The organism is Pseudomonas sp. Irchel s3f19 (genome assembly GCF_900187555.1).
GTDB classification, from domain to species: Bacteria; Pseudomonadota; Gammaproteobacteria; order Pseudomonadales; family Pseudomonadaceae; genus Aquipseudomonas; species Aquipseudomonas capeferrum.
This window is the reverse complement of sequence record NZ_FYDW01000004.1, coordinates 396,500-442,896: the sequence shown is the minus strand read 5'-3', so window position 1 is coordinate 442,896 and position 46,397 is coordinate 396,500. Positions and strand designations below refer to the sequence as shown.

Sequence of the window (46,397 nt, the reverse complement as noted above, 5' to 3'; positions counted from 1 at the left end):
CAATCTCAAATGACTATGTGATTTCTCGCATGGTCACTTGTGATGCTGATAATCTTTGTGACTATCAGTCCATACTCACAAGCACCCACACGAATTGCTTGATTCAATTTGTTAAAGAGCGGTTGGTTAAGAGCTTTTTGTCTCAACCGAGGCGCGCATTCTACGCTTTCCTCATTTGCTGTCAAGCGTTTATTTTGAAGTTTTTAACTGCTGCTTTCTTTCGAAAGCCTTTAACTTCAACATCTTACCGCTTGCCCCGAAGCGTTCATCGCTGCGAGGAGGCGAATAATACGCGCTTTGAAATCAGAGTCAACACCTTGAGCTGAAAAAACTTTCCAATCGCGGTTTACCCCCGCCCGCAACTAATTAAGGCGCAACCGATCTGTAGATAAACACCCCACGGAGCGTGGCAATCATGAGCGATGCGCAAAGCGAGAAAACGCCTGGCCTGTCGGCGGATGAAGAGCAGGAAGTAAGCCATAACCAGCCGCCACGGGCAGCGGTGCTGCACGAGATCATTCGCGCCCAGGGCGACCAGGAACTGGAACGCACCCTCGCAGCACTGTGGTGGTCGGCGTTGGCTGCAGGGTTGTCCATGGGGCTTTCGCTCATGGCCATGGGGTTGTTCTATGCCCGCCTGCCGGAAGGCGACAGCGCCCAGGTAATCGCAAGCATCGGCTACAGTGCTGGCTTCCTTGCGGTAATCCTCGCCCGCCAGCAACTGTTCACCGAGAACACGCTGACCGCGGTGCTGCCGGTGATGACCACGCCCACGCTGGCCAACCTCGGCCGCCTGCTGCGCCTATGGAGCGTAGTACTGCTCGGCAACCTGGCGGGCACCTTGCTGGTGGCCTGGGTCATGCTGGAGCTGCCGATCTTCGACAGCAAGACCGACGTGGCCTTCCTCGAGGTCGGCCGCAAGGTAATGAAGAACGACATCAGCCAGATGTTCGCCAAAGGCATCGTCTCGGGCTGGATGATCGCAACCATGGTCTGGATGATTCCGTCGATGGAGCACGCCAAGATCTGGATCATCCTGATGATCACGTACTTCATGGCCTTGGGTGACTTCACCCATATCGTCGTGGGCTCGGTCGAGGTGTCCTACCTGGTCTGGGCCGGTGAAGAGACCTGGCGCAGCTTCTTGATGGAGTTCGCCCTGCCGACCTTGGCCGGCAACATCATTGGTGGCAGCTTCATCTTTGCGCTGATCAGCCATGCGCAAGTACGCAGTGACAGCGGCAAGCCGCCTTCGCGGCTGCTGGACGACCAGGCGCCGCCCTCCCCGCGTCGGCAACCCCCTGGTAAATGACCCTTAGCGCACCGCCACTGCACGCTCGGCCGTCCGCCTGTGCTCTTGCGCAGGCCTTGGTTGCCACCAATTCTGCCCGGCATGGGGCGAGTCCAGGCTGACCCGCTCGCCCATTTGCGGCGTACTTAGCCGCACCTGCGCTTGCGCACTCAGCGCCAGAATGCGCTCGAACGGCTCCTGCCAGCCATGGATGGACAAGTCGAACGTGCCGTTGTGAATCGGCAGCAACCAGCGCCCGCGCAGGTCCAGGTGTGCCTGCAGGCTCTGTTCTGGCTGCATGTGCACGTTCGGCCAGGCGACGTTATAGGCCCCGGTTTCGATCAGGGTCAGGTCGAAAGGCCCGAAGCGTTCGCCAACTTGCCTGAAGCCATCGAAGTACCCGGTATCACCGCTGAAGAACACCCTCAGCTGTTCATCAATGATCACCCACGAGGCCCACAAGGTCTGATTGCTGTCGAACAGACCACGCCCAGAAAAATGCTGCGCCGGGGTCGCGACGAAACGCACGCCGTCAACCTCGGTCTCCTGCCACCAATCCAGCTGACGTACCTTGTCAGGCGCAACGCCCCATTCGATCAACCGGTCACCCACGCCAAGCGGGGCCAGGAAAAACCCGGTACGCGGAGCAAGCCGACGAATCGCCTGCTCGTCCAGGTGGTCGAAGTGATCATGGGACAGAATTACCGCCGCCAACGGCGGCAACTCGTCCAGCCCAAGTGGTGGGGCATGAAAACGTTGCGGCCCTGCCCACTGCACCGGGGAGGCGCGCTCGGCAAATACCGGGTCGGTGATGAAGAAGCGACCCCGCAGCTTGAGCAATACCGTGGAATGGCCCAAGCGCCAGAGGCTGTGATCAGGTGCGTCGAGCACCTGCTGCCGGGTCATGGGCTGCACGGCGATGGGGTTGGCGGGGCGGGTTTCGGGGGGTTTGCGCAAGAACAGGTACTTGAGGCCAATGCGCAGCTTCTTCATCACGCCGTCCTGCGGCAGGCGTGCCTGGTTGTGGAACCGTCCGTCCCAGTGTGGCGCCGGCTCACCGGCAGCGTTAGCGGTGGGGACCATGAGCAGCAGCACTCCGAGCAACAGGAAAGCCTTCATATTACCCCACAGTGATCGCATCAACCGTGAATTGGCTTGTAAGGTCATTTTTCATAGATGAAACACTGTTCAACAATATTCACGCGAGTTATGCGATAAACGGCGCCTTGGCAGAAGAATGATAACCATGATGGACAAACGCAGCGGCAAGGGACTTTCTTTCGTCAAGCGCATCTACCTGCCGCGCATCATCGGTATGGGCATCGGTCTGTTCAATGTAATGGCAGCGGTGGCGCCGCTATCCCCGCCCATGTGGGCGTGGCTGCTGTTACTGTTCAATGGACTTTTCTGGCCACATGCCGCCTACCTCTGGGCAATCCGCTCGGCAACGCCTTACCAGGCAGAGCAACGCAACTTGCTGCTGGACTCGCTGATGGGGGGCTTCTGGACTGCCACCATGCAGTTCAACCCACTGCCCAGCGTCACCGTTCTGTCGATGATGACCATGAACAACGTCGCCGCAGGTGGCAAGCGCCTGCTCGTACGCGGTGTGCTGGCACAGCTCGCCGGTATGCTCCTGGCCACGCTGGTGTTCGGCCCCGGGCTACAACTCAATGCCACACCACTGCAGGTTTACGCGTGCCTGCCAATGTTGACGCTCTACCCCTTGGCCCTTGGCTGGGTCTGCTACCAACTGGCAATCAAGCTGGCCGAGCACAAACGCCGCCTCAGTGCGCTGAGCCTTACCGACAGCCTGACCGGCTTGCTCAACCACGGGGCCTGGAAAGACCTGCTACAGGTCAGGTTCCAGACCTGCCAGCAACAACAGCAGCATGCGGTGATCGCCCTCATCGACATCGACCACTTCAAGACCATCAACGACACCTTTGGCCACGTGGTCGGCGATTGCGTGCTTAGGCAGATGAGCGAAGAGCTCAAACGCAACCTGCGTGACGTCGACCAGGCCGGACGCTATGGCGGCGACGAATTCTGCGTGATCCTGCCAGACACCCACGAGGCGCAGGCCTGCCAGGCCATGGAGCGCTTGCGCGAGCGGGTGGCGAACTATCGCAATCCGCAGCTGCCGCATTTGCGCATCAGCCTCAGCATTGGCTTGTCCGCGTTTCATGCAGACCTTGAATCGCCCGAGCACTGGCTCGAACAGGCTGACAAGGCCTTGTACACCGCCAAGCACGCTGGTCGTGACCAGGTCAATTTCGCGCAAAGCGAGGCCGCCGGGCTCAGGCTGGCCTATCCTGACTGAACCTCCTTCCTGATTGCCCTGCGGGAGGCTGCTGTTCTTGAAGGAGTCGCTCGCGCATGGCCAGGAACGCCGACCTTCCACCCACCCTTGCCACCCCACATTTCCAAGTCCGCCGCTTGATTGCAGGCTTTTGCGCGGTTTTCGCCTTGGCCTGCCTGGTCACCTTGGGCGCTTTGCTCAATATTGCTGCAACCCTCGATCGCCAAGAGCAGCAACGCAGCGCCTTCCATGCCACCCAGGCCCTCGAACAACGGTTGCTCGCCTCACGCCAGTTTCTGTCCAGCTATGCCGTGTGGGATGCGGCCTTCGAGCACCTGGCCGGCAAGGCCGACTGGCAATGGGCCTATGAGGAGAAGAACGTCGGCGAATCGCTGTACAGCGCCAGTGGCTATGAAGGCGTATTCGTGGTGGACGACCAGCGCACCACCTACGCCCTGTTCAAAGGCAAGCCCAGCGTGGCGCAAGCCAGTACCTATATAGAAGCGCCCCTGCAACCGATCATCAGCCAAGCGCGGGCGGCTGCCAGCGCTCGCGAACAAATTACCCGGTTCGTGCTGTTCAACGGCTGGCCTGCAGTGCTCAGCGCGGCCGCCGTACGCCCCGACAAAGACGTGTCGGCCAGCGAAGTGAGCCAGGCGCCCGTCATGCTGTTCGTCGACCAGTTGACCGAGGACAAGCTCGCACGCCTGGGCACCGGTGCGGGCCTGGCGGGTATGCATATCGAGAAACACGGCACAGGTGAGCATGGCCATCAGCGCATCGAGCTGGGCGATACCGGCTACCACCTGGCCTGGACCAGCCCGCTGCCGGGGCAGCAATTGCTGTGGGCGATGTTGCCTGCGCTGCTCTGCGCCCTGTTGATACTGGGCCTGGTGATGCTCTACCTGTTCCGCCATGCCCTGCGCAGCTCCCGCGCCATCGACCTCAGCCTCAAGCGCCTGCAACAGAGCAACCAGGCCCTGGAGGCCAGCGAGCAGCGTTTTCGCGCCGTGGCCGAAGCCGCTTCCGACTGGATCTGGGAAACCGACCGGCAACAACGCCTGACCTATCTTTCCCAACGTTTCGTCAGCGTCACCGGCTACCCGGTTGACGACTGGCTGGGCCAGCCGGTCAACCAGCTGCTGGCCTGCGATACCACGCCGCTGTCGCCTTGGCTCGACGCATTGGCCGCCGCCGACCCCCAGCAGTTGGCAAACTTGCGCTGCACCTACCGTGACCACAACGGGCAGAACCGCTACTGCCGCATCTCGGCGCGAGCGATCTGGTACGACGGCAAGCCTACCGGCTTTCGCGGTACCGCCAGCGACATCACGGACGAGGTCGACGCCCATGCGCGCATCCAGCACCTCTCGCTGCACGACCCGCTGACCGGGCTGGCCAACCGCAACAAACTCGCCCGGCATCTCGAACAGGTATTGCTGCGCGGCAGCGACTCGCCGCCACTCACTTTACTGCTGCTGGACCTGGACAACTTCAAGCCGATCAACGATTCCCTCGGCCACGCCGCCGGTGACGCCGTGCTGCAAGAGGTGGCGACACGCCTGCGCGACACCACCCGCGATGTCGACCTGGTCGCACGCCTGGGGGGTGACGAGTTCATCCTGGTTCTGACTGGCATGGATAACCGCAGCGAGGTCGATCGCTTCTGCGCGCGCCTGATCAGCCTGTTGCAGCAACCTATCGTGTTTGACAACCAGCCTCTGCACATTGGCGCCAGCATCGGCGTCGCGCAAAGCCGCACCCTGGGCTTCGATGCCGGCGAGCTGATCCGCTGCGCCGACCTCGCGCTGTACCAGGCCAAGGCAGATGGCAAGAGCACCTGGCGCTATTTCGCCGCCGAAATGAACCAGCAGATCCAGTACCGCCGCCAACTGGAAAACGATTTGCGCCGTGCCCTGCAGAACCAGGAGTTCGAGCTGCACTACCAACCGCGCTATCGCCTGGGCGACCTGCGCATCGTCGCGGTCGAAGCCCTGCTGCGCTGGCAGCACCCGCACGAAGGGCTGCTGGGGCCAGACACCTTCATCCCGCTGGCCGAGCAGAGCGACATCATTGTTGCGCTGGGCCGTTGGGTACTGCGCGAAGCCTGCCGCACGGCCCACGACTGGCCGGCAGACCTGTTGATTTCGGTGAACCTGTCGCCCGCCCAGTTCTTGCGCAGCGATGTGGTGGCCGATGTGCGCGACATCCTGCTTGAAACCGCGCTACCCGCCCAGCGCCTGGAGCTGGAGATCACCGAGAACGTGATGCTCAACGACATCGAAGGCGCACTCAGCACCATGCTGTCACTCAAGGAGCTTGGCGTGCGCCTGAACATGGACGACTTTGGCACCGGTTACTCGTCGCTGGGCTATCTGCGCACCTACCCGTTCGACAGCATAAAGATCGACAAACGCTTCATCGCCGGCCTGAACAACACCAGTGGCAATGATCGCGCTGTGGTCCAGGCAATCATCAACCTGGGCGAAGCCATGGGGCTGACGGTGACCGCCGAGGGCGTGGAGAGTGAACAACAGCTCAGGACGCTGGAGAAGGACCGCTGCCATGAAGTGCAGGGTTACTTCCTGAGCCGACCTTTGACGAAAGAAAGCCTTGAGGCGCTGCTGCGACAGGCCCCCGAAGGCTCGGCACACCATCTGTTGTAGGACCAAACTATTCGCGGTGCACGGATGTTCCTACACAGGGGCCATCAGCGTTTATTGCGTTCGGCCACGATCTCCGGCAAATCGCTGCGCCGCAAGTAGGTACGCAAGGGCTCGCCGATGTTCAGGCGGTCGTCCACATGCTGCTCCAGCAACAGTGCCAGGCGCGACCGGCACAAGGCCATGCGCGGCCCTTGCTCGGGTCGCCAGACGAATTCGTTACAGGGGGTGATACTGTCGTCGGCCACGTCCATGCCGAACGCGTCCTCGGAAAAACGCACGATATGAACGCCGCGCTTGCCATGAAAGCCGACGAAACCGTTGAGCTGCTCTGCGGCGTTGCAGATGTCCTGGGAAGTGATGGCCATGACGTAACCTCGCAATGAAAGGAAGTGACGCACGCCGGGCTGCAAACGGTCGCCTCTGCCGGGCGACTCGCAAAGGCCAGCCTAACGCAAGTGGTAGAGCATTCGCCAAGGTTTTTCATCATCCTGCCAAAGGCCCGCTAGAATGGTCCTGAACCCCCTTCGTCGCCAACACTGGGACTGTTAATGACCGACGCCATCCATGCCGATATTGCCACGATCGGCCGCATCAATGCTGTGCCCGCCATCCTCCAGGTGATCTGCGAAACAACGGGCATGCGCTTCGCCGCCGTGGCCCGGGTAACCGATAGCAACTGGACGGCATGTGCTGTGCTCGACACCCTGGGTTTTGGCCTGACCGCGGGCGGTGAGCTCGATGTCGCCACCACGCTGTGCCACGAAATCCGCAGCACGCACCAAACCATCGTGATCGACAAGGCCAGCGAAGACGAGCAGTACTGCCGGCACCACACGCCTCAGCTCTATCGCTTCGAAAGCTACATTTCAGTGCCGGTGTTCCGGACCGATGGCCGCTTCTTCGGCACCATCTGCGCCCTCGACCCTTTACCCGCAGCGCTTAAAGGCAGTGCCATCCAGCCGATGATGGAATCCTTCGCCCGGCTGCTGGCCATCCAGATCGAAAGCGAGGAAGGCGCCCAGCGCACCGAACAGGCCCTGCGCAAGGAGCGGGCCATGGCCGAAGTGCGCGAACAGTTCATTGCCGTGCTCGGCCATGACCTGCGCAACCCGCTGTTCGCCATCACCGCCGGTGCCGAGCTGCTCACCCAGCGCCTGCAGGACGACCAGCAGCGCACTATCGCCCAGCACATCCTCACCTGCGGCAGGCGTGCCTCGCAGCTGGTGCGCGATGTGCTGGACTTTGCCCGCGGCCGCCTCGGTGCCGGCATCCCCTTGAACCTGCAGGCTTGCCCTGACCTTGCCGAAGGCCTGCGGCATGTCGCCTCGGAACTGCAACAGGTGCATCCGCAGCGGCGGATCGTGCTGGACATCGGCGACATCGGCGGGCTGTACTGTGATCGCGAACGGGTCACCCAACTGCTCTCGAACCTGATCGCCAATGCCCTGACCCACGGCGACCCGCAAGGGCCGGTAGCGGTCAAGGCGGCCCTCCAGGCCGGTGAGTTCGTGCTGAGCGTGCACAACCACGGCGCCCCCATCGCCGTGCAGACCCTGGCGCAATTGTTCCAACCCTTCTCCCGCCCGTTGTCACAGGTACCGCAGCAAGGGCTTGGGCTCGGGCTGTACATCGCCAACCAGATCGCGCTGGCACATGGTGGGCGCATGGAGGTGCTCTCCAACGAACACAACGGTACCTTGTTCAGCTTCCGTCTGCCGCTGGGTCAACCTGGGGCGCCAGCAGCACCGCCAGCCAGTACATGAAGGCCTGCACCCGCCGTGACACGTGCCACGGCGATCACTGTTGAACGCGGTCTTCATGCACTTGCACGCTGGCGGTCATGCCAGCACTGAGGTTCACCCCTTGCGGGATCTGGTCGAGGCGGATCCGTACCGGTATCCGCTGCGCCAACCGCACCCAGTTGAAGGTCGGCTCGACTTCCGGCAGCAGCTGGCTGTCGGGGTTGCTGTTGCGGTCGGTGATACCGCGGCTGATGCTCTGCACATGCCCTTGCATCGCCTCGCCCGCCCCCATCAGCCACACCTTCACTCGGTCACCCACACGGATGCGCGGTAGCTTGGTTTCTTCGAAGTAAGCCTGGATATAGAAAGTCGAGTCATCCACCAGGGCCATGACCGACTCACCGGTGTTCACGTAGTTGCCCTGGGCCAAGCGCAGGTTGGTGATGTGCCCGCTGCGCGGCGCGCGCACTTCACTGCGCGCCAGGTTGATTTTGGCCACCTGCAATTGCGCTTGGGCCTCATGCAGTTCGCCACGGGCGATGGCGGCATTGATCTGGGCGTTTTCCCGCAGCTCGGCACTGATCGCCTCCGGCCCCAAGGCAGTACGCCGCGCCGCTTCGCGCTCGCGCAGGCGCAGTTGCTGCGCGCGGGTCTCGGTCACGGCGCTGGCCTGGTCGAATGCTGCCTGAAAGCGCTCGCTGTCGATGCTCATGAGCAGATCACCCGCGTTCACCTGCTGGTTGTCATGCACCTTCAGCTCGCGCACCCAGCCGGACACGTCCGGCGCGATCACCACCACGTCGGCGCGCACACGCGCATCGCGGGTCCAGGGGGTGAGCATGTAGTACTGCCACAGCTGGTAGCCTGCCAACAGGGCCAGGGCCACCACACACAGTGTCACCAAGGTACGTACGACGGTACGCATCGAATCACTCCTTACTTGAACCCTGACAAAAACCCTTATGCAGCGCCCAGCACGCGCACTACCAGGTACAACAGGCACACAAACAATGCCGCGTCGAACAGTGCTTCATGCCAGATCCAGCGGCCCAACGGCGTGGCCTGTACCAACAAGCGCAGCAGCCCGGTGCACACCAGCGCCAGCAGCACATAAACCAGAAACGGGCTCAACAGCACGCCGCCCAGCGCCCATTCACGCAACCCCATGCACGTCCTCCTGCCAGCGGCACCACTTGCCCCAGCTCTTCTGCAACTGCAGTACCGCGCCTTCGGCCAGGCGCAGCGGATCGCTCGCAGGCAGCCGGCGCAACGCTTCGATGAATTGCGCACTGGCGTTGTCCAGACGCTGCCCGCGCCCGGGCGCAGGCCCTTTGGCCAGCACGGCCTCTACCTGTTGCAGGTACTCGCGTTCAGCCCGGCCCAACGGCGCCGGGGCCACCGCCAGGCACATGCGCAGGTGCACCAGTTCGTCGCCGATGTCCAGGCCATGCAGGCCATCGTCCCAGCGCTTGCGCTCGCTTTCAGGCAACTCGCTGGCATGCCGCGCCAGCTGCATGAGGCGGTCGGCCATACGCCCGCCAAACCAGCTGTCGGCGCCACGCAGGTCGCGCCGGGTCAGGCGCACCAGGTCGTGCTGGGTCGCTGCCCGCAGACGCCGGCCAAGCCACGCCGGGTGGCGAAACACCAGCAAACGGAACGCCATGACCGCCGCAGACACACCCACCAGCATGGCCAACGCACTGTTGAGCATGCTGGCCACGCCAAATTGCATGGCATTGAGCGGCGACACCAGAACAATGAAGTGCAGGCAATAGGAGGTGGCGGTAGCGCCGGTACGCGGGTGGGCCATGCCCAGCGCGCCCAGAAACAGCGGCACGCCCATGCCCAGGCAGAGCATGGCGAAGCTGCTCCATTGGGGCAGCAAAATTTGCCCGACCAAGAATGCCGCCGGGATCGCCAAAAAGATGCCACGCAAGAAACTGAGGCCGATCTGGGCGCCGTTTTCGCGGCTGGCGAACAGGCTGCAGACCACACAGGTCAATACCAGCCCACCCGGCGCCGATGGCCAGGCTGTTGCCAGCCAGAAACCACTCATCACCAGAAACGCCAACGCGCTGCGTGAACCGAACAACAGGGCCAGTGACCAATCGCGGTGCGCGGCCAGGCCCTGGGGCACATCCTTGGGCGCCCTGCCCGCTTCGACGTCGTCCAGCGCCTGGGTCGCGGCCATGGCGTAATCCAGCAACAGCGCCATGCGTGCCAGGCAGTAATGTTCTGCAGAGCTGATCTGCTCGTCATGGGCGGCATCCCAGATGCGCTGACGCAACAGCAACAGGCTCGGTTGATCGGGGTTGCCCAACTGCGCGCGCAACGCTTCCAACCAGGGCGCCAGGTGCCGAGTTTCGCGCTCATCAAGCTGGCGCCACTGCCGGCGCACCGAGCGGGAGATACGCAGCAGTACCATCAACTTCTGGCTCAGGCCACGGATGGCGCGGGCGCGCTGGCGCCCGCGGTTGCCTTCGAACCAGGCATGTTCGCGCTGGCTGTCGATGGCAACGATACGCCCCAGGCTTTCCAGCAACCCTTTGCGCGCGTCATCTTCGCCGCCGAGCATGGCGCTGGCTGCCTGCAGACCATTGTGCCAAGCCTGCCGGGCCTGCCCGCTCAATTGCTGTTCCACGCGCATGGGCCAGATGAGGGCGCTGGTGGCAGTGGCGCAAAAAATCCCCAGGCAGATCTCGGTGCAGCGGGCCACAGCCTGATCGAACACCTGCAACGGGTGGTCGATCGCCGGCAAGGCGATGATCGCTGCGGTGTAGCCGGCCAGCACGAAGGCGTAAGCCCAGGCACTGCGCAGCTGGGTCGAAGCCGCCGTGCACAGGGCCAGCCACAGCGCCAGGGTGATCAAAAACAGGCCTGGCGTCTGGGCGAACAGGCCGATGAACAGCACCGACATGAAGGTGCCGACCAAGGTGCCGGCCAGACGTGCAAGGCCCTTTTGCACCACCATGCCCGACAGCGGCTGGGCCACGATAAAGGCGGTCATCAGTGCCCATGAAGGCTGCTCCAGCCCCCAACGCATCGCCAGCCATAGCGCCAGGCCACCGCCAAGCACGGTCTTGATGGCGAACTTCAGGGCGAGGCTGCTGGGTGCGAACAGGGCCTGGAGAGTGATGGGCACGAGGCGGACCTTGCGGGATGTTCAGGTAAACGATAGACAATGTAGAGAAGGATAATGCGCAAACGATTAATTAGCTAGCTAATCATCTTTTAAGGGCTGTGCTGCGTGGCATTTTCCAGGCAAAAAAAATGGGCGACCGAAGTCGCCCTAAATGCCTTGCGTGCTCGTGAACCCAGAAGGTCAGCGCGGCTTGCGCTTGTTCGAGTCCTTCCAGATGAAAATGCCCAGACCGGCAAAGAACGCGACCATCAACCCGACCGTTACCACACCTGCGATAACCACGTTGTCGAAGAACATGTCGGCCTCCCTCTTCGTTTGCCGTTGTCCGATGGATGCAAGGTAACGAATGTGGGGGCACAGAAAATTGATCGGGGTCAATGGTGCCCGAGACCGGGCACGCGAGGCGGGCGCAGGTTTGACCTGCGTCAAGTTTCAGCGCTTCTTGGGCTTGCCCTTGGGTTTCTTTTTCTTGGCTGCGCTCAAGGGCATGGCCTGCTCGAAGGCCTGGCGCACTTCGTTGAGGCGCTTTTCCTTGAGGTCGTGGACGCGCTTGGCACGTTCGGCATCGAAATCGATGAGGTTGTCTTGGCTCATGGGTGGGCTCGACGATCAACTGAGGCTTGCATGATGAAGCCAGGCGCGGACGCTGACCAGCCCCGCGTCAGACTTCGATGTCGACCAGCAGCCCCTGACGCGGGCGCTCGCCCATCAGCGGTGCCACCGGTACAGTATTGTCGGCGTTGACCTCATCGCCGGGTAGCGCGCTGTAACGCTCGCCGTCGTTTTTTTGCCGACGCTGCTGTTGCCGTCGTTGTTCATCACGCAGCAGCAAGGCCTGCTCTTGCGGGTCGCGCTGCTGCTTGAGGTCGATCGCGCTTTCACCGGACGAAGGCTGCGTGGGAACCACCGGCTTGATGTCGGGGGTTGGCTTGACCGGGTCCTGTTGCGAGGTTACCGGTGCTGCACTGAGCGGAATGATCGGCGGCAACATGGAAAGTCTCCTATTACCCCTGTATCGGCGGCTGGTCACCTACCTTGAATACAGACAACGCTTACTCGGTTTCGTCGTCAGGGTCGTCGTCACTCGGCGGGCTGGCCTCACTCCAGGGCCGCTTGTAGACCTGTTGCCAGACCGCGTCCATGTGGTCGCGCAGTACCTGCGGCGCGGCCTTGAGCGAGGCGCTGTCCTCGCGTTCTCCGCCTATCGGGTCTTCGCCGGCGGGCGTGATCAGCGACTCCCCGGTAATGGTGTAACTGGCCTGCCCTTCGCGCATCTCGATGGCGATATCGTGCGGGTCGATCCCCCCTCCGCAGAAGGCATGGCTAGCTACCGTCAGTTCGGCGACCCCGTCCTTGTTCAGGTCACTGACATCGCTGACATCGGTATAGAAGTCGACATCCAGGTCCAAGCCTGGGCAGGTGGTTTCCTGTTCGACCTGCCAGCGTGCCTTGAACGCATCGCGTTCTGCCGTGCGCCCATACAGCGTGGCCTTGAGCACCACCTTGTCGACTTCCTGCTGGTTTTCGGCGTCGGTGGCCTGGCCATCGGTGCGGCTGAGCACCAACAGGCCTTCACCCTCGCGGTCACGAAAATGCACGCTCTTGATCGGCGTCTGCACGCCCAGCGCCTCAAGCTGCTCGGGCGCAATGGCCGGCAAGGTCTCGAAGTTTTTTTGCTCGCACGCAGCCAGCAGCACGAGGCTGCCCACGGCCAGGGAAGCGTTCAACCAGCGGTGCTTGGCGGACATGTCGGTGCGCAGCCCTCGTCGGCAAGACGGTGTTGGTCGATGAAACGGCTAGACTGTTGGTCTTTGGCACCGATCGGTGCACTTCAACACTTTGGTCTGACCGGCCGATCCGTTAACATAGCCGGCTTTTCATCGCGGGAGTTCAGGCAGTATGGCGCAGCAGTATCAACCGGGGCAACGCTGGATCAGCGACAGCGAAGCAGAGCTCGGCCTGGGTACCATCCTGGCGCAGGATGGCCGCCTGTTGACCGTGCTCTACCCGGCCACTGGCGACACCCGCCAGTATTCCCTGCGCAATGCGCCGCTGACCCGCGTGCGCTTCTCGCCAGGTGACCTGATCACCCACTTCGACGGCTGGAAGCTGACCGTGCGCGAGGTCGACGATGTCGACGGCCTGCTGGTCTACCATGGCCTGGACGCGCAAAACCAGCCGCGCACCCTGCCAGAAACCCAGCTGTCGAACTTCATTCAGTTCCGCCTGGCCAGCGACCGCCTGTTCGCCGGCCAGATCGACCCGCTGTCGTGGTTCAGCCTGCGTTACAACACCCTGCATCACACCAGCAAACAGATGCAATCGTCGCTCTGGGGCCTGGGTGGCTGCCGCGCGCAACCGATCGCTCACCAGTTGCACATCGCCCGCGAAGTCGCAGACCGCAGCGCGCCACGGGTTCTGCTGGCGGACGAAGTCGGCCTGGGCAAGACCATCGAGGCCGGCCTGGTCATCCATCGCCAGCTGCTGACCGGGCGCGCCAGCCGCGTACTGATCCTGGTCCCGGAAAACCTCCAGCACCAATGGCTGGTGGAAATGCGCCGGCGCTTCAACCTGCAGGTGGCGCTGTTCGACGCCGAACGCTTCATCGAGAGCGACGCCAGCAACCCGTTCGAAGACGCCCAACTCGCGTTGGTCGCCCTGGAATGGCTGGTCGACGACGAGAAGGCCCAGGATGCGCTGTTTGCTGCGGGCTGGGACCTGATGGTGGTCGATGAAGCCCATCACCTGGTCTGGCATGAAGACCAGGTCAGCGCGGAGTACGGCTTGGTCGAGCAACTGGCACAGGTCATCCCTGGCGTGTTGCTGCTCACCGCCACCCCCGAACAACTTGGCCAGGACAGCCACTTCGCCCGGCTGCGTCTGCTCGACCCCAACCGCTTCCATGACCTGGCGGCCTTCCGCGCCGAGAGCGAGCACTATCGCCCGGTGGCCGAAGCCGTGCAGGAGCTGCTGGATGAAGGCCGTCTTTCGCCCAAGGCCCACGCCACCATCCATGGCTTCCTCGGCGCCGAAGGCGAAGCCTTGCTGGCGGCGGTCAACGATGGTGATACCCAGGCCAGCGCGCGCCTGATCCGCGAGTTGCTCGACCGCCACGGCACTGGCCGCGTGCTGTTCCGTAACACCCGTGCTGCGGTCCAGGGTTTCCCCGAGCGCCAGCTGCATGCCTACCCGGTGGCCATGCCCGAGCAGTACCGCGACCTGCCGCCTGGCGAAAAGGCCGAGCTGTACCCGGAAGTCGCCTTCCAGGCACACGGCGACACCACTGACGACGAACGCTGGTGGCGTTTCGACCCTCGGGTCGACTGGCTGATCGATACCCTCAAGATGCTCAAGCGCACCAAGGTGCTGGTCATCTGCGCCCATGCCGAAACCGCCATGGACCTGGAAGACGCCCTGCGCGTGCGCTCCGGCATCCCCGCTTCGGTCTTCCATGAAGGCATGAGCATTCTGGAGCGTGACCGCGCCGCCGCCTATTTCGCGGACGAGGAATTCGGCGCCCAGGTGCTGATCTGTTCCGAGATCGGCAGCGAAGGCCGCAACTTCCAGTTCTCTCATCACCTGGTGATGTTCGACCTGCCGGCCCACCCTGACCTACTCGAACAGCGTATCGGCCGTCTCGACCGAATCGGCCAGAAGCACACCATCCAGCTGCACGTGCCCTACCTGCAGGACAGCCCGCAACAGCGCCTGTTCCAGTGGTACCACGAAGCGCTCAACGCCTTCCTCAACACCTGCCCGACCGGCAATGCCCTGCAGCATCAGTTCGGCCCGCGCCTGCTGCCGCTTCTTGAAAGCGGTGACAGCAAAGCCTGGGATGCCCTGATGGCCGATGCCCGCAACGAGCGCGAGCGCCTGGAGGCCGAGCTGCACAGCGGCCGCGACCGGCTGCTGGAGCTCAACTCCGGCGGGGCCGGCGAAGGCCAGGCACTGGTGGAGGCGATTCTCGAACAGGACGACCAGTTCGCCCTGCCGATCTACATGGAGACCCTGTTCGACGCGTTCGGCATCGACAGCGAAGACCATTCGGAAAACGCCCTGATCCTCAAGCCGAGTGAGAAGATGCTCGACGCCAGTTTCCCGCTGGGTGACGACGAAGGCGTGACCATCACCTACGACCGTACCCAGGCATTGTCCCGCGAAGACATGCAGTTCCTGACCTGGGAACACCCGATGGTTCAAGGTGGCATGGACCTGGTGCTGTCCGGCTCGATGGGCAACACCGCCGTCGCGCTGATCAAGAACAAGGCCCTCAAGCCTGGCACCGTGCTGCTCGAACTGCTGTTCGTCAGCGAGGTGGTGGCGCCACGCAGCCTGCAACTTGGTCGCTACCTGCCCCCGGCAGCCCTGCGATGCCTGCTCGACACCAATGGCAACGACCTGGCGTCGCGCGTGGCCTTCGAAACGCTCAACGACCAGCTCGAAAGCGTTCCGCGCGCCAGCGCCAACAAGTTCATCCAGGCCCAGCGGGATGTACTGGCCCAGCGCATCAGTGGCGGTGAGGCCAAGATCATGCCGACCCACGTCGAGCGTGTGGCCGAAGCCCAGCGCCGCCTGGCTGCCGAAGCGGACGAAGAACTGGCCCGCCTGACCGCGCTCAAGGCGGTCAACCCGAGCGTACGCGACAGCGAAATCGACGCCTTGCGCAAGCAGCGTGAAGAAGGCCTGGCGATGCTGGACAAAGCTGCCTTGCGCTTGGAAGCCATTCGCGTGCTGGTGGCTGGCTGACTATACGAGCGACAAGTTGGGCTGCTTGGCAGCCCATCGCAACACAAGGCTGCTCCTGCAACGGGAGCGGCTATATGCCTTGCTGCGATTGGCCTCATAACCAAATCATAGAAATCAAATTGCCATTATTCAGGAAGGGCTAACTACCTCTTCCTATACTGCCTCTGGACAGTCTGCCAAGGGTTGTACCGCAGACGAGTGAAAACTCGACCAAGAGGCACGCAATGGAATGGCTGGGTCTGCAACTGTTCGCCGATCTTCCGGCAACCGGACGAATCGTCATCGATTGTCGCCATGAACCCTTCCTGGTACTGCTCGCCTATACCGTGGCCTGCGCGGGGTGCTTTGCGACCCTGGACATGGCCGAGCGCCAGTCCCATAGCGAACAGGCCACGGCGCAACGCCAATGGCGCATGCTCGGCGCCTGCTGCCTCGCCGGCGGTATCTGGGCCATGCACTTCATCAGCATGCTGGCCTTTCAGGCCCCGCTCGAAGTTCACTACGATGTGTCGCTGACCGTGCTGTCGCTGCTCATTGCCCTGATCGTCGCCTGGGTGGGCATGAACAGCATCAACCGTAGGCACATGCGCCCGTATCATTATCTGAAGCGTGCAGTACTCATCGCAGCCGGCATCATCTTCATGCATTTTGTCGGCATGGCCGCCCTCGAGACCGGCGCTCAACAGTACTACCAGACCGGGCTGCTACTGACCTCCATGGCCATCGCCCTGCTCACCAGCCTCGCAGCGCTGCTGCTGGCGCGGCGCTTTCGCAACGGTAGCGGCACCTTGCACCAGGCCCTGAAGTACGGCGCTAGCCTGCTGATGGCCGGCGGCATCGTCGCGACCCACTTCACGGCCATGTCGGCCATGACCTTGGTCATCCCCGCCGACACTGCGCTGCGTCTGCCGTCAGCCGACAACAGCCTGCAACTGGGGCTGACCATTGCATTCATCACGCTGCTGATCAGTGGTGCCAGCATCAGTGCGGCCTTGGCCGACAAGAAGCTGCAAAGCAAGGAGCACGACCTGCGCCGGGTCAGCATGCTGCTCAACCAACTGGACCAGGCGCGAGCCTCGCTGCAACAGGCTGCGCACTACGACGCCCTGACCAACCTGATCAACCGCCGCGGTTTCAATCAAGTGTTCGCCGAGCGCCTCGCCGAACAGAACGCCGATGACAACCGCCTGGCGGTGATGTTTCTCGACATCGACCATTTCAAACGCATCAATGACAGCCTTGGCCATGCCGCCGGCGACGAACTGCTCAAAGTGATCGCCAACCACATCAAGGCAGCCACCCGCAGCCAAGACCTGGTGGCGCGCTTTGGTGGCGACGAGTTCTGCGTGGTCACCAGCCTCAACAACCGTGATGAAGCACGCCACCTGGCGCAGCGCATCATGCAGCGAATGAAGGACCCCATCGACCTGGGTGGCCGGCGCATGGTCATGACCACCAGTATCGGTATCAGCATTTTCCCCGACGATGGCAACACCGCCGAAGAGTTGCTCAAGCACGCCGACCTTGCCCTGTATCAGTCCAAGGGCAACGGGCGCAACAGCCTGACCTTCTTCAACGACAGCCTTAAAAACCGGGCCACGCTTGCCCTGCAGCTGGAAGAGGAACTGCGCATCGCGCTGCTGGAAGAACGCGGGCTGTGCGTGCATTACCAGCCGATCTTCGACCTGCACAATGGCCAGGTGGCCAAGCTCGAAGCCCTGGTGCGCTGGCAGCACCCACAACACGGCCTGCTCGGGCCCGACCGTTTCATCGGCATCGCCGAAGCCAATGGTTTGATCATCGACCTCGACCTGTGGGTGCTGCGCCACGCCTGTGCCGACCTGGCGCAACTGCACCGCCACGGTTATGGCGACCTCAAGGTCACGGTGAACTGCTCGGCAGTCACGCTCAGTCACGATGAACTGGCCAGCGAGGTGGAGAAAGCGTTGTTTCACTCAGCCCTGGCGCCCCGCCACCTGGAGCTGGAAATCACCGAAAACGCATTGATGGGGGACATCCAGCGCACTGTCAGCCTGCTCAAGCGCGTGTGCGCCCAGGGCGTGGCCCTGTCGATCGATGACTTCGGTACCGGTTACTCGTCGCTGGCCTACCTCAAACGCTTGCCGCTGGACATCCTGAAGATCGACAGAACCTTCCTGCAGGATGTGCCAGGCAGCCAGAAAGACCGCGAGATCGTCCAGGCCATCATCGTCATGGCCCACACCCTGCACCTGCAGGTGGTCAGCGAGGGCGTAGAAACCGTCGAACAGCTGGAATTCCTCGAAACCCACGGCTGCGACTACCTGCAGGGCTACTTGCTCAGCCGCCCGGTGCCGCTGGGCGAATTGCGGCCGATCCTGGAGCGGCTGCAACGGCGCAATGGCCTGCTCAGCCCTTACTGCGATACAGCGCTACCAGGGTCGCCGGATCTTTTTGCAGATAGCCCTGGCTACCGTGCAGGCGCATCAATTGCGCGGCGAGGCCACTGAGCGGTGTCGCCGAGCCCTGCTCGCGAGAGAATTTGACTGCGCTGTCGAGGTCTTTGAGTAACGTCCGCACATGCCACTTGATCGGCTCGAAGCGGCTCTCGGCCATTTGCGGGGCAAGGATCTGCAGCGGTTTCGAATCGGCAAAGCCGCCCGCCAAGGCCTCGGCGATCAGTGTCGCGTCCACGCCTGACTGCTCGGCCAATGCCACCACTTCGGCGATCACCAGGGCATTGCAGGCCACGATCATCTGGTTGCAGGCCTTGGTCACCTGGCCGGCGCCAACGGCGCCCATGTGCGTCACTCGCTGGCCAAGGGCCTGCAGTACGGGGAGTGCACGCTGCAGGTCGGCGGCCTCGCCACCGACCATGATGGCCAAGGTGCCGGCCTCGGCGCCCGGCGTGCCACCGGACACCGGGGCATCCAGCCAAGCCATGCCAGACAAGGCCGCGAGCGCAGCGGCCATCTCCCGGGTGGCGGTCGGTTCGAGGCTCGAAAAATCGATCAGTAACTGGCCACTGCGCCCACCCTGCGCGATGCCTTGCTCACCGAACACCACTTCGCGCACCACCGCCGTATCGGCCAGGCACAGCAGCACCATGTCGCTGTCGCGGCACAACTCGGCCGGGGTTGCCGCCAGTCGCGCGCCAGCTGCTACCAGCTCGGCGCATTTGTCGGGGCTGCGGTTCCACACCGTCAGCGGGTAACCGGCAGCCAGCAGGCGCCGACACATGGGCAAGCCCATCAGGCCGATTCCGGCGAAGCCTAGCGAAGGTAGTTGTGAGCTCATGAACGACTCCTGGCACATTTTGTTATTTTCAAGGCGCGCAGCGGCCCCATTACGCATCCCGTAAACTGTTACCGCCACGCCGAATTGTTACTTACCTCCACCCATCTGATCGTCCCCAAGCACCAGATTGAAGCGGCTGCGCATTTTTACGCACCAAAAACGATCACGCTCACTCAGCGCGCTTCACCTGAATCACGATAAACGGTGAAACCACCACCGCCCAGATCTCTGGATCGCGGTTTTGCAGGTCCAGCGCCTGCTCGGCAGTCACCGGGCCAACAGCGCCATCACTACGCCACTTGGCGAAGATCTCGCCGCGATTCTCGGCCATCGCTTCGGCAACGGCGATCAGGTCCAGGCTGGGGTCGACCCAAATCAGGTCACCCTTTGCCCAGAAGCGCTCCAGCGCTTTCCACTCGATGATTGCCGTCTCGCCAATCAATTTGGCATAGAGGGTGCTTGTTTGATCAGTCATGGGTTGCTACCCGCAAAAATCGGCCAATAAAAAAGGCCGCTATTTTTGCAGAAAAACCCGGTTTCAAATACGTAATTTGGTCGATCGGCCCCGAACTTGTGGGGTTGGGCCGCAGGTACAGGCAAATTGATGGCGCTTTTCTGTATCTTTGTGTCGATCAAGCGACAACCCAGGAACCAGGTACTTTTTGACCGCTTTTCAAGCGCTCGAACAGCGCTCTACACTGTACCGGTACAGTTCCGGGACATGTTCCGGGGGAAGGTGGGCATGCAGTATGGCGTGGCCATACCGCAAATCCCGCCCGGTCTGTAGCCCTGGCCGCCAGGACTATAAGAATTACAACAGAATGAGTGGAGCACTATGATCAAGATTTCCAAGCTGTTCGCCGCAATGGTTCTGGCAGGGGTAGCCAGCCATTCGTTTGCCGCCGATACCATCAAGATCGGGATCGCGGGGCCTAAGACCGGCCCTGTCACCCAGTACGGCGACATGCAGTTCATCGGCGCCAAGCAAGCTATCAAAGACATCAACGCCAAGGGCGGCGTCGATGGCAAGATGCTCGAAGCCAAGGAATACGACGACGCCTGCGACCCTAAACAGGCCGTGGCAATCGCCAACAAAGTGGTCAATGACGGCGTCAAGTTCGTCATCGGCCACCTGTGCTCCAGCTCTACCCAGCCTGCGTCCGACATCTACGAAGACGAAGGCGTGATCATGATCACCCCCGCTGCTACCAGCCCGGAAATCACCGCCCGTGGCTACAAAATGATCTTCCGTACCATCGGTCTGGACAGCGCCCAGGGTCCGGCCGCCGGCAACTACATCGCAGACCACGTCAAGCCGAAGGTTGTTGCAGTCCTGCACGACAAGCAGCAGTACGGTGAAGGCATCGCCACCGCCGTCAAGCAGACACTGGAAGGCAAAGGCACCAAGGTTGCCGTGTTCGAAGGCCTGAACGCCGGTGACAAGGACTTCTCCTCGATCATCCAGAAGCTCAAACAGAACAACGTCGACTTCGTGTACTACGGCGGCTACCACCCAGAGCTGGGCCTGATCCTGCGCCAGGCTCAGGAGAAAGGCCTGAAAGCCAAATTCATGGGCCCAGAAGGTGTCGGCAACGACTCCATCTCGCAGATCGCCCAGGGCGCCTCCGAAGGCCTGCTGGTCACCCTGCCGAAGTCGTTCGACGCCGATCCAGAGAACAAGGCCATCGTCGATGCCATCAAGGCTGACGGCAAAGACCCGAGCGGCCCGTTCGTGTTCCCGGCCTACTCGGCTGTCCAACTGATTGCCGAAGGCATCAAAGCGGCCAAGTCCGAAGACGCCGACAAAGTGGCTGAAGCCATCCACGCCGGTACTTTCAAGACCCCCACCGGCGACCTGTCATATGACGCCAAGGGCGACCTGAAAGACTTCAAATTCGTTGTTTACGAATGGCACTTCGGCAAACCGAAGACCGAAGTCTCCCCTCAGTAACTGCGTGACTAAATAGCTGACCGTAAAAGCCCACTGTGCGAGCAGTGGGCTTTGTTTTACGAGGTTCATGGCCGTGATTCCCGCGATCCGGGAGCCGGCCACCTGAAAATCTTAAAACCGTCACTCGCGGTTTCCTGGCCTACCCCCGCCAGCGAAATGCAAATCAGGTTTTTAGGAGCGCTGTAATGCCTGAGATCTACCATTTCTTCCAACAACTGGTTAATGGATTGACCATCGGCAGCACCTATGCCTTGATCGCCATCGGCTACACGATGGTGTACGGCATCATTGGCATGATCAACTTCGCCCACGGCGAGGTGTACATGATCGGTTCCTACGTGGCCTTCATCGCCCTGGCGGGCCTGGCCATGATGGGTATCCATTCGCTGCCGATCCTGATGACCGTCGCCTTCGTCGCGACGATCTTCGTCACCAGTGCCTATGGCTACAGCATCGAACGGGTTGCCTACCGCCCCCTGCGCAACAGCAACCGTCTGATCCCGCTGATTTCCGCCATCGGCATGTCGATTTTCCTGCAGAACACGGTCTTGCTCTCGCAGGACTCCAAGGACAAATCCATCCCCAACCTGATCCCCGGGAGCTTCTCCTTCGGGCCGGGCGGCGCTGAAGAGGTACTGATCAGCTACATGCAGATCCTGGTGTTCGTCGTCACCCTGGTGGCCATGACCCTGCTCACCCTGTTCATCTCCCGTTCCCGTCTGGGCCGCGCCTGCCGCGCCTGCGCCGAGGACATCAAGATGGCCAACCTGCTGGGCATCAACACCAACAACATCATCGCCCTCACCTTCGTCATCGGTGCCGCACTGGCAGCGGTAGCGGCCGTGCTGCTGAGCATGCAGTACGGGGTGATCAACCCCAACGCCGGCTTCCTGGTGGGCCTCAAAGCCTTCACCGCAGCGGTGCTGGGTGGCATCGGCAGCATTCCGGGCGCCATGCTCGGTGGGCTGGTGCTGGGTGTGGCCGAGGCCTTCGGCGCCGATATCTTCGGCGACCAGTACAAGGACGTAGTGGCATTCGGTCTCTTGGTGCTTGTCCTGCTGTTCCGGCCGACCGGCATCCTGGGCCGCCCGGAGGTTGAAAAAGTATGAACAAAAATCTCAAACAGGCGTTCTTCAGCGCCTTGCTGGTATGGGCCGTGGCCTTCCCGGTACTGGGCCTCAAACTGAGCATCGACGGCATCAGCCTGGTGGTGCACAGCCAGGGCTCGTTCACCATCAGCATCATCGCCGTGTGCTCGGTGCTGATGTTCCTGCGCGTGCTGTTCGACAAGCAGTGGAGCTCGGTCATGAGCCGCCGCTCGGATCGCAAGCTGATCTCGCCGGCCGTGAGCAACTACCTGACCCTGCCCAAGACTCAGCGCTGGATCATCATCGGGCTGATCCTGGTCGCGCTGGTGTGGCCGTTCTTCGGCTCGCGCGGTGCGGTCGACATTGCCACGCTGATCCTGATCTACGTGTTGCTGGGCCTGGGCCTGAACATCGTGGTCGGCCTGGCAGGCCTGCTCGACCTGGGTTATGTGGGCTTCTATGCCGTGGGCGCGTATAGCTACGCAATGCTCTCGCACTACCTGGGCTGGAGCTTCTGGGTCTGCCTGCCGATCGCCGGCCTGATGGCCGCCACCTTCGGCTTCCTGCTCGGCTTCCCGGTGCTGCGCCTGCGCGGTGACTACCTGGCGATCGTGACCCTCGGCTTCGGCGAGATCATCCGCCTGTTCCTGCGTAACCTCACCGACTGGACCGGCGGCCCCAACGGCATCAGCAACATCCCCAAGCCCGAGCTCTTCGGCCTGACCTTCGAACGCCGTGCGGCCGAGGGGATGCAGACCTTCCATGAGTTCTTCGGGTTGGCGTACAACTCGATCAACAAGGTCATCTTCCTCTACCTGGTGGCCCTGCTGCTGGCCCTGCTGGCGCTGTTCGTCATCAACCGCCTGCTGCGCATGCCGATCGGCCGTGCCTGGGAAGCCTTGCGTGAAGACGAGATCGCCTGCCGCGCACTGGGCCTGAACCCCACTGTGATCAAGCTCTCGGCATTCACCCTGGGTGCCTGCTTCGCCGGTTTCGCCGGCAGCTTCTTCGCTGCCCGGCAAGGCCTGGTGACACCGGAGTCGTTCACCTTCATCGAGTCGGCGATCATCCTCGCCATCGTCGTGCTCGGTGGCATGGGTTCACAACTGGGCGTGATTCTCGCGGCCATCGTGATGATCCTGCTGCCCGAGCTGATGCGTGAGTTCAGCGAATACCGGATGCTGATGTTCGGTGCGCTGATGGTGTTGATGATGATCTGGCGTCCGCAAGGCCTGCTGCCTATGCAACGTCCACACATGGAGCTGCGTCGATGAGCCGCGAAATTCTGCAAGTCAGCGGCCTGAGCATGCGCTTCGGCGGCTTGTTGGCGGTCAATGGCGTGGCCCTGACCGTCAAGGAAAAACAGGTGGTGGCGCTGATCGGCCCGAACGGCGCAGGCAAGACCACGGTGTTCAACTGCCTCACCGGGTTCTACAAACCCAGCGGTGGAACCATCCTGCTCGATGGCCAGCCGATCCAGGGCCTGGCCGGCCACCAGATCGCCCGCAAGGGCGTGGTGCGTACCTTCCAGAACGTGCGCCTGTTCAAGGAAATGACCGCGCTGGAGAACCTGCTGATCGCCCAGCACCGGCACTTGAACACCAACTTCTTCGCCGGCCTGTTCAAGACCCCGAGCTTCCGTCGCAGCGAGAAGGAGGCCATGGAGCGCGCGCAGTACTGGCTGGAGAAGGTCAACCTGACCGAGTTTGCCAACCGTACCGCCGGCACCCTCGCCTACGGCCAGCAACGCCGCCTGGAAATCGCCCGCTGCATGATGACCCAGCCACGGATCATCATGCTCGACGAACCAGCAGCGGGCCTTAACCCGAAAGAGACCGAAGACCTCAAGGCACTGATCGCCTATCTGCGCGAGTCACACAACGTCACCGTGCTGCTGATCGAGCACGACATGAAGCTGGTGATGAGCATTTCCGACCATATCGTGGTGATCAACCAGGGCACCCCCCTGGCAGATGGCACGCCGGAGCAGATTCGCGACAATCCTGAAGTGATCAAGGCTTACCTGGGGGAAGCGTAAATGCTGAAGTTCGAGAACGTTTCCACCTTCTACGGCAAGATCCAGGCGCTACACAGCGTCAACGTGGAGATCAACCAGGGCGAGATCGTCACCTTGATCGGTGCCAACGGCGCGGGCAAATCGACACTGCTGATGACCTTGTGCGGCTCGCCGCAGGCCCATAGCGGCAGCATCAAGTACCTGGGTGAAGAGCTGGTCGGCCAGACCTCTTCGCACATCATGCGCAAGAGTATCGCCGTGGTCCCGGAAGGGCGCCGTGTGTTCGCCCGCCTGACGGTGGAAGAAAACCTCGCCATGGGCGGTTTCTTCACCGACAAGGGCGACTACCAGGAGCAGCTGGACAAAGTCCTGCAGCTGTTCCCGCGCCTGAAGGAGCGTTATATCCAGCGTGGCGGCACCATGTCCGGTGGCGAGCAGCAGATGCTCGCCATTGGCCGGGCGCTGATGAGCAAACCCAAGCTGCTGCTGCTCGACGAGCCATCGCTGGGCCTGGCACCAATCATCATCCAGCAGATCTTCGACATCATCGAACAGTTGCGCCGTGACGGCGTGACCGTGTTCCTGGTGGAACAGAACGCCAACCAGGCGCTGAAGATCGCCGACCGTGCCTATGTCCTGGAAAACGGGCGGGTGGTGATGCAAGGAACGGGTGAGTCACTGCTGAGTGACCCCAAGGTGCGTGACGCGTACCTGGGAGGTTGATGAACAAAGGGCCTTCGGGCCCTTTGTTCTGCCTGTTGGGTTCATGTGGCCTGAGCCGGATACCGACAATGCTTGTGATCCCCGTGCACCCTGCGTAACGTGGCCAGCTTTCAGGAACATCGCCGGAGCCCGCCCCATGCGCCTCACCCCTACCCTGCTGCTCACCGCCCTGCTGCCCCTGTTCGCCGGTTGCCAACTGATGGCTGACACCCCAAGCGACCCGAACATCGGCACCACGCGCATGCAGGGCGAACTGAGCGCCGCCGGTGGCCAGTTGCTGTTCAAGCCCTGCAATGAAAGCCGCCGTTTCGTGATCAACGACGTCGCTGGCACGGGGGTCCTGCAGGAAGCCGCCAACCTCGCCAAGGATGCCGGCGACAAGCTATTCGCCGATGTGCGCGGGCGCCTTACCGGCAGCAAGCAGGCCACCAACGACGGCCAGCTCGAAGTGCGCCGGCTGTACCGCCTGGAGCCCTCGACCCGCGCCTGCGAAGACCCCAACTTCAAGCAACTGACCCTGCGCGCCAACGGCCACGAACCCGACTGGGACATCAAGGCCAGCGGCAAGGGCATGGTCGTCAGCCGGGTTGGTCAAGCGCCGCTGCCCCTGCCGTTTCTGGAAGAGGAAGTGCCAGGTGGTGGCCTGACCCTGACCAGCGAGGCCAACGGCCAGCACGTGGAGCTTTGGGTCGCACCGCAACGCTGCGTGGACGTCGCCACCGGGGCGGTGCGCCACCTGCGCGCCGAGCTGCGCATCGACGGCAAGACCCTGCAAGGCTGCGGTTACTACGGCGGTGCGCGCGACAACTGATCACCGGGCGCTTTTATCCTGCCAGTCGGGGCGGCGAACAGCTTATACTTGGCGGTTTGTGTAAAGCCGCCGGCCGCCCATGGCCGGGATACTGGACCCTGCCATGCTACGAATCACCGAACTGAAGCTGCCCCTGGACCATCCCGACGAAGCCCTGCGCGAAGCCATCGTCCAGCGCCTGGGCATCAACGATGAGCAATTGCTCAGCTTCAACCTGTTCAAGCGCAGCTACGACGCACGCAAGAAAAACAGCGAACTGCTGTTCATCTACACCATCGACCTCGAAGCCAGCAACGAGGCCGAGCTGCTTCGCAAGTTCGAAGACGATCGCAACATCGGCGTAGCCCCCGACGTCACCTACAAGTACGTGGGCCACGCCCCCGCCGAGCTCGCACAGCGCCCGATCGTGGTCGGCTTTGGCCCTTGCGGCATCTTTGCCGGATTGCTGCTGGCGCAGATGGGCTTCAAGCCGATCATCCTCGAACGCGGCAAGGAAGTACGCCAGCGCACCAAGGACACCTGGGGCCTGTGGCGCAAGAGCGTGCTCAACCCCGAATCCAACGTGCAGTTCGGCGAAGGCGGCGCCGGGACCTTCTCCGACGGCAAACTGTACAGCCAGATCAAGGACCCGCTGCACCACGGCCGCAAGGTGCTGGAAGAGTTCGTCAAGGCCGGCGCGCCGGATGAGATCCTCTACATCAACAAACCGCACATCGGCACCTTCCGCCTGACCGGCATGGTCGAGCAGATGCGCCAGGACATCATCGCCCTGGGCGGTGAAGTGCGTTTCGAGCAGAAGGTCACCGACCTGCTGACCGATAACGGCCAGCTGACCGGCGTGGTGCTGGCAAGCGGCGAGCAGCTGCAGTCACGCCATGTGGTTCTGGCCCTGGGGCACAGTGCCCGCGACACCTTCCGCATGCTGCATGCCAAGGGCGTATTCATGGAGGCCAAGCCGTTCTCGGTCGGTTTCCGTATCGAACACCCGCAAACGCTGATCGACAAGGCCCGTCTGGGCAAGTATGCCGGCCACCCGAAACTGGGCGCTGCCGACTACAAACTGGTGTATCACGCCAAGAACGGCCGTTCGGTCTACAGTTTCTGCATGTGCCCAGGCGGCACCGTGGTCGCCGCCACCAGCGAGCCTGGCCGCGTCGTGACCAACGGCATGAGCCAGTATTCGCGTAACGAACGCAATGCCAACTCCGGCATCGTCGTCGGCATCGACCCCGAGCGCGACTACCCGGGCGGCCCGCTGGCCGGCATCGAGCTGCAGGAACGCCTGGAGGCGCACGCCTATGTCCTGGGTGGCAGCAACTACCAGGCCCCGGCGCAGTTGGTCGGTGACTTCGTAGCCGGCAGGCCGTCCACTGCCCTGGGCAGTGTCGAGCCTTCGTACAAGCCAGGCGTGACCCTGGGTGACCTGGCGCCCAGCTTGCCGGATTTCGCCATCGAGGCGATCCGCGAAGCGTTGCCGGCATTCGATCGGCAGATCAAGGGCTACAACCTGCATGACGCGGTGTTGACCGGTATCGAGACGCGTACCTCTTCGCCGCTGCGCATTACCCGTGGCGAGGACTACCAGAGCCTGAACATGAGGGGGTTGTTCCCGGCGGGTGAAGGCGCAGGCTACGCGGGCGGTATCCTGTCGGCAGGCGTCGATGGCATTCGCATTGCCGAGGCGGTAGCGCGGGACATGCTCGGGCTGTAAGGCAGCAAGTTTCATGCGCCCCCTGCGCGGGCAAGTCTGCGCAGGGGGGCATGACCATCGCCAGAAAAGTCTGCGCGAATAATCAGATTTCCCCTACCTCACCGTTCCTCAGCTGCGTCTAGTCTTCCCACAGCCAAGGCGGCAATACCATATAACAAAAACGAATATAGTTTTTGTTTTAAAGCATATCGCCACAAGCTAGGGTGTACGCCCGTTCCGTAATCAACCTCTCATGGAGAGCCCATAGCCCGTGCGTAGCCTCTTCACCCGATTCTTTCAGCTCGAAGCCGCCAGCGGCCTGCTGCTGATCGCTGCGGCCATCCTTGCTCTGGTCATCAACAACTCACCTTTGTCCTACCTGTACAACGGCCTGCTGGACGTCCCGGTCGCCGTCAAGGTTGGCGCGCTGGAGATAGCCAAGCCTTTGTTGCTGTGGATCAACGACGGCCTCATGGCGCTGTTCTTCCTGCTCATCGGCCTGGAGGTCAAGCGCGAGGTGGTCGACGGCCAGCTGTCGAAGCCCTCGCAGGTAATCCTGCCCGCTACCGCCGCAGTGGGTGGCATGGTGGTACCGGCACTGGTCTACTGGTTCATCAACCGCGACAACCCTGCAGCCGTCGCCGGCTGGGCCATCCCCACCGCCACCGATATCGCCTTTGCCCTTGGCGTGCTGGCATTGCTGGGCAAGCGTGTCCCGGCGTCGCTCAAGCTGTTCTTGATGACCCTCGCGATCATCGATGACCTGGGTGCAATCATTGTCATTGCCCTGTTCTACTCGGGCACCTTGTCCAGCGTGTCACTTATGCTGGCAGCGGCCTGCCTGGTTGCGCTGATAGCCATGAACCGGCTTGGCGTAGTCAAGCTCGGGCCTTACCTGATCATCGGCCTGGTGCTTTGGGTATGCGTGCTCAAGAGCGGTGTCCACGCCACATTGGCGGGTGTCGCCCTGGCGCTGTGCATTCCACTGCGCACACGCAACGCGGAAAGCTCGCCGCTGCTGTCGCTGGAACACGCCCTGCACCCTTGGGTGGCCTATGCCATTCTGCCACTGTTCGCGTTCGCCAACGCCGGTGTCTCGTTGGCCGGCATGACGTTAGAAAGCTTCACCCACCCGGTACCGCTGGGTATCGCTGTCGGCTTGCTGGCGGGCAAGACCGTGGGGGTGTTCGGCCTGACCTGGCTTGCGATCAAGCTTCGCCTGGCGGCGTTGCCTACGGGTGCAAGCTGGGGGCAGTTGCTGGGGGTGGCGATACTCTGCGGCATCGGCTTCACCATGAGCCTGTTCGTAGGTTCCCTGGCCTTCGTGCCAGGCAGCAGTGACTATGCGGGCATGGACCGTATGGGCATTCTCACCGGCTCGTTCATCGCTGCGGTCGTCGGCTATGCCGTTACCGCAATGGCCAGCCGCGCCCCCCGCACGCACTAAAGTAGAAGCGGCATGAAAAAACCCCGACTGGCGTGGCCAGATCGGGGTTTTGCGTTTTTGCGCTACAGCCGGTGCAAGGCTCAGTGCGAGACGCGGCTGGTACCGTCGACGGTCATGATGCGAACACGTTCGCCAACCCGGAAAATCTCGTTTTCCTGAACGGCCTGCACATAGGCACGCATGCTGCCATCGTCTTCACGCACGGTGATTTCCACACCCTGGGTACGGGTGATGCCTTCTTCGGCGGCAGAACCTGCCAGGCCACCGGCAACCGCACCAATCACTGCCGCGACGATGCTGCCACGGCCACCGCCGACTGCACTGCCGGCAACGCCGCCGACAATCGCACCCGCGCCACCGCCGATCGGGGTCTTGGTGCCTTCGATCTTGACCGGACGCAAGGATTCGATGGTCCCCATGCGTACGGTCTGCACGCGACGGGCCTCATCACGGGAGTAGCTATCGCCGGTCAGGCTCGAGGCACAGCCCCCCAGCAACAGCGACATGGTGGTGAAGGTCGCCACCAGCAAAGCGGATTTACGCATGGGTAAAGTCTCCATAAGTCATCGGTGTTCATTAGACGCTGCACATTGACGGCTGTCACGGCACAGACGTAATAAAATTGTTTTCATTCAGCCTGGGTACAGCCTACCTGGACTGTATCGTGGGCCTTTCAAGTGAGACCAAGGATAGCCATGGATTACTTCATCGTCGTGGTCACGACTGTCGCAGGGCTGTACTTCCATGGGTGGCTGTATGTGCGGATGCGCCGCTGGATGGACCGCGACCTGGCGCTGTCGCTGGCCGGGGAGGATGTGCGCAAACGTGAGTACATGCTGCGACGGCTGGAGCAGGCGCGGGTGCAGAAGGTCAGGCGCAAGGCGCTGGCGGAGTGGTTGGCGCGTGAGGCGGCGGCTTATCAGGGGTAGCGTTGCAATCTTGGGGCTGCTGCGCAGCCCCAAGGATTTCAAGGCGCCAACCGCTCCCGCAGCCATTGCCCATCGACCAGACGATAGTTCATCCGGTCATGCAAGCGGCTGGTACGCCCCTGCCAGAACTCGACCCGCTCAGGCAACAGGCGATACCCGCCCCAATGCTCCGGGCAGTGCGGCTGAGTGTCGGAGAACCGTGCTTCGGTCGCCTTCACCAACGCTTCCAACGTTTCACGGCCACTGATGACCTGGCTCTGAGGCGAGGCCCAGGCCCCCAGGCGGCTGCCCAGAGGGCGCACCTGGTAGTAGTCGTCCGACTCCTTGGCCGTGACCTTTTCAACCCGCCCTTCGATGCGCACCTGGCGCTCCAACGCTGGCCAGAAGAACGTCATGGCGGCGAAAGGGTTAGCCTGCAACTGCTGGCCCTTGGCGCTTTCGTAGTTGGTAAAGAAGGTAAAGCCACGCTCATCGAGCCCCTTGAGCAGCAGTACGCGGCAATGGGGGCGACCCTCGCCATCGACCGTGGCAAGGGTCAAGGCGTTGGCTTCGACCGGGGGTTGCTCGGTTTTCACCGCATCGGCGAACCACTGGTGGAACAAAGCGAACGGCTCACCCGGGGCCTGGGCTTCAGCCAGGCCATCACGGGTGTAGTCGCGGCGCATATCGGCCAGGGATTGGGTCATGGCTGCGTTTCCTTGACGATCAGTTGGTCTTCGCAGGGCTGTTGGCGGCTACTTTTTTGTCAACGGTCGCCTTCTTGGCGGCGGGCTTGACCGCTGCGGCCTTCTTCTTGGCAGCAGTCTTGGCAGGTGCCTTGGCCTTGGCGACAGGCTTTTTCGCGGCAGGTTTGGCAGCGGCCTTGGCGGCGGGCTTGCTGGTGGCAGCCTTGGCGGCAGGCGCCTTGGCATCCTGAACAGCAACCATCGAAGCTGGGGTAGGTGCCGGCGTGGCCTGTTGGTACTTGGCCAACAGCGCCACCATGGTGTTCTGCGGCGTCAGCAGCATTTCCACACGGCGGTTCAGGGCACGGCCTTCGGCGCTGTCGTTGGCGGCACGCGGCATGACCGAACCCATACCCTTGAGGATCAGGCGATCACGTTGCAGGCCACTGAGGCGGAAGATCGCCGACACCGAAGCGGCGCGCTCCAGGCTGAGCTTCTGGTTGACAGCCGCAGCACCGCTGCTGTCGGCATGGCCCAATACCAGCACCGCGGTCTTGGCATCGCCCTCGACGGTCTTGGCTACGCGGGTGATCGGCCCCAGGGTCATTGGCAGCAGCATGTTCGGGCGGTCAGGGTTGTACGAACTGTCCACCGGGATGGTCACCGCCAGGACATTGTCACGGCGCTCCAGCTCAAGTTTGCTGTCCTTGATGGCTTCACGCAGCTTGGGCTCGTATTCGTCCAGCCAGGCTTGGGTAGCCTTCTGGTCGATCTTCGGCACGACCGGCCCTTTGGCCTGCTTGTCGTCACCGCCGAATGGCCACCACCAGCGGCTGGCGCTTTCCGACTTGGCATCGGCCTTGGCCACTTTTTCGGTGACGGCTTCCTTCACTTCCTGCTCGGCAACCTGGTCCGAACCGAAAGGCCACCAGCTGGAGCCACTGCCCTTCGCGGCGTCCGGGGAGTGACTGGCGCAGCCGGTAACGGCGGTCAGGCACAGGGCGAGTGCTAAGGTTTTATGTGAAGACATCAGCGATACACCATGAAATAGAAAGAAATTTTGCCTACGCATTCAGGCGTTGGCATTGAGGATAGTCAAAGGGGTTGGCCAATACCCGCATTACCCGATCAAAGGCAACTGGCAAGCACGCGTACCAGTTTCTGCGCTCTTGGGTCCATCAGCACATAGGGGCCCAGGGTATTGACCACAAAGCCAAAGGCCACATCGTGCTCCGGGTCGGCGAAACCTACCGAGCCGCCCGCGCCAGGGTGCCCGAAGGCGCGGGCACCGAGGCCAAAGGTGGCATTGGCCACCTCGGGCTGGTCGAGCATGCAGCCCAGGCCGAAACGGGTCTGGGTCAGCAGCGTGCGGTCCTGGCCGATACTGTGCTCGCGCGTCAGTTCGTCGAGCAGCTCGGATTCAAGCAGGCTGCCATCGAGCAGGCCGGCATAGAACCCGGCCAGGCTACGGGCATTGCCGTGGCCGTTTGCCGCCGGCTGCTGCATGCGCCGCCACTCGGGCTTGTTGGTGCTGGTGAGAATCGCCGGCGGGTTGGTAAAGGCGCGGGTGGACAGCGCCTCAGGCTCGCGCATGGTCACCTGCAGCAAGCGCTGGGCAGCGGCATCGCCGGGGTTGCCCTTGCCGCGCGCAATATGCGCCACGCGATGGAATTCTTCGTCGGCCAGGCCGACATGAAAGTCCAGCCCCAGCGGCCGCGCCGTACGGGCCACGATCGAGTCGCCTGGGCCACGACCATCAGCGCGGCGGATCAGCTCACCGATCAGCCAGCCGTACGTGATGGCGGCATAACCGTGTTCGACCCCAGGCGTCCACCAAGGGGTTTCGGCGGCCAAGGCATCGACCATCGCCTGCCAGTCATCCAATGCCTCGGCAGGCAGCAGTTCACGGATGGCCGGCAGGCCCGCACGATGGCTGAGTAACTGGCGCAGGGTGATGGACTGCTTGTCGGCCTGGGCGAATTCGGGCCAGTAACGGGCCACCGGAGCGTCCAGTGCCAGCTTGCCCTCGCCCACCAACTGCAAGGCGGTGACCGCAGTGAAGGTTTTGGTGCAGGAGAACAGGTTGGCGATAGTGTCGCTGTGCCAGGCCTGCTGCCCGTCCTTGTCGGCGGTGCCCGCCCACAGGTCGATAACGGTCTCGCCGCCCACCTGGATGCACAGCGCCGCACCACGCTCCTGGGGATCATCGAACAACTCGGCGAAGGCTTCACGCACCGCCTCGAACTTCAGCTCATAGTGACCCTGGATCTGCACCCGCTGTTCTCCGTACGACCGTCTGAAAATGGCGTGCATTGTTTCAGTAGTTGGCGGTTTTGCAAACTGGCTTAGGCTCGATGGTCGCCAGCAAAGGGGCCGCTTGACGGCCCCGATGGCTCAGGGGAGCGGCTTGGCCAGTTGCGTGCGCAACTGACCAATGGCCTGCTGGTTGCTTTTGCGTACGGCCTCGACGAACCCCGGATACGGCACATCGGTGATCGCCACCAGCCCCAGGTGGCCGTTTTCGCCATCGAGCAACCGCCCACTGGCCGGTTGGTCCAGGTATTGGAACCAGTGCGCGCCGACGATCATCGGCTGCGCCAACGCGGCCTTGAGGAAGTTGCCATAGGCCGGCCCTCGGTCCTCTTCACGCGCCACCTCCAGCGGCCCCGGCCAGAATGGCCCGCGGTCGCGGGAACCGAACTGGAACTCGGACACCAGCACCGGCTTGTCCAGCTCGGCCAGGCGAGCGAAGTCGTAACCGTCCTCGGGTTTGAGGGTATAGAAGTTGAAGCTCAGCACATCGCAGAACTCGGCGCAGGCCTTGACCGCCTCCGGTGTACTGAGCGCAAAACGGCCGCCAAGCAACAGGTGGTTGGGCGCATGCCACTTCAGCGAGTCGGCGATGGTCTTGAAGTAGGTCTCGGCGAACACCTGCTGGAAGTGCTGGTAGTCCCGCTCGATCTCCGGGTGCTCGGGGTTGGGCAAAGGCGCCTCGAACCCTGGGTCTTCCATCAGCTCCCAGGCGGACAGTTCGATCCCCCAGGCCTTGGACAGCCCCTCCTGGTTGCGGTACTTGTCACGCAGCTGCTTGAGGAAGGCGCGCTTGGCGGGCACATCGGTGGTCAGGCGCAAGGTGCCATAGGCCAGCCCGTAGCGCGCCTTGGGGTCATTGCCCGGTGCGGCCCAGGCCAGTTCGTTGTCGGCGAAGTAGCCGATCAGCCAGGGGTCATCGCGGTGGTCCCGGGCAGCGATGGCGACGGCACGTTCTGTAGCCATGGCAAAGCGAGGGTCGAAGGGGTCGGGCATGCTGCCCCACCAGTCCATGCCGGTGCTGATGCTGGCATAGTCACCAACGATTGACAGCGGCAAGGTATAGGGCATGCGCTTGGCCTGGCCCAGGCCAGGGTCGCTCCAGTTACCCAGGGTATTGAAACCCCAGGCTTGCAGGCGGTCGAGCGCGTGCGCCTGCCAGCGCGTGGCATCCAGCACCTGCGGTGGGCAATCGGCTGCCGGCTGGCCCTCGACGCTGGGAAGGCAAGGCTTGCCATAGGTGCGCTGGATATTGGCGGCATAAAAGTCGAACCAGCGCCCCTGCTTGAAGTTGCGCCCTTGCGAAGAGGCATTGCCGTCGTCGTTGTTATCCTTGCCATAGAACGCCGCCAGCGGATCGCCCTCGGCCGGCAGCGCCTTGAACATGCCGTCCCGGCCTTCGACGTAGGTGCGCCCGCCATCAGCGGCCACGGCATTGACGCCCAGCGAGTAGAACGGGTTGCCCTCTGGCGTGACCAGGTACCAGCGGCCATCACGCTTCTCGGTACGGAAAAAACCCTTGGCCTCGAACGCCGGCCCGCCCAGCAACCCGCCATAGCTGTCCAGTTGCTGCTTGCCGTGCTCTGCCAACCAGCCCTTGAGTTGCTGCTGCTCACGGCCTTCGGCAGCCCTGAGCTGTTCGTCGCTGGCAATCTTCTCTGGCCATTGGCCGCGTGTGGACTGGCCGTAAGCGTCGATCAATTCATGGTAGGCGGCCTGGTAGGCCTGGTCGTCATCCTGAATACCCACTTTCTCGATCAGCAGGTTCTGCGCCACCTTGGGGTTGGGGATCGTCAGGCTGACAGACGCCACTTGTTTGAGGTCGACCGCACCCGCGCTGCTGGTCAGCAGCAGGCGTTGGCCTGCGTACGCCCATGGCATCGGCGGCCCGGCGCGCATGCCCTGGCTCAACGGCGAGCTGGCCTTGAGCGGTACCATCACCGTCTGGGCGGGGCCTGCGGGCAGGTCGATGCGGCTGGTCAGGGTGCGGCCATCACTGCCCAACACGGTAACGTCCACGGTCAGCGCCCAGTCCATTGCGCTTTGCAGGCGCAAGGTCAGGAACTGCCCGGCTGACCAGTCCCACACACCGCTCTGCGGGCTCAGGCGCAAGGTCGGGCGCTCGGCCGGGTTGAACACCACGCGCCGCAACACCTCACCCCCGGCCGTCTGCTCTGCGTTGTACTGCGGCATGCCGGCATCCTCGGTCACCACATTGACCACCGAGGCCGGGCGCACGAAGCTGAACAGCGTCTGCTGCCCGGCCAATAATGGCGAGCTGAACAACAGGGCGAATACGACAGGCAGGGTACGGCGGACCATAAGGCTGGGGCTCTCCTTCAGGGCCCTCATGAGCCCAAGACTGAGTGATGGACAACAAGCCGGTGCAGAGTGCTCCGGCGGTCAGGAAATCTCCCGCCGGAACGGCGGTAGCGCATTGAGAATAGCCTTGCCGTAGCGCTGGGTGACCAGACGTCGATCGAGCAAGGTGATGACACCGCGATCCTGCTCGGTACGCAGCAGCCGGCCGCAGGCCTGAATCAGGCGCAAAGAGGCGTCGGGCACGGCAATTTCCATGAACGGGTTGCCACCACGGGCCTCGATCCACTCCGCCAGGGCCGCTTCGACCGGGTCGTCAGGCACCGCGAAGGGAATCTTGGCGATCACCACGTGCTCGCAATAAGCGCCGGGAAGGTCGACCCCCTCGGCAAAGCTGGCCAGGCCGAACAACACGCTGTGCTGGCCATCATCGACCCGCGCCTTGTGCTTGTTCAGGGTTTCCTGCTTGGAGAGGTTGCCCTGGATCAGCACCAGCTTGCGCCAGTCGCGGTCCAGGCCGTCGAACACATCCTGCATCTGCTTGCGCGACGAGAACAGCACCAGCGCGCCACGTGCATCATCGAGCATGTTGGGCAGTTCACGGATGATCGCCGCGGTGTGCGCCGTCGCATCACGCGGATCGGCGCCCAGGTCGGGCACCCGCAGCACGCCGGCATCGCCATGCACGAATGGGCTGGGCACCACGCAGGTAACAGCATCGCGAGGCAGGCCAGAGCGCATGCGGTAACGGTCGAACTTGCCCAGTGCGGTGAGCGTGGCGGAGGTTACCAGCGCACCGTGGGCGACGCTCCACAGGCTGCGACGGAGCATTTCGGCCGCCAGAATGGGGCTGGCGTTGACTTCGATGTCGAACAGCGCACCGCTCTCGGCCAGGGTCAGCCAGCGCGCCATGGGCGGGCTGTCCTCGGGGTCTTCGGCGGTGAATGCCGTCCACAGTTCCCAGTTGCCCTGGGCACGGGTCACCAGGCTGCCAAACAGCGGGTACCATTCCTCGGCCTGATGGCTGGCGATACCGATATTAACTTCACCATCCATGCCTTCCTTCAACAAGTCGGCCAGGCGGGTGAACAGATCGTTGAGGCGGGCAAAGCCCTTCTTCAACTCGATGCCCACCTCGCGGATCTGCTCCGGCACCACACCGCCTTCGAAGCGATAGCGCGGGCGCTCACGGCCCTCGGTGTCTTCACTGGGGCGGAAGTCCGCGACTTGCTCGCACAGGGTGAACATGAACTGCTGCTGGGTACGGATCTCGCGGGCCAGCTCCGGCACCTGTTCGATCAGTTTGCCCAGGTCCCCCGGCAGCGGGTGCTGGGCCAGCAGCTTGGTCAGGTTCTTGGCGGTCTGCTCCAGCCAGTCGGCGGTGGAGCGCAGGCGCGAGTAATGGGCGAAATGGCCGATGGCCTTGTCCGGCAGGTGGTGGCCTTCGTCGAACACGTACAGGGTGTCGCGGGGGTCGGGCAGCACCGCGCCGCCACCCAGGGCCAGGTCAGCCAGGACCATGTCATGGTTGGTCACGATCACGTCGACCTTGCCCATGCCTTCGCGCGCCTTGTAGAACACGCACTGCTGGAAGTTCGGGCAGTGGCGGCCCGTGCACTGGCTATGGTCGGTGGTCAGGCGTGACCAGTCCTGGTCTTCCAGGGCTTCGGACCAGCTGTCACGGTCGCCATCCCAGCGGTTGCCCGCCAGCTTCTCGATCATGCTGTTGAACAGCTTCTGGCTGCGCTCGTCGACCTCGATGTGAAAGCCTTCTTCCTCGAACAACTGGGCGGTGGCCGACTGCGCGTGGCCTTCCTGCAGCAGCACGTCGAGCTTGGACAGGCACAGGTAACGGCCGCGCCCCTTGGCCAAAGCGAAGCTGAAGTTCAGCCCGCTGTTGCGCATCAGGTCGGGCAGGTCCTTGAAGACGATCTGCTCCTGCAGGGCGACAGTGGCGGTGGCGATGACCAGGCGTTTGCCGGCCGCCTTGGCAGCCGGGATCGCGGCCAGCGCATAGGCGACCGTCTTGCCGGTACCGGTGCCGGCCTCCACCGCGACCACGGCAGGCTCGCCGGCGCGGCGGCCTTCATCGTCGCAGGCGATGTCGCCGAGTACCTTGGCCACTTCGGCGATCATCAGGCGCTGGCCGTAACGCGGCTTGAGGCTCTTGGCTTCGAGAAAACGCGAGTAGGCGCCTTGGATAGTGGCTTTGAGTTCGTTGCTGATCATGGTCTGCAGGCGCCCGAAGGGCTGGATATATTTTCAGTGTTTCGCATGGGGCGGCTATCATACCCCGCTATTGCCCTTTATGCCGCATGGAGATCCGGATGCTTGCCTTTGCCCTGCCCTACACACTGCATGTCCTGGCCGCCTTGGTCTGGGTCGGCGGCATGTTCTTCGCCTGGCTGGTGCTGCGCCCGGCAACGGTTGCAGCCCTCGACGGGCCTGCTCGCCTGCGGTTGTGGGTGGAAGTTTTCCGACGCTTCTTCGGCTGGGTCTGGGTGGCAGTGGCGATCTTGGCGATAAGTGGTATCGGCATGTTGCACATGCGCTTCACGGGCCTGGAGACCGCGCCCAAGTACGTGCAGGTGATGATCGGTGGGGGTATCGCCATGTTCGCCCTGTTCATGCGCATCCAGGCGTTACTGTTGCCAGAGCTGAAAACGGCCGTGCAAGCAGAGGACTGGCCAGCGGGGGCTGCGGTGCTGGGAAGGATTCGACGCATGGTCGGGATCAACCTGCTGCTGGGCATCGCCGTGGTGGCAGTGGCCAGTTCGCGATTGATGCTGTAGGCGACGCGCCCCCTTGGGCCACGCCGCCCTTTAACGTCAAAGGCGTTGCAGGATCAACTCACCTGAAGCGCCGGCCAGGCCTGGCTGGCCCGGTTGCCCTGGCCGGCCGCTGGCGCCGGCATTGGTGCGATACACCAGGCACCCTTTGCTCGCCCCGCCCTTGCCGGCCTTGCCAGCGGCACCGGCCTGGCCTGGCGCACCGCCATCCAGGCGCGCCACGATGCGCTCCTGGGCAAAACCTTGCGGCAGGCTCAGGCGAATTCGCCCACCCGCCGCGCCATCGTGCCCATTGCCCCCGTCATCGCCATTGGCGCCGCGGCTGGCCTGGCCCCAGGTACAGCCTCCAGGCTGGCCGTTGGCGCCGTCGAGCCCGGCATAACCGGGCGCACCCGCGCCACCTCGTGCGTCGATCGACAACAGCCCGGCATCGACCTCCTCCAGCTTCAGGTCCAGGCTTCGACCGGAACGGGCCGCACGCTGGTAGGTGCCCGACGCACCCGGGGCACTGATCTCGCTACCCTCGCCCATTTGGGCGTTGCGCACCTCGATGCGCAACGGGTGGTCAGAAGGGGCAATGGCGATACGCGCATCACGCCCCAATTGCAGATGATCGATGGTCAACTCGGTCAGCGTGGCAGGCAGCAGCAACGTCGCCGAATCGGCCACGCGCAAATGCTCCAAGTGCACGCTGGCCGACTTGTCGGGCAGGCGCAGCATGGAATTGGACGCCACTTCAAGGGTTTCGGCCTGGGCCAGGGGAGCAGCCAACATGGCCAGCAACATCAGATTACGCATTGCGCGGCGCCTCCTGCGCACGAGGAATGGACATGACATGGAAAATACCCGTCAGCAGGATCTGCAGACGGTCGAACCACCGGTGGCTACGGCCACGCAGGCTGGCGTTGAAGAACAGCACCTCGAGCACATGCAGGCTCAGCAGGACAATGCCTGCCGTATTGATCAGAAGATTGAATGGCAGTGGTTGTGGCAGCAGCAGATTGAACAGCACCACACCCCAGAAGACAACCGTCAGGACCTTGCCCAGGCCCAGGATGAATTTCATGCCCCGCCCCCTGCATTTATTGTTCTGTCTAAACGGCCCGTTCGAGCGGGCCGTGCGGCCAACAGTACCTGCACTGGCTGCCTGTGTCATTGGCCACACCCGGCTTGCCGGTTTGAAAGCGCGCCCGCGCCACTGCCCAAGGCGCGGGCGCGGGCCGTCAGCGCTGGATCTTGATCTCCGTGCGACGGTTCATGGCGCGCCCATCGGCGGTGGCATTGTCTGCCACAGGTTGGGTTTCACCCGCACCGACCACCGAGACGAAGCTGCTGCGGGGTACGCCGCTTTCGACCAGGTAATCGGTCACCGAATGAGCACGGCGCTCGGACAGTTTTTGGTTGTAGCTGTCTGACCCGACACTGTCGGTATGGCCACTGACACTCAGCCGCGCACTGGGTGCTTCCTGCTTGAGGCGGGTGGAGATGGTATTGAGGCGCTCTTTATCGGCTGCAGTCAGGCGTGCAGAGTCGAACTCGAAGTGCACGTCGCGGATGACGATGACTTCTTCCTTCTGCACCACCACTTCCTCGACCACCGCGACCGGCTCCGGTGGGCAGCCATTGGCATCGACCTGCACGCCGCGCGGGGTGCCTGGGCATTTGTCTCGGCTGTCCGGCACGCCGTCACCATCCTCGTCGCCATCGCCATGGGCCCAGCAATAGCCCGCCGCCAGGCCACCGCCCAGCAACGCGCCCCAGCCAGCCCAGCTGGAACTCTCGATGGCGCCCAAGGCGGCGCCGCCTACACCCCCGACGGCAGCACACTTCGGCCAGTCGGTCTTTTGCAAACCTGCACAACCAGTCAACACACTGGTGAGCAGTACCAGGGGTATCGCTGTGCGTACTATGCTCATTTTCGTCGCATCTCCTAGGGGGAATCGGCATAAGGCCGATCTCTGGCAGTAAAGACCGCACATTCCATCCCTGCCAGCAATAAGCCACGACGCAGTCACATGACGCTTTGCCCACGCGCTGCGGCCCGCTAGTCTTGGACGACTTGAACGAGGATAGGCAATGACCGACGGTTTTTCCCAGCGCACCCCCCAGCAGGCCCTGGCAGCCCTGCTCGATCGTTTCACCCCCCAACGCCTGTTGCTGGTAGGCACACGCTTCCCCGCGCTGGACGCCTTTGCCCAGGCTCACCCGCAGGTGGTGATCGCAACGACCGCGCCTGGGCCGCTGCCGGTTGACCTGGCAAACCAACGCTTCGACTTGGCGGTGCTGGTGGACTGCCTGGAACACCTGCCCAAACGCACGGGCCTGGAACTGCTCGGTGGCATTCGCAACCTCAATGCCAGCAGGGTTGCCGTGCTGGCCGACCTCTCGGCTTGCGGCTGGCAAGACACCGATTTCTTCGCCCTGGCCTTGTCGGCCAGCGAAAAATTCCGTCGTGAAGGGCAGGTACTGAGCCTGTTCACCTATGATCTACATGACTACAAGCAAGTCCCGGACTGGCTCAATGCGCGGTTCTGGGCCAACCCTGAAAATTTTGGAAAGTACTGGTGGTGATGATGAGTGTCTCGGTCTGCCCTTGTGGCAGTGGCAACCTGCTGGACGCCTGCTGCGGGCACTACCATGCCGGAACCCCGGCCCCCGATGCCCAGACGCTGATGCGCTCGCGCTACAGCGCTTACGTGCTGGGCCTGATCGATTACCTGGTGCACACCACCCTGCCGGCCCAGCAGGCGGAACTGGACCGTGCCGCGATGGCCAGCTGGAGCGCACAGAGCACCTGGCTGGGGCTGGAAGTGGAAAACGCCGAGGTGCTGGGTGGCCAGCCTGAGCACGGCTTTGTCACCTTCACCGCTCGCTGGCACGATCAGGAGGGCGATCACCAACACCGCGAGCGTTCGGCGTTCGTCCAGCATGATGGGCGCTGGTACTTCATCGACCCCACGGTCGGGCTCAAGGCCGGGCGCAACGACCCTTGCCCCTGCGCCAGCGGTCAGAAATTCAAGAAATGCTGCGCAAGCTACGTGGCCAGCTGAACATGATCGCCCAGGCCCGCGTACTCGTGCTTGGCGCCTTGTTGGCCCTGCTGGCCGGCTGCGCCAGCTGGGGCGGCGACGACTGGCGCGAACCCGAGGTACATCTGGTCAAGGTCGAGACGGTCAAGGCCAAGTTGCTGCAGCAGGAATTCGTGCTGCACCTGCGTGTCGACAACCCGAACGACAGCCGGCTGTTCATCCGTAGCCTGGCGTATTCGATACGGCTCAACGACCTGCTGCTGGTGCAGGATGAGACCAGTGTCTGGCGCAGCGTTGGCGGCCATGCTCGGCGCACGTTCAAGATCACCGCGCGGACCAACTTGTGGCAGCACCTCAAGCCACTGGCCAAGCTGCTTAAAAGCGAACAACCGCTGCACTACACCCTGCAGGGGGAACTGGCCACGGGGCTACTCATCCATCGGGACCTGCACTTGTCGCGCAGTGGTGAGATAATCCCCGGTGATTTCTTACCGGAGTAACCCTGCAATGACCCAGCAACCCCATGTTCATGGCCCTGACTGCAACCACGATCATGATCACCCGCACGATCACGACCATGGCCATGTGCACGGCCCGCACTGCAACCACGGCCATCAGGAGCCGGTGCGTAACGCCCTGAAGGACGTTGGCCGCAACGATCCTTGCCCCTGCGGCAGCGAGAAGAAATTCAAGAAGTGCCACGGCGCTTGATGCGACCGCTGTGCTGATGATATCGAGCGCCTCGTACATGCCTTGAGCATGAGGGCGCTCGATCTCGACAGCACCTCAATACCCAAGCCAAGCACCTCGAATCTCCCCTACCATTCGTAAATAAACCGCCCCAGCACCTTGCACCGCGCCTGCGCGCTCACTACCTTAGCGCCTTCCAAACCCCCGCCACGCCTTGCAGGAGCCCTTGTCATGGCCGCCCCCGCCTTTCCTCCCTTCCGCCTGCGGTTCACGACCGCTGCCACGCTGCTCGGCACGCTCGGACTCGCCGGTTGCCAGATGGGCGGCTATCAGGGCAGCGTGCCACCGACCACCGGCGTGCAACCCCTCAAGGGCCTGGCGCAAAACGTCTCGGTACGGCGCAATGCCATGGGCGCTCCGCTGATCGAGAGCGGCAACTTCCATGACGCCCTGTTCAGCCTGGGGTATGTACATGCCGGCGATCGCATCGAACAGATGGTCGCCATGCGCCTGCTCGCCCAGGGCCGCCTTGCCGAACTGGCCGGCAGCGAAGCACTGGACATCGACCGCCTGATGCGGGCCGCCAACCTCAAGCAAAGCGCCGCCCAGCAATACGCCGACGCGTCGCCACGGCTCAAGCGCTTCTTCGAGGTCTACGCCCGCGGGGTCAACGCCTACCTGTTCCGCTACCGCGACAAACTGCCCGCCGGCCTGGCCAACAGCGGCCATCGCCCCGAGTACTGGAAGCCGGAAGACTCGGCGCTGATCTTCAGCCTGTACGCCTTCAGCCAGTCGGTGAACCTGCAAGAGGAACTCAGTGCCCTGACCTTGGCGCAGAAGGTCGGCAGCGACAAGCTGGCCTGGCTGCTGCCCGGCGCCCCGGACGAGCCCTTGGCCGACGCCGAAGTGGACAAGCTCAAGGGCCTGAACCTGGCCCGCCAGCTACCCGGTTTGCCGGCTCTGGCGGCGGCCAGCCAGAAACTCGCCGACCTCGACCTGCTAGGCAGCCCCGGCTCGGCCAACCTGGCCTTGGCAGCCCAGCGCAGCCGCAGCGGCAAGAGCCTGCTGGCCAGCGACAGCCAAGCGGCCTGGGCCTTGAGCCCGGTGCAGATCCACACCAGCAAGTACCAGGTCGCCGGCCTGTCACTGCCAGGCCTGCCGATCGTGCTGGCCGGCTTCAACGGCAAAGTCGCCTGGAGCAGCAGTGCCGTGATGGCCGACAACCAGGACCTGTACCTGGAACAACTGCGCCGCCAAGGCAACCAGCTTAGCTACCTGGTCGATGGCAAGTGGCAGCCGGCCCGGGCGCGCAGCGAAACCTTCTTCGTGCGCGGCCAACGCCCTCTGCGCGAGGTGATGTACGACACACGCCACGGCACCCTGCTCGCCCAGCCGGGTAACGCAAACCTGGGCCTGGCCCTGGCCCTGCCGCAATTGAAGGGCGACCGTAGCCTCGACGCGCTGTTCGACCTGACGCGTGCCAAAACGGTCGAACGCGCCTTCGACAGCACCCGTGAAGTCGCTGCAGCGGCGCTCAATTTCGTCTTCGCCGAGCCTAATCACATCGGCTGGCAGGTCAGTGGGCGCTACCCCAACCGCCGCGAAGGCCAGGGCCTGCTACCCTCGCCCGGTTGGGACGGGCGTTACGACTGGGACGGTTACGCAGACCCGATGCTGCACCCTTACGACCAGGACCCGCCCGCCGGCTGGATCGGCCACGCCAACCAGCGCAGCCTGCCGCGCGGCTACGGCATGCAGTTGTCCAACACCTGGTACTACCCCGAACGCGCCGAGCGCCTGGCCCAGTTGGCCGCTAACGGCCGCCACGACAGCCGCAGCCTGATGGCCCTGCAGAACGACCAAGTCACCCTGCTGGCCGACAAGCTCAAGCAGATGTTCGACGCCCCGGGCATGGCCCAGCCGCTCAAGCAGGCGATCGACGCACTGTCGCCCGCTGAGCGCGACAAAGCCCGCGACGCCCTGGCCCGGCTCAAGGCGTTCGATGGCCGCCTGAGCCCGGTGTCGGCGGATGCCGCACTGTACGAATTGTTCCTCCAGGCGTTCGCCCGCGAAACGTTCCTCGACGACCTCGGGCCGGTGTCCAGCCCTGCCTGGCAGGCGTTCGTCAGCAATGCCCGTTTGTCCTACTCGGCCCAGGCCGACCACCTGCTGGGCCGCGAGGACAGCCCGTTCTGGGATGACCGCAGCACACCGCTCAAGGAAGACAAGCCGGCAATCCTCGCCCGCAGCCTGGCCGCTGCGGTGGATGCAGGCACTGCGCAACTCGGCGCCGACCGCCGCGCGTGGCAATGGGGCAAACTGCACCAGTACCGCTGGCCAGCACCGGCCTATCACGGCCTGGGGGACACCCTCAGCCGCTCACCGCTGGCTGCCGGTGGCGATTTCAGTACCCTGGCACTGACACCCTACGCCTGGGGCAATGACTTCGACACGCGCCTGCCGGCCTCGGCACGCATGGTCGTCGACTTCGGCCAGGCCGAACCCTTGCAGGTACTGACTAGCAGCGGCCAGTCCGGCAACCCGGCCAGCCAGCACTACGGCGATGGGCTGGACGCCTGGTTCAAGGGCCGCTTCATGAGCCTGCCGCTGCAACCGCAGAACTTTGCGCGGGCCTATGGCAACCCGCGGCTGACCTTGGTGCCTGGCCGCTAGAGGCCAGTTTCCCTCTGATCAACAGCGCGTCGGGCTCTTAGCATCCTCGGCACCGCACTGGGTAGTTCCTATCGAGTGCGGCCATTTCTCATAAGGATGCCACCATGACTACTGAAACACTGAACATAGAAATTTCCTGGCCAGAAACGCTTGACGTCCCGGCTGGCGCTACCGTGAACGCCCAAATCTGGGTCGGCACCGAGGCAGCCAGCTACCGGTTGATCTGCGATGAAGATGTCGCTGCCCCGGCCACCACTTCGCCAGCCACCATCGCGTTCACCTACAATACCGAAGACCTGCTGCCCGTAGATGCCGAAACCGTGTGGGACCACTTCCACACCTCCCCCTACCTCATGCACGATGGCAAGCGCCTCAACATTGCGCGCGTTGCAAAAATCAGCATCTCCGAAGCTCAGTTGTCCGGTTGGAAGATAGCGATTTCCTGATGCCCCAGGCAGCCCTGCTCCAGGGCTGCCCGTTCAATTTCGAACTTCCCGATACCTGCCACGCTCTGACTTAGCAAGCCCTTTGCCAGCCGCCGTGCCATGGACCTCGTAATCGCCCGCCCCGAAGGCCTGTACTGCCCGCCCGGTGATTTCTACATCGACCCCTGGCGGCCGGTGGACCGTGCCATCATCACCCATGGCCACGGTGATCACGCGCGTACCGGTAATCGCCACTACCTCACTGCCGCCTCTGGCGAAGGTATCTTGCGCAGTCGCCTGGGCCAGGCTATCGACCTGCAGACCCTGGCCTACGGCGAGCGCATCCGCCACCACGGGGTTACCCTGAGCCTGCACCCGGCCGGTCACGTACTGGGTTCGGCGCAAGTGCGCCTGGAACACCAGGGCCAAGTCTGGGTCGCTTCGGGCGACTACAAAGTCGAACCCGACGGCACCTGCGCAGCCTTCGAGCCCGTGGCGTGCCACACCTTCATCACCGAGTCGACCTTCGGCCTGCCGATCTATCGCTGGCCCAGCCAGGCCGAGGTCTTTGCCGGCATCAATGCCTGGTGGCGGGCCAACCGCGATCAGGGCAAAGCCAGCGTGCTGTTCTGCTACGCCTTCGGCAAGGCGCAGCGCATCCTTCATGGGCTGGACGCGAGTATCGGGCCAATTCTGGTGCACGGTGCGGTCGAGCCGCTGAACCGGGTGTACCGAGAGGCAGGCGTGTACTTGCCAGAAACTCGCTATGCCGGCGATATCCCACGCAACGACCCGTTGCTGCGCCAGGCCTTGGTCCTGGCCCCACCGTCAGCCGGCGGCAGCAGCTGGATGCGCCGCTTCGGCGACTACAGCGATGCCTTCGCCAGCGGCTGGATGCTGTTGCGCGGTACACGCCGCCGACGTGGCGTCGACCGCGGCTTCGTGCTGTCGGACCATGCTGACTGGCCAGGGCTGCTGTGGGCCATCGGCCAGACCGGTGCACAGCGGGTGATGGTCACCCATGGTTCGGTCAACGTGCTGGTGCGCTATCTCAACGAACAGGGCCTGGATGCCCGTGCCTTCGCCACCGAATACGGCGATGAAGACGAGTCGACACCCGCCGGTGCCGAGGCATGAAGGCCTTTGCCGCGCTGTACCTGCGCCTGGACGCGACCACCTCCAGCAACGCCAAGCTCGAAGCGTTGCGCGATTACTTTGCCCAGGCCCCTGCCGACGATGCGGCCTGGGCCGTTTACTTCCTGGCCGGTGGCCGCCCCCGGCAACTGGTGCCCACCCGTGTGCTGCGTGAGCTGGCCACTGCCCTGGCAGCACTGCCCGACTGGCTGTTCGAAGAAAGTTACCAAGCCGTGGGCGACCTTGCCGAGACCATTTCGTTGCTGCTGCCTCAGAACGGCCAGGGCAGCGACGATGGCTTGGCCTACTGGGTCGAGGCTCACCTGCTGCCCCTTCGCGGGTTGCCGGCCGAAGAGGTCCGCCAGCGCCTGCCACCGCTCTGGGCGCAGCTCGACCGGCCCAGCCTGATGCTGTGCCTGAAGCTGATCACCGGCAGCTTTCGCGTTGGTGTGTCCAAGCTGCTGGTCACCCGCGCCCTGGCTCAGCTGGCAGGCCTCGACGCCAAGCGCGTGGCCCAACGCCTGGTCGGCTACACCGACATC

At 63.1% G+C, this 46,397-nt stretch carries 44 protein-coding genes and 1 pseudogene (1 of these 45 cut by a window edge); 25 read left to right on the top strand and 20 right to left on the bottom strand.

Translation table 11 applies throughout. The annotated features are described in order from the left end of the window. Together CKW22_RS27830 and CKW22_RS13930 are read left to right on the top strand one after the other, a co-directional pair. Nucleotides 1–326, top strand: a pseudogene (locus CKW22_RS27830) (hypothetical protein); the annotation flags it as partial. Between the two features lie 89 nt (nucleotides 327–415). Further along, nucleotides 416–1,312: a formate/nitrite transporter family protein gene (locus tag CKW22_RS13930; RefSeq protein ID WP_033702609.1), complete on the top strand. Its 897-nt coding sequence runs from the start codon at nucleotides 416–418 to the stop codon at nucleotides 1,310–1,312. 3 nt (nucleotides 1,313–1,315) lie between these two features. Here the strand turns inward: CKW22_RS13930 and CKW22_RS13925 are convergent, their stop codons facing one another. Further along, entirely contained in the window at nucleotides 1,316–2,410 is a 1,095-nt protein-coding gene (locus tag CKW22_RS13925) for an MBL fold metallo-hydrolase (protein WP_095064246.1), read from the bottom strand. A 130-nt stretch (nucleotides 2,411–2,540) separates the two neighbouring features. Here CKW22_RS13925 and CKW22_RS13920 point away from each other — a divergent pair, with 130 nt between their 5' ends. Both CKW22_RS13920 and CKW22_RS13915 read left to right on the top strand, forming a co-directional pair. After that, entirely contained in the window at nucleotides 2,541–3,614 is a 1,074-nt protein-coding gene (locus tag CKW22_RS13920; RefSeq protein WP_095064245.1) for a diguanylate cyclase, read from the top strand. A gap of 56 nt (nucleotides 3,615–3,670) precedes the next feature. Beyond that, nucleotides 3,671–6,259, top strand: a complete 2,589-nt coding sequence (locus CKW22_RS13915) for an EAL domain-containing protein (protein ID WP_095064244.1) — start codon at nucleotides 3,671–3,673, stop codon at nucleotides 6,257–6,259. A gap of 44 nt (nucleotides 6,260–6,303) precedes the next feature. Here CKW22_RS13915 and CKW22_RS13910 read toward each other — a convergent pair whose 3' ends face one another. After that, nucleotides 6,304–6,624: a DUF2025 family protein gene (locus CKW22_RS13910; protein WP_033702613.1), complete on the bottom strand. Its 321-nt coding sequence runs from the start codon at nucleotides 6,622–6,624 to the stop codon at nucleotides 6,304–6,306. Between the two features lie 183 nt (nucleotides 6,625–6,807). Here CKW22_RS13910 and CKW22_RS13905 point away from each other — a divergent pair, with 183 nt between their 5' ends. Beyond that, nucleotides 6,808–8,022, top strand: a complete 1,215-nt coding sequence (locus CKW22_RS13905) for a GAF domain-containing sensor histidine kinase (RefSeq protein ID WP_033702614.1) — start codon at nucleotides 6,808–6,810, stop codon at nucleotides 8,020–8,022. Nucleotides 8,023–8,056: 34 nt separating this feature from the next. Here the strand turns inward: CKW22_RS13905 and CKW22_RS13900 are convergent, their stop codons facing one another. From CKW22_RS13900 to CKW22_RS13875, 7 genes are all read right to left on the bottom strand, one after another. Further along, a complete protein-coding gene (locus CKW22_RS13900) occupies nucleotides 8,057–8,926 on the bottom strand; it encodes an HlyD family secretion protein (protein WP_047583682.1) in 870 nt (289 codons plus the stop codon). A 35-nt stretch (nucleotides 8,927–8,961) separates the two neighbouring features. Continuing rightward, nucleotides 8,962–9,168 carry a DUF1656 domain-containing protein gene (locus CKW22_RS13895; RefSeq protein ID WP_033702617.1) on the bottom strand — a complete coding sequence of 69 codons (207 nt, stop codon included), beginning with the start codon at nucleotides 9,166–9,168 and terminating at the stop codon, nucleotides 8,962–8,964. Then, nucleotides 9,155–11,143, bottom strand: coding sequence for an FUSC family protein (locus CKW22_RS13890; protein ID WP_095064243.1), 1,989 nt, complete (start codon nucleotides 11,141–11,143; stop codon nucleotides 9,155–9,157). The genes CKW22_RS13895 and CKW22_RS13890 overlap by 14 nt, the downstream gene beginning before the upstream one ends. 180 nt (nucleotides 11,144–11,323) lie before the next feature. Next, nucleotides 11,324–11,440 (bottom strand): cytochrome c oxidase subunit CcoM, encoded by a 117-nt coding sequence (ccoM, locus tag CKW22_RS28035; RefSeq protein ID WP_003254862.1) that lies wholly within the window; start codon nucleotides 11,438–11,440, stop codon nucleotides 11,324–11,326. Nucleotides 11,441–11,575: 135 nt separating this feature from the next. Continuing rightward, nucleotides 11,576–11,737: a hypothetical protein gene (locus CKW22_RS27540; protein WP_077068735.1), complete on the bottom strand. Its 162-nt coding sequence runs from the start codon at nucleotides 11,735–11,737 to the stop codon at nucleotides 11,576–11,578. A 67-nt stretch (nucleotides 11,738–11,804) separates the two neighbouring features. Further along, complete coding sequence (locus tag CKW22_RS13880; RefSeq protein WP_033702619.1) at nucleotides 11,805–12,134, bottom strand: hypothetical protein; 330 nt, start codon at nucleotides 12,132–12,134, stop codon at nucleotides 11,805–11,807. Nucleotides 12,135–12,195: 61 nt separating this feature from the next. Continuing rightward, a complete protein-coding gene (locus CKW22_RS13875) occupies nucleotides 12,196–12,891 on the bottom strand; it encodes a M949_RS01915 family surface polysaccharide biosynthesis protein (RefSeq protein ID WP_033702620.1) in 696 nt (231 codons plus the stop codon). Nucleotides 12,892–13,042: 151 nt separating this feature from the next. Here CKW22_RS13875 and rapA point away from each other — a divergent pair, with 151 nt between their 5' ends. Then, complete coding sequence (gene rapA, locus CKW22_RS13870) at nucleotides 13,043–15,889, top strand: RNA polymerase-associated protein RapA (protein WP_033702621.1); 2,847 nt, start codon at nucleotides 13,043–13,045, stop codon at nucleotides 15,887–15,889. Nucleotides 15,890–16,113: 224 nt separating this feature from the next. After that, the gene (locus CKW22_RS13865; protein WP_095064242.1) at nucleotides 16,114–18,378 is read left to right on the top strand and encodes a bifunctional diguanylate cyclase/phosphodiesterase; all 2,265 of its coding nucleotides are present in this window, start codon (nucleotides 16,114–16,116) and stop codon (nucleotides 18,376–18,378) included. Here the strand turns inward: CKW22_RS13865 and CKW22_RS13860 are convergent. Next, on the bottom strand, nucleotides 18,278–19,165 hold the full coding sequence (locus CKW22_RS13860) for an NAD(P)-dependent oxidoreductase (protein ID WP_047583678.1): 888 nt from the start codon (nucleotides 19,163–19,165) through the stop codon (nucleotides 18,278–18,280). The two genes, CKW22_RS13865 and CKW22_RS13860, sit on opposite strands and share 101 nt — an antisense overlap. Nucleotides 19,166–19,334: 169 nt before the next feature. After that, the gene (locus tag CKW22_RS13855; RefSeq protein ID WP_033702624.1) at nucleotides 19,335–19,640 is read right to left on the bottom strand and encodes a DUF2288 domain-containing protein; all 306 of its coding nucleotides are present in this window, start codon (nucleotides 19,638–19,640) and stop codon (nucleotides 19,335–19,337) included. 360 nt (nucleotides 19,641–20,000) lie between these two features. On the opposite strand from CKW22_RS13855, the gene CKW22_RS13845 reads away from it, so the two are divergent. From CKW22_RS13845 to nhaA, 8 genes are all read left to right on the top strand, one after another. Further along, nucleotides 20,001–21,116: a branched-chain amino acid ABC transporter substrate-binding protein gene (locus tag CKW22_RS13845; protein ID WP_033702626.1), complete on the top strand. Its 1,116-nt coding sequence runs from the start codon at nucleotides 20,001–20,003 to the stop codon at nucleotides 21,114–21,116. A 185-nt stretch (nucleotides 21,117–21,301) separates the two neighbouring features. Then, nucleotides 21,302–22,225: a high-affinity branched-chain amino acid ABC transporter permease LivH gene (livH, locus tag CKW22_RS13840; protein WP_008097482.1), complete on the top strand. Its 924-nt coding sequence runs from the start codon at nucleotides 21,302–21,304 to the stop codon at nucleotides 22,223–22,225. Further along, complete coding sequence (locus CKW22_RS13835) at nucleotides 22,222–23,478, top strand: high-affinity branched-chain amino acid ABC transporter permease LivM (RefSeq protein WP_033702627.1); 1,257 nt, start codon at nucleotides 22,222–22,224, stop codon at nucleotides 23,476–23,478. The genes livH and CKW22_RS13835 overlap by 4 nt, the downstream gene beginning before the upstream one ends. Beyond that, a complete protein-coding gene (gene livG, locus CKW22_RS13830) occupies nucleotides 23,475–24,242 on the top strand; it encodes a high-affinity branched-chain amino acid ABC transporter ATP-binding protein LivG (protein ID WP_033702628.1) in 768 nt (255 codons plus the stop codon). Before CKW22_RS13835 ends, livG begins: the two co-directional genes overlap by 4 nt. Beyond that, nucleotides 24,243–24,944 (top strand): ABC transporter ATP-binding protein, encoded by a 702-nt coding sequence (locus tag CKW22_RS13825; RefSeq protein ID WP_033702629.1) that lies wholly within the window; start codon nucleotides 24,243–24,245, stop codon nucleotides 24,942–24,944. A 136-nt stretch (nucleotides 24,945–25,080) separates the two neighbouring features. Beyond that, complete coding sequence (locus CKW22_RS13820) at nucleotides 25,081–25,755, top strand: COG3650 family protein (protein ID WP_033702630.1); 675 nt, start codon at nucleotides 25,081–25,083, stop codon at nucleotides 25,753–25,755. Nucleotides 25,756–25,858: 103 nt separating this feature from the next. Continuing rightward, complete coding sequence (locus tag CKW22_RS13815) at nucleotides 25,859–27,466, top strand: NAD(P)/FAD-dependent oxidoreductase (RefSeq protein WP_033702631.1); 1,608 nt, start codon at nucleotides 25,859–25,861, stop codon at nucleotides 27,464–27,466. A gap of 250 nt (nucleotides 27,467–27,716) precedes the next feature. After that, nucleotides 27,717–28,892 carry a Na+/H+ antiporter NhaA gene (nhaA, locus tag CKW22_RS13810; protein WP_033702632.1) on the top strand — a complete coding sequence of 392 codons (1,176 nt, stop codon included), beginning with the start codon at nucleotides 27,717–27,719 and terminating at the stop codon, nucleotides 28,890–28,892. 80 nt (nucleotides 28,893–28,972) lie between these two features. On the opposite strand, the gene CKW22_RS13805 is transcribed toward nhaA, so the two are convergent. Further along, a complete protein-coding gene (locus tag CKW22_RS13805) occupies nucleotides 28,973–29,437 on the bottom strand; it encodes a glycine zipper 2TM domain-containing protein (RefSeq protein WP_033702633.1) in 465 nt (154 codons plus the stop codon). A gap of 150 nt (nucleotides 29,438–29,587) precedes the next feature. On the opposite strand from CKW22_RS13805, the gene CKW22_RS13800 reads away from it, so the two are divergent. Continuing rightward, the gene (locus tag CKW22_RS13800) at nucleotides 29,588–29,821 is read left to right on the top strand and encodes a hypothetical protein (protein ID WP_033702634.1); all 234 of its coding nucleotides are present in this window, start codon (nucleotides 29,588–29,590) and stop codon (nucleotides 29,819–29,821) included. Between the two features lie 38 nt (nucleotides 29,822–29,859). Here the strand turns inward: CKW22_RS13800 and pdxH are convergent, their stop codons facing one another. From pdxH to dinG, 5 genes are all read right to left on the bottom strand, one after another. Further along, nucleotides 29,860–30,507 (bottom strand): pyridoxamine 5'-phosphate oxidase, encoded by a 648-nt coding sequence (pdxH, locus tag CKW22_RS13795; RefSeq protein WP_033702635.1) that lies wholly within the window; start codon nucleotides 30,505–30,507, stop codon nucleotides 29,860–29,862. A 19-nt stretch (nucleotides 30,508–30,526) separates the two neighbouring features. Then, nucleotides 30,527–31,516: an OmpA family protein gene (locus CKW22_RS13790; protein ID WP_095064241.1), complete on the bottom strand. Its 990-nt coding sequence runs from the start codon at nucleotides 31,514–31,516 to the stop codon at nucleotides 30,527–30,529. Nucleotides 31,517–31,614: 98 nt separating this feature from the next. Then, nucleotides 31,615–32,760: a serine hydrolase domain-containing protein gene (locus tag CKW22_RS13785; RefSeq protein WP_095064240.1), complete on the bottom strand. Its 1,146-nt coding sequence runs from the start codon at nucleotides 32,758–32,760 to the stop codon at nucleotides 31,615–31,617. Between the two features lie 120 nt (nucleotides 32,761–32,880). Continuing rightward, nucleotides 32,881–35,118, bottom strand: a complete 2,238-nt coding sequence (locus CKW22_RS13780) for a beta-galactosidase (protein ID WP_095064239.1) — start codon at nucleotides 35,116–35,118, stop codon at nucleotides 32,881–32,883. 81 nt (nucleotides 35,119–35,199) lie between these two features. Next, nucleotides 35,200–37,344 carry an ATP-dependent DNA helicase DinG gene (gene dinG, locus CKW22_RS13775; protein WP_033702639.1) on the bottom strand — a complete coding sequence of 715 codons (2,145 nt, stop codon included), beginning with the start codon at nucleotides 37,342–37,344 and terminating at the stop codon, nucleotides 35,200–35,202. Nucleotides 37,345–37,442: 98 nt separating this feature from the next. Here dinG and CKW22_RS13770 point away from each other — a divergent pair, with 98 nt between their 5' ends. Then, nucleotides 37,443–37,907, top strand: a complete 465-nt coding sequence (locus tag CKW22_RS13770) for a CopD family protein (RefSeq protein WP_033702640.1) — start codon at nucleotides 37,443–37,445, stop codon at nucleotides 37,905–37,907. A gap of 36 nt (nucleotides 37,908–37,943) precedes the next feature. Here CKW22_RS13770 and CKW22_RS13765 read toward each other — a convergent pair whose 3' ends face one another. The 3 genes from CKW22_RS13765 to CKW22_RS13755 all read right to left on the bottom strand — a co-directional run bounded on the left by CKW22_RS13765 (nucleotide 37,944) and on the right by CKW22_RS13755 (nucleotide 39,820). Beyond that, entirely contained in the window at nucleotides 37,944–38,702 is a 759-nt protein-coding gene (locus CKW22_RS13765; protein WP_033702641.1) for a hypothetical protein, read from the bottom strand. Further along, nucleotides 38,695–38,970: a DUF1145 domain-containing protein gene (locus tag CKW22_RS13760; RefSeq protein ID WP_033702642.1), complete on the bottom strand. Its 276-nt coding sequence runs from the start codon at nucleotides 38,968–38,970 to the stop codon at nucleotides 38,695–38,697. The genes CKW22_RS13765 and CKW22_RS13760 overlap by 8 nt, the downstream gene beginning before the upstream one ends. Before the next feature lie 157 nt (nucleotides 38,971–39,127). After that, on the bottom strand, nucleotides 39,128–39,820 hold the full coding sequence (locus CKW22_RS13755) for an OmpA family protein (RefSeq protein ID WP_033702643.1): 693 nt from the start codon (nucleotides 39,818–39,820) through the stop codon (nucleotides 39,128–39,130). A gap of 160 nt (nucleotides 39,821–39,980) precedes the next feature. Between CKW22_RS13755 and CKW22_RS13750 the strand changes: the two genes are divergently transcribed. From CKW22_RS13750 to CKW22_RS13715, 8 genes are all read left to right on the top strand, one after another. Further along, a complete protein-coding gene (locus tag CKW22_RS13750) occupies nucleotides 39,981–40,475 on the top strand; it encodes a DUF6231 family protein (protein WP_033702644.1) in 495 nt (164 codons plus the stop codon). A gap of 2 nt (nucleotides 40,476–40,477) precedes the next feature. Beyond that, complete coding sequence (locus tag CKW22_RS13745; RefSeq protein WP_033702645.1) at nucleotides 40,478–40,954, top strand: YchJ family protein; 477 nt, start codon at nucleotides 40,478–40,480, stop codon at nucleotides 40,952–40,954. Nucleotides 40,955–40,956: 2 nt separating this feature from the next. Beyond that, nucleotides 40,957–41,433 carry an LEA type 2 family protein gene (locus tag CKW22_RS13740; RefSeq protein WP_033702988.1) on the top strand — a complete coding sequence of 159 codons (477 nt, stop codon included), beginning with the start codon at nucleotides 40,957–40,959 and terminating at the stop codon, nucleotides 41,431–41,433. 7 nt (nucleotides 41,434–41,440) lie between these two features. After that, on the top strand, nucleotides 41,441–41,644 hold the full coding sequence (locus CKW22_RS13735; protein ID WP_033702646.1) for an SEC-C metal-binding domain-containing protein: 204 nt from the start codon (nucleotides 41,441–41,443) through the stop codon (nucleotides 41,642–41,644). Nucleotides 41,645–41,854: 210 nt separating this feature from the next. Further along, on the top strand, nucleotides 41,855–44,296 hold the full coding sequence (locus tag CKW22_RS13730; RefSeq protein WP_033702647.1) for a penicillin acylase family protein: 2,442 nt from the start codon (nucleotides 41,855–41,857) through the stop codon (nucleotides 44,294–44,296). 104 nt (nucleotides 44,297–44,400) lie between these two features. Next, nucleotides 44,401–44,742, top strand: a complete 342-nt coding sequence (locus CKW22_RS13725; RefSeq protein ID WP_033702648.1) for a hypothetical protein — start codon at nucleotides 44,401–44,403, stop codon at nucleotides 44,740–44,742. A 99-nt stretch (nucleotides 44,743–44,841) separates the two neighbouring features. Continuing rightward, on the top strand, nucleotides 44,842–45,858 hold the full coding sequence (locus CKW22_RS13720; protein WP_033702649.1) for a ligase-associated DNA damage response exonuclease: 1,017 nt from the start codon (nucleotides 44,842–44,844) through the stop codon (nucleotides 45,856–45,858). Then, a protein-coding gene (locus CKW22_RS13715) for an ATP-dependent DNA ligase (RefSeq protein ID WP_033702650.1) crosses the window boundary here: on the top strand, nucleotides 45,855–46,397 show its 5' portion. It continues 1,116 nt past the right edge of the window; 543 of the gene's 1,659 nt are visible here — the first part of the coding sequence; it begins with the start codon at nucleotides 45,855–45,857; its stop codon lies beyond the right edge, outside the window. The genes CKW22_RS13720 and CKW22_RS13715 overlap by 4 nt, the downstream gene beginning before the upstream one ends.

Excerpts from the sequence above, each read along its gene's own strand:
- CKW22_RS13930 (WP_033702609.1), top strand. The coding sequence starts at position 416 with ATGAGCGATGCGCAAAGCGAGAAAACGCCTGGCCTGTCGGCGGATGAA.
- CKW22_RS13925 (WP_095064246.1), bottom strand. The coding sequence starts at position 2,410 with ATGAAGGCTTTCCTGTTGCTCGGAGTGCTGCTGCTCATGGTCCCCACC.
- CKW22_RS13920 (WP_095064245.1), top strand. The coding sequence starts at position 2,541 with ATGGACAAACGCAGCGGCAAGGGACTTTCTTTCGTCAAGCGCATCTAC.
- CKW22_RS13915 (WP_095064244.1), top strand. The coding sequence starts at position 3,671 with ATGGCCAGGAACGCCGACCTTCCACCCACCCTTGCCACCCCACATTTC.
- CKW22_RS13910 (WP_033702613.1), bottom strand. The coding sequence starts at position 6,624 with ATGGCCATCACTTCCCAGGACATCTGCAACGCCGCAGAGCAGCTCAAC.
- CKW22_RS13905 (WP_033702614.1), top strand. The coding sequence starts at position 6,808 with ATGACCGACGCCATCCATGCCGATATTGCCACGATCGGCCGCATCAAT.
- CKW22_RS13900 (WP_047583682.1), bottom strand. The coding sequence starts at position 8,926 with ATGCGTACCGTCGTACGTACCTTGGTGACACTGTGTGTGGTGGCCCTG.
- CKW22_RS13895 (WP_033702617.1), bottom strand. The coding sequence starts at position 9,168 with ATGGGGTTGCGTGAATGGGCGCTGGGCGGCGTGCTGTTGAGCCCGTTT.
- ccoM (WP_003254862.1), bottom strand. The coding sequence starts at position 11,440 with ATGTTCTTCGACAACGTGGTTATCGCAGGTGTGGTAACGGTCGGGTTG.
- CKW22_RS27540 (WP_077068735.1), bottom strand. The coding sequence starts at position 11,737 with ATGAGCCAAGACAACCTCATCGATTTCGATGCCGAACGTGCCAAGCGC.
- CKW22_RS13880 (WP_033702619.1), bottom strand. The coding sequence starts at position 12,134 with ATGTTGCCGCCGATCATTCCGCTCAGTGCAGCACCGGTAACCTCGCAA.
- CKW22_RS13875 (WP_033702620.1), bottom strand. The coding sequence starts at position 12,891 with ATGTCCGCCAAGCACCGCTGGTTGAACGCTTCCCTGGCCGTGGGCAGC.
- rapA (WP_033702621.1), top strand. The coding sequence starts at position 13,043 with ATGGCGCAGCAGTATCAACCGGGGCAACGCTGGATCAGCGACAGCGAA.
- CKW22_RS13865 (WP_095064242.1), top strand. The coding sequence starts at position 16,114 with ATGGAATGGCTGGGTCTGCAACTGTTCGCCGATCTTCCGGCAACCGGA.
- CKW22_RS13860 (WP_047583678.1), bottom strand. The coding sequence starts at position 19,165 with ATGAGCTCACAACTACCTTCGCTAGGCTTCGCCGGAATCGGCCTGATG.
- CKW22_RS13855 (WP_033702624.1), bottom strand. The coding sequence starts at position 19,640 with ATGACTGATCAAACAAGCACCCTCTATGCCAAATTGATTGGCGAGACG.
- CKW22_RS13845 (WP_033702626.1), top strand. The coding sequence starts at position 20,001 with ATGATCAAGATTTCCAAGCTGTTCGCCGCAATGGTTCTGGCAGGGGTA.
- livH (WP_008097482.1), top strand. The coding sequence starts at position 21,302 with ATGCCTGAGATCTACCATTTCTTCCAACAACTGGTTAATGGATTGACC.
- CKW22_RS13835 (WP_033702627.1), top strand. The coding sequence starts at position 22,222 with ATGAACAAAAATCTCAAACAGGCGTTCTTCAGCGCCTTGCTGGTATGG.
- livG (WP_033702628.1), top strand. The coding sequence starts at position 23,475 with ATGAGCCGCGAAATTCTGCAAGTCAGCGGCCTGAGCATGCGCTTCGGC.
- CKW22_RS13825 (WP_033702629.1), top strand. The coding sequence starts at position 24,243 with ATGCTGAAGTTCGAGAACGTTTCCACCTTCTACGGCAAGATCCAGGCG.
- CKW22_RS13820 (WP_033702630.1), top strand. The coding sequence starts at position 25,081 with ATGCGCCTCACCCCTACCCTGCTGCTCACCGCCCTGCTGCCCCTGTTC.
- CKW22_RS13815 (WP_033702631.1), top strand. The coding sequence starts at position 25,859 with ATGCTACGAATCACCGAACTGAAGCTGCCCCTGGACCATCCCGACGAA.
- CKW22_RS13805 (WP_033702633.1), bottom strand. The coding sequence starts at position 29,437 with ATGCGTAAATCCGCTTTGCTGGTGGCGACCTTCACCACCATGTCGCTG.
- CKW22_RS13800 (WP_033702634.1), top strand. The coding sequence starts at position 29,588 with ATGGATTACTTCATCGTCGTGGTCACGACTGTCGCAGGGCTGTACTTC.
- pdxH (WP_033702635.1), bottom strand. The coding sequence starts at position 30,507 with ATGACCCAATCCCTGGCCGATATGCGCCGCGACTACACCCGTGATGGC.
- CKW22_RS13790 (WP_095064241.1), bottom strand. The coding sequence starts at position 31,516 with ATGTCTTCACATAAAACCTTAGCACTCGCCCTGTGCCTGACCGCCGTT.
- CKW22_RS13780 (WP_095064239.1), bottom strand. The coding sequence starts at position 35,118 with ATGGTCCGCCGTACCCTGCCTGTCGTATTCGCCCTGTTGTTCAGCTCG.
- dinG (WP_033702639.1), bottom strand. The coding sequence starts at position 37,344 with ATGATCAGCAACGAACTCAAAGCCACTATCCAAGGCGCCTACTCGCGT.
- CKW22_RS13770 (WP_033702640.1), top strand. The coding sequence starts at position 37,443 with ATGCTTGCCTTTGCCCTGCCCTACACACTGCATGTCCTGGCCGCCTTG.
- CKW22_RS13765 (WP_033702641.1), bottom strand. The coding sequence starts at position 38,702 with ATGCGTAATCTGATGTTGCTGGCCATGTTGGCTGCTCCCCTGGCCCAG.
- CKW22_RS13760 (WP_033702642.1), bottom strand. The coding sequence starts at position 38,970 with ATGAAATTCATCCTGGGCCTGGGCAAGGTCCTGACGGTTGTCTTCTGG.
- CKW22_RS13755 (WP_033702643.1), bottom strand. The coding sequence starts at position 39,820 with ATGAGCATAGTACGCACAGCGATACCCCTGGTACTGCTCACCAGTGTG.
- CKW22_RS13750 (WP_033702644.1), top strand. The coding sequence starts at position 39,981 with ATGACCGACGGTTTTTCCCAGCGCACCCCCCAGCAGGCCCTGGCAGCC.
- CKW22_RS13745 (WP_033702645.1), top strand. The coding sequence starts at position 40,478 with ATGAGTGTCTCGGTCTGCCCTTGTGGCAGTGGCAACCTGCTGGACGCC.
- CKW22_RS13740 (WP_033702988.1), top strand. The coding sequence starts at position 40,957 with ATGATCGCCCAGGCCCGCGTACTCGTGCTTGGCGCCTTGTTGGCCCTG.
- CKW22_RS13735 (WP_033702646.1), top strand. The coding sequence starts at position 41,441 with ATGACCCAGCAACCCCATGTTCATGGCCCTGACTGCAACCACGATCAT.
- CKW22_RS13730 (WP_033702647.1), top strand. The coding sequence starts at position 41,855 with ATGGCCGCCCCCGCCTTTCCTCCCTTCCGCCTGCGGTTCACGACCGCT.
- CKW22_RS13725 (WP_033702648.1), top strand. The coding sequence starts at position 44,401 with ATGACTACTGAAACACTGAACATAGAAATTTCCTGGCCAGAAACGCTT.
- CKW22_RS13720 (WP_033702649.1), top strand. The coding sequence starts at position 44,842 with ATGGACCTCGTAATCGCCCGCCCCGAAGGCCTGTACTGCCCGCCCGGT.